At 68.6% G+C, this 56186-nt stretch carries 49 protein-coding genes (1 of these 49 running past the window's edge); 16 read left to right on the top strand and 33 right to left on the bottom strand.

Translation table 11 applies throughout. The annotated features are described in order from the left end of the window. From AC1RVW_RS16475 to AC1RVW_RS16465, 3 genes are all read right to left on the bottom strand, one after another. Nucleotides 1–235 carry the 5' portion of a PTS sugar transporter subunit IIA gene (locus AC1RVW_RS16475; protein WP_081270769.1) on the bottom strand. The gene continues 233 nt to the left of window position 1, outside the view, so the window shows 235 of its 468 coding nt (coding positions 1–235); its start codon is at nucleotides 233–235; the stop codon falls past the left edge of the window. Nucleotides 236–422: 187 nt separating this feature from the next. Then, entirely contained in the window at nucleotides 423–752 is a 330-nt protein-coding gene (gene hpf / locus AC1RVW_RS16470; protein ID WP_081270768.1) for a ribosome hibernation-promoting factor, HPF/YfiA family, read from the bottom strand. A 330-nt stretch (nucleotides 753–1082) separates the two neighbouring features. Then, complete coding sequence (locus tag AC1RVW_RS16465; RefSeq protein ID WP_285411524.1) at nucleotides 1083–3203, bottom strand: ATP-dependent helicase; 2121 nt, start codon at nucleotides 3201–3203, stop codon at nucleotides 1083–1085. Between the two features lie 225 nt (nucleotides 3204–3428). Here AC1RVW_RS16465 and corA point away from each other — a divergent pair, with 225 nt between their 5' ends. Further along, complete coding sequence (corA, locus tag AC1RVW_RS16460; protein ID WP_081270766.1) at nucleotides 3429–4415, top strand: magnesium/cobalt transporter CorA; 987 nt, start codon at nucleotides 3429–3431, stop codon at nucleotides 4413–4415. Here corA and AC1RVW_RS16455 read toward each other — a convergent pair. The 10 genes from AC1RVW_RS16455 to AC1RVW_RS16410 all read right to left on the bottom strand — a co-directional run bounded on the left by AC1RVW_RS16455 (nucleotide 4408) and on the right by AC1RVW_RS16410 (nucleotide 15886). After that, complete coding sequence (locus AC1RVW_RS16455) at nucleotides 4408–5166, bottom strand: 5'-methylthioadenosine/adenosylhomocysteine nucleosidase (RefSeq protein ID WP_409196325.1); 759 nt, start codon at nucleotides 5164–5166, stop codon at nucleotides 4408–4410. The two genes, corA and AC1RVW_RS16455, sit on opposite strands and share 8 nt — an antisense overlap. Before the next feature lie 117 nt (nucleotides 5167–5283). Beyond that, complete coding sequence (locus AC1RVW_RS16450; RefSeq protein ID WP_081270764.1) at nucleotides 5284–6915, bottom strand: ABC transporter substrate-binding protein; 1632 nt, start codon at nucleotides 6913–6915, stop codon at nucleotides 5284–5286. A gap of 36 nt (nucleotides 6916–6951) precedes the next feature. Then, nucleotides 6952–7998 (bottom strand): dipeptide ABC transporter ATP-binding protein, encoded by a 1047-nt coding sequence (locus AC1RVW_RS16445; protein WP_493201144.1) that lies wholly within the window; start codon nucleotides 7996–7998, stop codon nucleotides 6952–6954. Beyond that, nucleotides 7995–9023, bottom strand: coding sequence for an ABC transporter ATP-binding protein (locus AC1RVW_RS16440; protein WP_106935984.1), 1029 nt, complete (start codon nucleotides 9021–9023; stop codon nucleotides 7995–7997). Before AC1RVW_RS16440 ends, AC1RVW_RS16445 begins: the two co-directional genes overlap by 4 nt. A gap of 132 nt (nucleotides 9024–9155) precedes the next feature. After that, entirely contained in the window at nucleotides 9156–10061 is a 906-nt protein-coding gene (locus tag AC1RVW_RS16435) for an ABC transporter permease subunit (RefSeq protein ID WP_285411528.1), read from the bottom strand. 4 nt (nucleotides 10062–10065) lie between these two features. After that, nucleotides 10066–11070 carry an ABC transporter permease subunit gene (locus AC1RVW_RS16430; RefSeq protein WP_081270760.1) on the bottom strand — a complete coding sequence of 335 codons (1005 nt, stop codon included), beginning with the start codon at nucleotides 11068–11070 and terminating at the stop codon, nucleotides 10066–10068. Nucleotides 11071–11121: 51 nt separating this feature from the next. Continuing rightward, a complete protein-coding gene (locus AC1RVW_RS16425) occupies nucleotides 11122–12801 on the bottom strand; it encodes a long-chain-fatty-acid--CoA ligase (protein ID WP_493201141.1) in 1680 nt (559 codons plus the stop codon). A gap of 100 nt (nucleotides 12802–12901) precedes the next feature. Then, nucleotides 12902–14401 (bottom strand): NAD(P)(+) transhydrogenase (Re/Si-specific) subunit beta, encoded by a 1500-nt coding sequence (locus AC1RVW_RS16420; protein ID WP_081270758.1) that lies wholly within the window; start codon nucleotides 14399–14401, stop codon nucleotides 12902–12904. Further along, nucleotides 14398–14727, bottom strand: a complete 330-nt coding sequence (locus AC1RVW_RS16415; protein ID WP_081270757.1) for an NAD(P) transhydrogenase subunit alpha part 2 — start codon at nucleotides 14725–14727, stop codon at nucleotides 14398–14400. Before AC1RVW_RS16415 ends, AC1RVW_RS16420 begins: the two co-directional genes overlap by 4 nt. A 28-nt stretch (nucleotides 14728–14755) precedes the next feature. Next, nucleotides 14756–15886 (bottom strand): Re/Si-specific NAD(P)(+) transhydrogenase subunit alpha, encoded by a 1131-nt coding sequence (locus AC1RVW_RS16410; RefSeq protein ID WP_081270756.1) that lies wholly within the window; start codon nucleotides 15884–15886, stop codon nucleotides 14756–14758. A gap of 438 nt (nucleotides 15887–16324) precedes the next feature. Between AC1RVW_RS16410 and AC1RVW_RS16405 the strand changes: the two genes are divergently transcribed. The 3 genes from AC1RVW_RS16405 to AC1RVW_RS16395 are packed head-to-tail and all read left to right on the top strand — an operon-like array spanning nucleotide 16325 to nucleotide 18058. Then, nucleotides 16325–17071 carry a response regulator transcription factor gene (locus AC1RVW_RS16405; protein ID WP_493201139.1) on the top strand — a complete coding sequence of 249 codons (747 nt, stop codon included), beginning with the start codon at nucleotides 16325–16327 and terminating at the stop codon, nucleotides 17069–17071. A gap of 38 nt (nucleotides 17072–17109) precedes the next feature. Next, nucleotides 17110–17544, top strand: coding sequence for a DUF4019 domain-containing protein (locus AC1RVW_RS16400; protein ID WP_493201137.1), 435 nt, complete (start codon nucleotides 17110–17112; stop codon nucleotides 17542–17544). A gap of 22 nt (nucleotides 17545–17566) precedes the next feature. Further along, nucleotides 17567–18058, top strand: a complete 492-nt coding sequence (locus AC1RVW_RS16395; protein ID WP_106935989.1) for an NUDIX hydrolase — start codon at nucleotides 17567–17569, stop codon at nucleotides 18056–18058. Nucleotide 18059: 1 nt separating this feature from the next. Here AC1RVW_RS16395 and mnmA read toward each other — a convergent pair whose 3' ends face one another. Beyond that, complete coding sequence (mnmA, locus tag AC1RVW_RS16390; RefSeq protein WP_493201135.1) at nucleotides 18060–19169, bottom strand: tRNA 2-thiouridine(34) synthase MnmA; 1110 nt, start codon at nucleotides 19167–19169, stop codon at nucleotides 18060–18062. 146 nt (nucleotides 19170–19315) lie between these two features. Between mnmA and AC1RVW_RS16385 the strand changes: the two genes are divergently transcribed. Continuing rightward, complete coding sequence (locus AC1RVW_RS16385) at nucleotides 19316–21043, top strand: long-chain-fatty-acid--CoA ligase (protein WP_493201133.1); 1728 nt, start codon at nucleotides 19316–19318, stop codon at nucleotides 21041–21043. A gap of 9 nt (nucleotides 21044–21052) precedes the next feature. On the opposite strand, the gene AC1RVW_RS16380 is transcribed toward AC1RVW_RS16385, so the two are convergent. From AC1RVW_RS16380 to AC1RVW_RS16360, 5 genes are read right to left on the bottom strand one after another with little or no spacing between them, the layout of a single operon-like run. After that, the gene (locus AC1RVW_RS16380; RefSeq protein ID WP_081270750.1) at nucleotides 21053–22048 is read right to left on the bottom strand and encodes an LLM class flavin-dependent oxidoreductase; all 996 of its coding nucleotides are present in this window, start codon (nucleotides 22046–22048) and stop codon (nucleotides 21053–21055) included. Nucleotides 22049–22092: 44 nt separating this feature from the next. Continuing rightward, nucleotides 22093–23769 (bottom strand): FxLYD domain-containing protein, encoded by a 1677-nt coding sequence (locus AC1RVW_RS16375; protein ID WP_493201131.1) that lies wholly within the window; start codon nucleotides 23767–23769, stop codon nucleotides 22093–22095. Between the two features lie 48 nt (nucleotides 23770–23817). Further along, nucleotides 23818–24417: a hypothetical protein gene (locus AC1RVW_RS16370; protein WP_106935994.1), complete on the bottom strand. Its 600-nt coding sequence runs from the start codon at nucleotides 24415–24417 to the stop codon at nucleotides 23818–23820. A gap of 16 nt (nucleotides 24418–24433) precedes the next feature. Further along, nucleotides 24434–26236: a VanW family protein gene (locus tag AC1RVW_RS16365; RefSeq protein ID WP_493201130.1), complete on the bottom strand. Its 1803-nt coding sequence runs from the start codon at nucleotides 26234–26236 to the stop codon at nucleotides 24434–24436. Then, complete coding sequence (locus AC1RVW_RS16360) at nucleotides 26233–26838, bottom strand: DUF6891 domain-containing protein (protein ID WP_493201128.1); 606 nt, start codon at nucleotides 26836–26838, stop codon at nucleotides 26233–26235. The genes AC1RVW_RS16365 and AC1RVW_RS16360 overlap by 4 nt, the downstream gene beginning before the upstream one ends. Before the next feature lie 200 nt (nucleotides 26839–27038). Here AC1RVW_RS16360 and AC1RVW_RS16355 point away from each other — a divergent pair, with 200 nt between their 5' ends. Then, nucleotides 27039–27719, top strand: a complete 681-nt coding sequence (locus tag AC1RVW_RS16355; RefSeq protein WP_493201126.1) for a hypothetical protein — start codon at nucleotides 27039–27041, stop codon at nucleotides 27717–27719. A gap of 1 nt (nucleotide 27720) precedes the next feature. On the opposite strand, the gene AC1RVW_RS16350 is transcribed toward AC1RVW_RS16355, so the two are convergent. Both AC1RVW_RS16350 and AC1RVW_RS16345 read right to left on the bottom strand, forming a co-directional pair. Beyond that, on the bottom strand, nucleotides 27721–28326 hold the full coding sequence (locus AC1RVW_RS16350) for an isochorismatase family protein (RefSeq protein WP_493201124.1): 606 nt from the start codon (nucleotides 28324–28326) through the stop codon (nucleotides 27721–27723). 130 nt (nucleotides 28327–28456) lie between these two features. Further along, complete coding sequence (locus AC1RVW_RS16345) at nucleotides 28457–28837, bottom strand: helicase SNF2 (RefSeq protein ID WP_081270745.1); 381 nt, start codon at nucleotides 28835–28837, stop codon at nucleotides 28457–28459. 185 nt (nucleotides 28838–29022) lie between these two features. Between AC1RVW_RS16345 and AC1RVW_RS16340 the strand changes: the two genes are divergently transcribed. Then, nucleotides 29023–29514, top strand: a complete 492-nt coding sequence (locus AC1RVW_RS16340) for a DUF6314 family protein (protein ID WP_285411541.1) — start codon at nucleotides 29023–29025, stop codon at nucleotides 29512–29514. Between the two features lie 9 nt (nucleotides 29515–29523). On the opposite strand, the gene AC1RVW_RS16335 is transcribed toward AC1RVW_RS16340, so the two are convergent. The 7 genes from AC1RVW_RS16335 to AC1RVW_RS16305 form a co-directional block, all read right to left on the bottom strand. Next, the gene (locus AC1RVW_RS16335) at nucleotides 29524–30114 is read right to left on the bottom strand and encodes a biotin transporter BioY (RefSeq protein WP_081270743.1); all 591 of its coding nucleotides are present in this window, start codon (nucleotides 30112–30114) and stop codon (nucleotides 29524–29526) included. Between the two features lie 40 nt (nucleotides 30115–30154). After that, nucleotides 30155–30748 carry an energy-coupling factor transporter transmembrane component T family protein gene (locus AC1RVW_RS16330; protein WP_106937594.1) on the bottom strand — a complete coding sequence of 198 codons (594 nt, stop codon included), beginning with the start codon at nucleotides 30746–30748 and terminating at the stop codon, nucleotides 30155–30157. Next, nucleotides 30741–31460: an energy-coupling factor ABC transporter ATP-binding protein gene (locus tag AC1RVW_RS16325; protein ID WP_493201121.1), complete on the bottom strand. Its 720-nt coding sequence runs from the start codon at nucleotides 31458–31460 to the stop codon at nucleotides 30741–30743. Before AC1RVW_RS16325 ends, AC1RVW_RS16330 begins: the two co-directional genes overlap by 8 nt. Nucleotides 31461–31543: 83 nt before the next feature. Then, nucleotides 31544–32386: an isocitrate lyase/PEP mutase family protein gene (locus AC1RVW_RS16320; protein WP_493201119.1), complete on the bottom strand. Its 843-nt coding sequence runs from the start codon at nucleotides 32384–32386 to the stop codon at nucleotides 31544–31546. Nucleotides 32387–32459: 73 nt separating this feature from the next. Next, nucleotides 32460–33755: an MFS transporter gene (locus AC1RVW_RS16315; RefSeq protein WP_409194699.1), complete on the bottom strand. Its 1296-nt coding sequence runs from the start codon at nucleotides 33753–33755 to the stop codon at nucleotides 32460–32462. Further along, entirely contained in the window at nucleotides 33752–36079 is a 2328-nt protein-coding gene (locus AC1RVW_RS16310; protein WP_493201117.1) for a N,N-dimethylformamidase beta subunit family domain-containing protein, read from the bottom strand. The genes AC1RVW_RS16315 and AC1RVW_RS16310 overlap by 4 nt, the downstream gene beginning before the upstream one ends. Before the next feature lie 11 nt (nucleotides 36080–36090). Further along, complete coding sequence (locus tag AC1RVW_RS16305; protein ID WP_493201115.1) at nucleotides 36091–37503, bottom strand: aminotransferase family protein; 1413 nt, start codon at nucleotides 37501–37503, stop codon at nucleotides 36091–36093. A 101-nt stretch (nucleotides 37504–37604) separates the two neighbouring features. Between AC1RVW_RS16305 and AC1RVW_RS16300 the strand changes: the two genes are divergently transcribed. Then, entirely contained in the window at nucleotides 37605–38522 is a 918-nt protein-coding gene (locus AC1RVW_RS16300) for a LysR family transcriptional regulator (RefSeq protein ID WP_081270737.1), read from the top strand. Here the strand turns inward: AC1RVW_RS16300 and AC1RVW_RS16295 are convergent. Beyond that, complete coding sequence (locus AC1RVW_RS16295; protein WP_493201112.1) at nucleotides 38506–40239, bottom strand: M14 family zinc carboxypeptidase; 1734 nt, start codon at nucleotides 40237–40239, stop codon at nucleotides 38506–38508. The two genes, AC1RVW_RS16300 and AC1RVW_RS16295, sit on opposite strands and share 17 nt — an antisense overlap. 159 nt (nucleotides 40240–40398) lie before the next feature. Between AC1RVW_RS16295 and AC1RVW_RS16290 the strand changes: the two genes are divergently transcribed. Next, nucleotides 40399–41112, top strand: coding sequence for a YebC/PmpR family DNA-binding transcriptional regulator (locus AC1RVW_RS16290; RefSeq protein ID WP_493201110.1), 714 nt, complete (start codon nucleotides 40399–40401; stop codon nucleotides 41110–41112). An 82-nt stretch (nucleotides 41113–41194) separates the two neighbouring features. Here the strand turns inward: AC1RVW_RS16290 and ssb are convergent, their stop codons facing one another. After that, nucleotides 41195–41749 carry a single-stranded DNA-binding protein gene (gene ssb / locus AC1RVW_RS16285; protein ID WP_106936004.1) on the bottom strand — a complete coding sequence of 185 codons (555 nt, stop codon included), beginning with the start codon at nucleotides 41747–41749 and terminating at the stop codon, nucleotides 41195–41197. A gap of 106 nt (nucleotides 41750–41855) precedes the next feature. Between ssb and AC1RVW_RS16280 the strand changes: the two genes are divergently transcribed. Further along, entirely contained in the window at nucleotides 41856–43238 is a 1383-nt protein-coding gene (locus AC1RVW_RS16280) for a chloride channel protein (protein ID WP_493201108.1), read from the top strand. A 49-nt stretch (nucleotides 43239–43287) separates the two neighbouring features. Beyond that, nucleotides 43288–46386, top strand: coding sequence for an excinuclease ABC subunit UvrA (gene uvrA / locus AC1RVW_RS16275; RefSeq protein WP_493201106.1), 3099 nt, complete (start codon nucleotides 43288–43290; stop codon nucleotides 46384–46386). A gap of 24 nt (nucleotides 46387–46410) precedes the next feature. On the opposite strand, the gene AC1RVW_RS16270 is transcribed toward uvrA, so the two are convergent. The 3 genes from AC1RVW_RS16270 to AC1RVW_RS16260 are packed head-to-tail and all read right to left on the bottom strand — an operon-like array spanning nucleotide 46411 to nucleotide 50416. Next, a complete protein-coding gene (locus tag AC1RVW_RS16270) occupies nucleotides 46411–47166 on the bottom strand; it encodes a GntR family transcriptional regulator (protein WP_081270732.1) in 756 nt (251 codons plus the stop codon). Further along, nucleotides 47163–48932, bottom strand: a complete 1770-nt coding sequence (locus tag AC1RVW_RS16265) for a glycerol-3-phosphate dehydrogenase/oxidase (protein ID WP_493201103.1) — start codon at nucleotides 48930–48932, stop codon at nucleotides 47163–47165. The genes AC1RVW_RS16270 and AC1RVW_RS16265 overlap by 4 nt, the downstream gene beginning before the upstream one ends. Next, nucleotides 48929–50416, bottom strand: a complete 1488-nt coding sequence (locus tag AC1RVW_RS16260) for an FGGY family carbohydrate kinase (protein ID WP_106936006.1) — start codon at nucleotides 50414–50416, stop codon at nucleotides 48929–48931. Before AC1RVW_RS16260 ends, AC1RVW_RS16265 begins: the two co-directional genes overlap by 4 nt. A 181-nt stretch (nucleotides 50417–50597) precedes the next feature. On the opposite strand from AC1RVW_RS16260, the gene AC1RVW_RS16255 reads away from it, so the two are divergent. From AC1RVW_RS16255 to AC1RVW_RS16235, 5 genes are read left to right on the top strand one after another with little or no spacing between them, the layout of a single operon-like run. After that, the gene (locus AC1RVW_RS16255; RefSeq protein WP_081270729.1) at nucleotides 50598–51644 is read left to right on the top strand and encodes a substrate-binding domain-containing protein; all 1047 of its coding nucleotides are present in this window, start codon (nucleotides 50598–50600) and stop codon (nucleotides 51642–51644) included. Continuing rightward, the gene (locus AC1RVW_RS16250; RefSeq protein WP_409194691.1) at nucleotides 51641–53164 is read left to right on the top strand and encodes a sugar ABC transporter ATP-binding protein; all 1524 of its coding nucleotides are present in this window, start codon (nucleotides 51641–51643) and stop codon (nucleotides 53162–53164) included. Before AC1RVW_RS16255 ends, AC1RVW_RS16250 begins: the two co-directional genes overlap by 4 nt. Further along, a complete protein-coding gene (locus AC1RVW_RS16245) occupies nucleotides 53161–54189 on the top strand; it encodes an ABC transporter permease (RefSeq protein WP_493201100.1) in 1029 nt (342 codons plus the stop codon). Before AC1RVW_RS16250 ends, AC1RVW_RS16245 begins: the two co-directional genes overlap by 4 nt. An 11-nt stretch (nucleotides 54190–54200) precedes the next feature. Then, nucleotides 54201–55181, top strand: coding sequence for an aldo/keto reductase (locus AC1RVW_RS16240; protein WP_493201159.1), 981 nt, complete (start codon nucleotides 54201–54203; stop codon nucleotides 55179–55181). A gap of 40 nt (nucleotides 55182–55221) precedes the next feature. Further along, nucleotides 55222–56079: a class I fructose-bisphosphate aldolase gene (locus AC1RVW_RS16235; RefSeq protein WP_493201099.1), complete on the top strand. Its 858-nt coding sequence runs from the start codon at nucleotides 55222–55224 to the stop codon at nucleotides 56077–56079. The last annotated feature ends 107 nt before the right edge of the window (nucleotides 56080–56186 follow it).

Here is a 56186-nt window from a genome sequence, read left to right as displayed (position 1 = left end):
CGGCCATCGGCGCCTTGAGGCCCTTGATGCGGCCATGGGGAATGGCGACGCCGTGGCCCAGGCCGGTGGAGCCGAGGCGCTCGCGCGCAAACAGGCTGTCGGTGATCAGGGCGCGTCCCAGGCCGTGAAGGCTTTCGAACAGCAGACCTGCTTCTTCGAAAGCACGTTTCTTGCTAGTAGCGTCAACGCTCACAAGCACTTGAGCGGGCGGCAGGATGGACGCGAGGCGATTCATGGTGGGTGCAGAGCGGGGGCGATTATGCACCCGCTTGGTAAAAACCCCCAGTCCCCCTATTTACTTTCTGTCTACACGTGGTCCGCAGGCCTTGTCCGCCCTCTGAGCGAAGGCAATGCCCCAGCGCAATAGTCGGAAAACAAAAAGCCGCCCGAGGGCGGCCTGTGGGGGAGCCGAGGGCTCCGGTTTACATCAGGCGCTTGGGCGCCGCGTGATGGTGGTCCTGCAGGCGATCCTTGTGGCGGACCACCTGGCGGTCGAGCTTGTCGACCAGTTCATCGACCGCAGCGTAGAGATCAGCGTGGCTCGACTCCGCGAACATGTCATTGCCCTTGACGTGAATGTTGCACTCCGCCCTTTGGCGGCGTTCCTTTTCCTTCTGCTTTTCCACCGTGAGGATCACCTTGACATCGACTACCTGGTCGAAATGTCGCGTGATCCGGTCCAGCTTGCTCGTGACGTAAGTGCGCAAGGCAGGTGTGACGTCGAGGTGATGACCGCTGATCGTCAAATTCATGAATGACCTCCTGGAATTGACGGTTGGGGAAATGACCGCACTCCGGAATGGAGCTTGGCCGGCGAAACAGGTGTGTGGGGAAGCGGGGAGAGAAGAAGAGACTGGGTAAGAAGAAGAAATCTGGGAAGGTCGATTCACTATGCCCAAGCTGTCACGCTATTGCAATACCGGAGTTGCCCAAAGCTGCGCGCGCATCGCGTGCTTCCTGCGGCACGCTAGCGAATCAATAGCAGCATCCGCGCGCGGGACAGGCGCCGCGGCGTTTCGATCAAAAATGTTTCAGCAGGAAAGACCCCGAAACCCTGCCGCCGTGAGGGCCAGCGGACGGGCTCAGCGCCAGGCGGCGCGCATGCGGTTTCGCAGGTCGATCACGGCAGCGGGCGGCGGCACGGCCGGCGGCCGCTCAGGTGGCGGCGGCCAGGTCTGCTGCTCGAAGCCCGCGAGGTCGGCATCGGCGATGAAGCGCGTGCGGTTGGCATACAGATGCCGGTCGCCGCGCGCCGACTGCTGCGTGACGTAGAAGCGCTGCGGCACCAGCAGGTGCAGGTGGTCGCGCGCCCGGGTCATCGCCACGTAGAGCAGGCGGCGTTCTTCTTCGAGCTCTTGCGCGCTCTGCGCCACGTCGGCCGGCAGGCAGCCGTCGACCACGTTGATCACATGCACCGAGTTCCACTCCTGCCCCTTGGCCGAATGGATGGTCGAGAGGATCAGGTAGTCCTCGTCGAGCAGCGGCGGACCCGGGCGGTCGCTGGTGGCCTCGGGCGGATCGAGCGTCAGTTCGGTCAGGAAGCGTTCGCGCGACGCGTAGCCGGCGGCCAGCCGCGCAAGCTGCTCGACGTCGGCGCGCCGCACGCCCGAGGTGTCCTCGTACAGCCGCTCCAGGTGCGGCTGGTACCAGGCCATCGCCACCTCCACGTCGGCTGGCCATGCGAGCGCAGGAGAGCGCAGCGCCTCGTAGGCCTTGGCGAAATCGGCCCATTGCTCGCGCGCCGCGGAGGGCGGCACGAAGTCGCGCACGGCCGCCACCGGGTCGGCGGCCTGGTCCATCGCGTCGAGCAGCCGCGTGCCGGTGACGGGCCCGATGCCCGGGATCAGCTGCGTCACGCGAAAGCCCGCCATGCGGCCGCGCGGGTTCTGCGCGAAACGCAGCACCGCGAGCAGGTCCTTCACATGCGAGGCCTCGAGAAACTTGAGCCCGCCGAACTTCACGAACGGGATGTTGCGCCGCGCCAGCTCGAGCTCGAGCGCCGCGCTGTGCGACGAGGTGCGAAACAGCACCGCCTGCGACTTCAGCGCCAGCCCGCCCTCGCGGTGCGCCAGCACCTTGTCGGCCACCCAGCGCGCCTGCTCCGCCTCGTCGGGCACGAGCACCAGCAGCGGCTTGCCGGCCGATGGCTTGTCGGTCCAGAGCGTCTTGGCGTGCCGCTCGGCCGCCTGCGCGATGACGCGGTTCGAGGCGTCGAGGATCGGCTGCGTCGAGCGGTAGTTGCGCTCCAGCGTGACCACGCGTGCGTCCTGAGTGAACTGCGACGGGAAGTCGAGGATGTTGCGCACCGTGGCGCCCCTGAACGAATAGATCGACTGCGCGTCGTCCCCCACCACCGTCACGCCGCGCCCGTCGGGCTTAAGCGCCAGCAGGATCGAGGCCTGCAGCAGGTTGGTGTCCTGGTACTCGTCGACCAGCACATGGTCGAAGCGCGCGCCGACGTGCGCGGCCAGCGCGGGCTCGGCGACCATGCCGGCCCAGTAGAGCAGCAGGTCGTCGTAGTCGAGCACGTTCTGCTGCTGCTTGGCCTCGACGTAGGCGCCGAACAGCTTCTTCAGCTCGGCCTCCCATTCGCCGCACCACGGGAACGACTCCCGCAGCACCTCGGCCAGCGGCGCGCGCGTGTTCACGCAGCGCGAGTAGATCGACAGGCAGGTGCCCTTGCGCGGAAAGCGGTTGACGGTGGAAGACAGGCCCAGCTCGTGGCGCGCCAGCCCCATCAGGTCTTCGGCGTCGCCGCGGTCGTGGATGGTGAAGTTCTCGTCCAGCCCGATCTGCGCGGCGTACTCGCGCAGCAGCCGCGCGCCGATGCCGTGGAAGGTGCCTGCCCACGGCAGCGAGGGCGGCGCCTCCGACTTCAGGCCCAGCACCTTCGCCAGCACCTGGCCGGCGCGCCGCCCCATTTCCTGCGCGGCGCGGCGCGAGAAGGTCAGCAGCAGCAGGCGCTGCGGATCCACCCCGCCGGCAATCAGGTGCGCGACGCGGTGCGCCAGCGTGCTGGTCTTGCCCGACCCTGCGCCGGCGATGACGAGCAGCGGCCGCTCGTCGCGCTCGGCGATGGCCGCTCCCACCCCGTGCTCGACCGCCGCGCGCTGCGCGTCGTTGAGCGTGGCCAGCGCGGCGGCCAGGCGCTCGGCCTGGGTCTTCGGGGCGGTGGAAAGAACGGGGAGCGCAGCGGTCTGCATGGGCACGACTTTACTGTATGCCCGTCCAGTCCAGCCACCTTGCTGCCATGTGGCCAGTGACATAATCGCGCCTCGCTGCAACCGGAGACTCTCCCCATGGAAACCGCCCCGTCTCGGCAGCTTTCAACTCCCTTTCACTGACGCGTTTTCCTCACGCACGTCGGGCCCGGGAATTGAAAGCGCCCCTCCCTCGCCCATCGTCCAGTCACCCCCGGGAGTGAGCCAATGCTCAACATCTTTACGCTCGCCAACGGCCGCCTCGTCCAGGAAGAGATCGAGGCGCTCGAAGAGCTTTCCAAGTTCCAGCCGATCTGGGTCGACCTCGAATCGCCCACGCTCGAAGAGAAGCGCTGGATCAAGCAGTACTACGGCCTGTCCATCCCCGAAGACGCGATGGACGAGGACATCGAGGAATCCGCCCGCTTCTACGAGGAAGACAACGGCGAGCTGCACATCCGCTCCGACTTCCTGATCGACGACGACGAGAACCCGCGCACCGTGCGCGTCGCTTTCATCCTGAACCAGCACAACACCGACCTGCGCAGCCGCGGCGTGCTGTTCTCGATCCACGACGAGGACGTGCCCGTGTTCCGCCTGCTGCGCATGCGCGCGCGCCGCGCACCGGGGCTGATCGAGGACGCCAAGGAAGTGATGCTCAAGCTGTTCGACGCCGACGCCGAGTATTCGGCCGACACGCTCGAGAACATCTACGACGAGCTCGAAGTGGCCGGCAAGAAGGTGCTCTCGGGCAACGTGAGCGACGAGCTGGCCGGCGAGGTGCTCGGCGCCATCGCGCGGCAGGAAGACTTGAACGGCCGCATCCGCCGCAACGTGATGGACACGCGCCGCGCGGTCAGCTTCATGATGCGCAGCAAGATGCTCAACGCCGAGCAGTTCGAAGAGGCGCGCCAGATCCTGCGCGACATCGAGTCGCTGGACAACCACACGGCCTTCCTGTTCGACAAGATCAACTTCCTGATGGATGCGACCGTCGGTTTCATCAACATCAACCAGAACAAGACCATCAAGATCTTCTCGGTGGCCAGCGTGGCGCTGCTGCCGCCCACGCTGATCGCCAGCATCTACGGCATGAACTTCAAGTTCATGCCGGAGCTCGACTGGGCCATGGGCTATCCGTATGCCATCGTGCTGATGGCGGCCAGCGCGCTGGTGCCGATGTGGTACTTCCGCCGGCGCGGCTGGCTCAAGTAGCCGCGCCACTACCCGCGTCTTGCGCGGGCAGCGTGGCCAGCCACGCGCCCACCAGCGCGAGGCTGTAGCGGCTCGCCACCTCCACCACGAAGCGCGCGAAGTCGCCATGCGCGGCATCGTCGGCGCGGTCCGAAATCGTGCGCATCGCGGCAAACGGCACGCCGTAGTCGTGACACACCTGCGCCATCGCAGCGCCTTCCATCTCGACCGCGAGCGCATCGGGCAGCTCGCGCTGCAAGGCCTCGCTCTCCGCGGTGGTGGAGACGAAGCGGTCGCCGCTCACCAGCAGGCCGCGATGCACCCCGGGCTGCCGGAGGCTGAATTCATCCACGGCCTGCTGGCCGACCAAGGCCCCGGGGTCGCGCAGCACGTCGGCCGCCACGGCCGCCAGCGCGTTGCCGATGGCAGCATCGGCCGCGAAGCGCGCCATGCCCATCAGCGGCACCTCGTGCTTCGGGAAAAGCGGCGAGGCGTCCATGTCGTGCTGCAGCAGTTCGGTGGCCACGACCACGTCGCCCACCTTCACGCCCGGCGCCAATCCACCCGCCACGCCGGTGAACACGATGGCCCGCACGCCGAAGCGCTCCAGCAGCACCGTGGCCGTCACCGCCGCCGCGACCTTGCCGATGCGCGACAGCACCGCGACCACCGGCTGGCCCTGCAGATGGCCCACCCAGAAGTCGCGCCCCGCCACGCGCACACGCTGCTCGTCGGGCATCTGCGCAAGCAGGGCACTCAGTTCCTCGTGCATGGCAGCGACGATGGCGATGGGCGCGCGCGGCAAAAAACTCAAGACATTTCTCTTTCCAGAAACACCGCGGAACCGGCTATGCCGGGCCGCAGGTGTTGCCCCCAGCAGCCTGGGGGGTTACTTGATATCCACACCATAGAAAGTGTGGCGCCCGAAGGGGCTCAGCTTGAAGTCGACCACTTCCTTGCGCACCGGCTTCAACTGCACCGCATGCGCGATGGTGAACCACGGCGCCTGCTCCTTGAAGATGACCTGAGCCTTCTTGTAGAGCGCATCGCGGTCGGCCTGCTTGGTCGCGCTCTTGGCCTTCACCACGAGGTCTTCGTAAGGCTGATAGCAGAACTTCGAGATGTTGCTGCCGCTGGCCGACTTGGCCGATGCGCAGCCCAGCAGCGTGTAGAGGAAGTTGTCCGGGTCGCCGTTGTCGCCGGTCCAGCCCAGCATGCCCATCTGGTGCTCGCCGGCCTGCAGACGCTTGCGGTACTCGCCCCACTCGAAGCTCTTGATCTCTGCCTTGACGTTGATCTTGGCCAGGTCGGCCTGCATCAGTTCGGCGATGCGCTTGGCGTTCGGGTTGTACGGGCGCTGCACCGGCATGGCCCACAGGTCGGTCGAGAAGCCGTCGGGGTAGCCGGCCTGCGCCAGCAGCTTCTTCGCGGCTTCGGGGTCGTACGGGTCATCCTTCACCGCGTCGTTGTAGGACCACATGGTCGGCGGAATCGGGTTCTTCGCAGCCACGCCGGTCGTGAGGTACACACCGTCGATGATGGCCTTCTTGTTGATCGCCATGTTGATGGCCTTGCGCACACGCACGTCGTCGAAGGGCTTCTTCGTCGTGTTGTACGAGAGGTAGCCCACATTCAGGCCGGGCTGCTCCAGCACCTGCACGTTGGGGTCCTTGCGGATCGCGTCGAGGTCGGCAGGGTTCGGGTACGGCATGACGTGGCACTCGCCCTTCTGCAGCTTGGCCCAGCGCACCGAGGCATCGGGCGTGATGGCAAACACGAGGTCGTCGATCTTGGCCTTGCCGCCCCAGTACTGCGGGAAGGCCTTGAAGCGGATGATCGCGTCCTTCTGGTACTGCACCAGGTAGAACGGACCGGTGCCGATCGGGTCCTGGTCGACCTTCTCGGGCGTGCCGGCCTTCAGCATGGCAATGGCGTATTCCTTCGACTGGATGCCCGCGTACTGCATCGCCAGGTTCGCGAGGAAAGGCGCCTCGGGCTGGTTGAGCACGATCTTCACCGTGTAGTCGTCGATGCGGTCCACCGTCTTCAGCAGCTTGGGCATGCCCATGTCGTTGAAGTACGAGTGGTTCTGGCTCGTGACCTTGAAGAAGGGATCGCTCTCCTTCCACTGGCGCTCGAGCATGAAGATGAAGTCGTCGGCGTTGAAGTCGCGCGTGGGCTTGAAGCTCTTGCTCGTGTTGTGCCACTTCACGCCCTTGCGCAGGTGGAAGGTGTAGACCGTGCCGTCGGCGGAGATGTCCCACTTCTCGGCCAGGCCCGGCACGACCTTGGTGCCGCCGCGCTCGAACTCGACGATGGTGTTGTAGACCTGCGTGGTCACGTCGAACGAGGTGCCGGTGGTGTTCATGCCCGGATAGAAATTCTCCGGGCTGCCTTCCGAGCAATACACCAGCGTCTTGGCTGACACCGCGCCGCAGGCCAGGGTAAGGGCCGCAATCGCTGTCGGTGCCAGGAGCGCCAGGCTTCGTGAGCGGCGCGAAACGGTGGGCTGGGTCTTCATTTGGACTCCTTGGGACACGGTTGAAAAAGCAGGTTGCTAGGGATTCGTCGCCATCGCGATGGCGGCCGGCGGAACATCGGCGCGCACGAGCGGCGCGCCTTCGAGAAACTTCTCCGAGAAATGGCACGCCACCAGCCGATCGTCGAGCAGGCGGGGCAGCGGGCGTTCTTCGCGGCAGCGCGGCGCCACGTGCGGGCAGCGCGTGCTGAACACGCAACCGGCAGGCGGGTTCAGCGGCGAAGGCAGTTCGCCCTTGAGCACGATGCGCTGGCTGCTGAGCCCCGGCGTCGAAGCCAGCAGCGCCTGCGTGTACGGATGCAGCGGCCGCGCGAAGATGCGCGACTTCGGCCCCTGCTCCACCGCATGGCCGAGGTACATCACGAGCACGTCGTGCGCGATGTGCCGCACCACGCCGAGGTCGTGCGAGATGAAGAGATACGCCAGCCCCAGCTCGGCCTGCAGGTCGGCCAGCAGGTTCAGCACCTGGGCCTGGATCGACACGTCGAGCGCCGACACCGGCTCGTCGGCCACCAGCAGGCGCGGGTTCAGCATCAGCGCACGCGCAATGGCGATGCGCTGGCGCTGGCCGCCGGAGAACATGTGCGGATAGCGGTTGGCGTACTCGGGCCGCAGGCCCACGCGCGCCAGCATCTCGCGCGCCTTGGCTGCGCGCTCGGGCTTGCCCATGGTGGTGTTGATGGCCAGCGGGTCCTCGAGCACCGCCGAGATCTTCTTGCGCGGATTGAGCGAGCCGTACGGGTTCTGGAACACCAGCTGCACGGCCTGTCGCAGCTCGCGCTTGCGCTCGGGCGGAGGGTTCACCGCGTCGGCGCCCACCAGCGTGAGCTGGCCCGCCGTCGGCTTCTCGATCAGCGCGACCATGCGCGCGAGCGTCGACTTGCCGCAGCCCGACTCGCCGACCACCGCCAGCGTGCGCCCGCGCTCGATGCGGAACGAGATGTCGCCCACCGCGCGCAGGTGCGACGGCGCGCGGAACATGCCGCGGCGGATGTCGTAGGTGCGCTGCAGATGGGTCGCCTCGACGACCACTTCGTTCGAGGTACCGGCCGATGCTTCGCTCATGGCAGCACCTCGTCGGCCGTTCGCCGCTTCGGCGGATCGCTTTCGATGGCCGCCTTGCGCCCCGGTTCGCCGAGCGGAAAGTGGCATCGCACTTCCGCGCCCTGCCATTCGCGCAGCGCCGGCCGCACATGGCAGGCGCGCTCGGTGACGTAGCCGCAGCGCGGCGCGAACAGGCAGCCCGCCGGCCGGTCGTGCACGCCCGGCACCATGCCGCTGATGGTGGCGAGCCGGCCCTCGGGCGCGACGCGTTCGGGCAAAGCCGCGAGCAGGGCCTCGGTGTAGGGGTGCTGCGGCGATGCGAAGAGCCGGTCGACGCGCTGGTGCTCCATCACCTGGCCCGCATACATCACCGCGATGCGCTGCGCCATCTCGCTCACCACGCCCATGTTGTGCGTGATGAGCACCAGCGCCATGCCGCGCTCCCTCTGCAGGTCGCGCAGCAGGTCGAGGATCTGCGCCTGGATGGTCACGTCGAGCGCGGTGGTCGGCTCGTCGGCGATCAGCAGGCGCGGGTTGCAGGCAATGGCCATCGCGATCATCACGCGCTGGTTCATGCCGCCGGAGAGCTGGTGCGGATAGCTGCCCAGGCGCGACGACGCGGCGGGAATGCCGACCTGTTCGAGCAGCTCCGTCGCGCGGCGCTTCGCATCGCGCTTGTCGAGCTTCAGGTGCAGCCGCAATGTCTCCATCAGCTGGAAGCCGATGGTGAAGCAGGGGTTGAGGCTGGTGGTCGGCTCCTGGAAGATCATGGCCACTTCCTTGCCGACCAGCGAGCGCCGCGCCTTGTCGGAAATGCCCAGCAGTTCCTTGCCGGCAAAGCGCATGTGCTCCGCGCGCACGCGGCCCGGAAAGCCGACCAGGCCCATCAGCGCCATCATCGTGACGCTCTTGCCCGAGCCCGATTCGCCGACGATGCCGAGCACCTCGCCCTCCTCGAGCGTGAGGCTCACGCCATCGACCGCGTGCAGCACGCCGCCTTGCGTGGGGAACTCGACGTGCAGGTCCTTGATGTCAAGCAAAGGCATATCAGTGGCTCCGTCCCGAAAGGCCTGTTCCAGAAACACCGCGGAACCGGCTTTGCCGGGCCGCTGGTGTTGCCCCCTGCAAGGGGGTAGGAGGCCACACGAAGTGGGCAAGCCTGGGGGGTGTGCTTCATGCTAGCGCTTGAGCTTGGGGTCGAGCGCGTCTCGCAAGCCGTCGCCCAGCAGGTTGAAAGCCAGCACGGCCATCAGGATCGCCAGGCCCGGGAAGGTGACGACCCACCAGGCGCGCAGCACGAACTCGCGCGCGTCGGCCAGCATGGTTCCCCACTCGGGCGACGGTGGCTGCGCGCCGAGCCCCAGGAAGCCGAGCGCCGCCGCGTCGAGGATGGCCGTGGAGATGCCGAGCGAGGCCTGCACGATCAGCGGCGCGGCGCAGTTGGGCAGCACCTCGCGGAACATCAGGCGCAGCGTGCCCGCGCCGCTCACGCGTGCGGCGGTCACGTAGTCGCGCGAGACCTCGGCGATGACCGCCGCGCGCGTGATGCGCACATAGTGCGGCAGCACCACGATGGCCACCGCAAGCATCGCGTTGACCAGCCCCGGCCCGAGGATGGCGACGATCACGATGGCCAGCAGCAGGCTCGGCAGCGTGAGCACGATGTCCATGAGCCGCATGATCGCGATCTCGAGCACGCCACGGAAGAAGCCCGCGATGAGCCCGAGCACCACGCCCGCGACCACCGATATCGCCACCACCGCCACGCCGATCGACAGCGAAAGCCGCGCGCCGTGCATGAGCCGCGAAAGAATGTCGCGCCCGATGGCGTCGGTGCCCAGCAGGTAGCTCATGGAGCCGCCCTGCTGCCATGCCGGCGGCAGCAGGAAGACGGCGCTGTTGGTTTCGTTGGGCGCATGCGGCGCGATCCACGGCGCGAACAGCGCGACCAGCAGCAGGAAGACGATGGTGGCCAGCCCGATGACCGCGCCGCGGTTGGCCGAGAAGGCCGTCCAGAACTCGCGCCAGGGCCCGGGAGGGGCGGTGCTTTTCGCACCGTTGGAAATGGTTTGTGTCGAGGCCATGAGCTCAGCGCCGGATGCGCGGGTTGATGACGCCATAGGCCACGTCGACGAGCAGGTTCACCAGCATCACGATGCCGCCGAGCAGCAGCATGCCGCCCTGCAGCACCGGGTAGTCGCGCCGGCCGATGGCCTCGATGAGCCACTTGCCGACGCCCGGCCACGAGAAGATGGTCTCGGTGAGGATGGCGCCGGTGAACAGCACGCCCACCTGCAGGCCGATCACGGTCACCACCGGAATGAGCGCATTGCGCAGCGCGTGCAGCCCGACCACGCGAAAGCGCGACAGGCCCTTGGCGCGCGCGGTGCGGATGTAGTCCTCGCCCAGCACCTCGAGCATGGCCGAGCGCGTCATGCGCGCGATCACCGCGAGCGGCACGGTGCCGAGCACGACCGCCGGCAATATCAGGTGATGCAGGGCCGACCAGAACGCGCCGGTGTCGCCGGCGCGCAGCGAGTCGATCAGCAGGAACCCGGTCTCGGGCTCGATGTAGTACTGCACCGCGATGCGCCCCGACACCGGCGTCCATCCGAGCTGCACCGAGAAGAACAGGATCAGCAGCAGCCCCCACCAGAAGATCGGCATCGAGTAGCCGGTGAGCGACGTGGCCATCACGCCGTGGTCGAAGATGGAGTTGCGCCGCACCGCCGCCAGGATGCCGGCCGGCAGGCCCAGCAGCAGCGCGAAGAGAATCGCGCAGACCGCGAGCTCGACGGTGGCCGGGAAGAGCGCGAGGAACTCGCTCATCACCGTGTCCTGCGTGATGAGCGACTTGCCCAGGTCGCCGTGCAGCACGCGGGCGATGTAGATGCCGTACTGCACGATCACCGGCTTGTCGAAGCCGTAGGCGGTGCGCAGCTCGGCGTGGCGCGCGGGGTCGATGCCGCGCTCGCCGGCCATCGTCTCGATGGGGTCGCCGGGTACGAGCCGGATGAGAAAGAAGGCGAGCAGCGTCATGCCGATGAAGGTCGGCACCAGCAAGCTCACGCGGGTCAGGATGAATCGAAACATCGACCCGCGAATATGCAAGATCGATGCCGTGGCCCTACCCGGGCCGAACCCTTACTTTCTGGCGTCGCGCAACTCGCGGCGCAGGATCTTGCCGACCGGCGTCTTCGGCATGTCGGTACGAAACTCTACGATTCGCGGCTGCTTGTAACCCGTAAGGTTTGCCCGGCAGTATTCGCGCACCTGCGCCTCGGTGAGCGACGGGTCTTTCTTCACGATCACGAGCTTCACGGCCTCGCCGGTCTTCTCGTCGGGCACGCCGACCGCCGCGCATTCGAGCACGCCCGGAATCAGTGCCACCACGTCTTCCACCTCGTTCGGGTACACGTTGAAGCCCGACACCAGGATCATGTCCTTCTTGCGGTCGACCACCTTGAAGTAGCCGCGCTCGTCGACCACGCCGATGTCGCCGCTCTTGAAGTAGCCGTCGGGCGTCATGACCTTGGCGGTCTCGTCGGGACGCTGCCAGTAGCCGGCCATCACCTGCGGGCCCTTGATCGCGATTTCGCCGCGCTCGCCCATGGGCACTTCGTTGCCTTCGTCGTCGAGCAGCTTGAGCCATGTGCTCGGCAGCGGCAGGCCGATGGTGCCGGTGTAGGCGGTGCTGTTGGTCGGGTTGCAGGTGGTCGACGGCGAGGTCTCCGAGAGGCCGTAGCCCTCGCAGATGGGGCAGCCGGTCTTCTCGAGCCAGAGCTTGGCCACCGCGGCCTGCACGGCCATGCCGCCGCCCACCGAGATCTTCAGGTTCTTCCAATTGACGGTGTTGAAGTCGGGGTGGTTCGCCAGGCCGTTGAACAGCGTGTTGACGGCCGGGAAGCTGTGGATCGTGTGCTTCGACAGTTCCTTCAGCACGGCGGGGATGTCGCGCGGATTCGGGATCAGGATCAGCTTGCCGCCCGTGCGCATGCTCAGCATCATGCCGACCGTGAACGCGAAGATGTGATACAGCGGCAGCGCGCACACGCCCGTGGGCTGCTCGTTGGCCGGCACCTTGGCCATGGCCGGCTCGTTCCAGGCTTCGGACTGCAGCACGTTGGCGATCACGTTGCGATGCAGCAGCACCGCGCCCTTCGACACGCCGGTGGTGCCGCCGGTGTACTGCAGCACGGCCACGTCGTCGGGGCCGATGGCCGCCGGCTTGAGCGAGCCGCTCGCGCCCTTGTCGAGCGCGTCGTTGAAGCGCACCGCGCCGGGCAGGCTGAAGTGGGGCACCAGCTTCTTGACGTTGCGCACCACGTAGTTGACCAGCGCGCCCTTCAGGAAGCCGAGGCGGTCGCCCATGGAGGCCAGCACGATGTGCTTGATCGGCGTGGACGCGATGCACTGCTGCAGCGTGGTGCCGAAGTTCTCCATGATGACGATGGCCTTCGCGCCCGAGTCCTTGAGCTGGTGCTCGAGTTCGCGCGGCGTGTAGAGCGGGTTCACGTTGACCAGGATCAGGCCGGCGCGCAGGATGGCCGCGACCGCGATCGGGTACTGCGGGCAGTTGGGCATCATCGCGGCGACGCGGTCGCCCTTCACCAGGCCCAGTCCCTGCAGGTAGGCCGCGAAGGCCTTGCTCTGCCTGTCGGTCTCGCCGTAGCTGATGTCCTTGCCCATGAAGCTGTAGGCCGTGCGGTCGGCGTACTTGGAAAAGCTCTCTTCCATGAGCGCAACCAGCGAGGGGTAGTGCGATGCATCGATATCTGCGGGCACACCCTGCGGGTAGCTGCTGAGCCAGGGACGATCGGTCATTGGATTTGTCTCCTCCGGGGGTCGGACTGTTGAAAACGAAAACGGCGCACGAAGCGGCGCCGAGAGGAAGCGCGCCGCTCGGCGCGGCACGGACCCGGGCCTATTCGATGGCCTTGCCCATATCTTCCACTACTTTCTTGGCATCCCCAAAGACCATCATGGTCTTGTCCATGTAGAACAGTTCGTTGTCCAGGCCCGCATAGCCGGCGGCCATGGAGCGCTTGTTCACGATGACGGTCTTGGCCTTGTAGGCCTCCAGGATGGGCATGCCGTAGATCGGGCTGCCCTTGGTGTGCGCGGCGGGGTTCACCACGTCGTTGGCGCCCAGGATGATCGCCACGTCGGCCTGGCCGAATTCGCCGTTGATGTCCTCCATCTCGAACACCTGGTCGTAGGGCACCTCGGCCTCGGCCAGCAGCACGTTCATGTGGCCGGGCATGCGGCCGGCCACCGGGTGGATGGCGTACTTCACGGTGATGCCCTTGTCGGTGAGCTTCTGCGCGAGCTCCTTCACCGCATGCTGCGCGCGCGCCACCGCCAGGCCGTAGCCCGGCACGATCACCACCGTCTCGGCGTTGCCCAGCACGAAGGCCGCGTCGTCGGCGCTGCCGGTCTTCACCGGGCGCTGCTCCTTGGCCGCGCCGCCGGTGGTGGCCGCCTCGCCGCCGAAGCCGCCCAGGATCACGTTGAAGAACGAGCGGTTCATGGCCTTGCACATGATGTAGCTCAGGATGGCGCCCGAGGAGCCCACCAGCGAGCCCGCCACGATCAGCATCGCGTTGTTCAGGCTGAAGCCGATGCCCGCGGCCGCCCAGCCCGAGTAGCTGTTGAGCATCGACACCACCACAGGCATGTCGGCCCCGCCGATCGGGATGATGATGAGCACGCCCATCACGAAGGCCAGCGCCAGCATCGCGAAGAACGCGCCCCAGCTCTCGGTGGCCACGAACAGCAGGCCCAGTGCGATGGTCAACAGGCCCAGCACCAGGTTGAGCATGTGCTGGCCCTTGAACTGCACCGGCGCGCCCTGGAACAGGCGGAACTTGTACTTGCCCGACAGCTTGCCGAAGGCGATGACCGAGCCGCTGAAGGTGATGGCGCCGATGGCCGCGCCCAGGAACAGTTCGAGCCGGTTGCCGTACGGAATGGCGTAGCGCACGAAGCCGTCCAGCACCACGGCGCCGTCGGGCGTCTGCGCGCCGATGAGCGCGGCCACGGGCGCGGCCGTGATGCCGAAGGCCCAGGGCTCGGCCACCGCGGCCACGCCGATGAACACCGCCGCCAGGCCGATCATGCTGTGCATGAAGGCGACCAGCTCGGGCATCTTGGTCATCTCGACCTTGTTGGCCATGAAGGCGCCCAGCCCGCCGCCGACGACCACGGCCGCCAGCACCCAGCCGATGCCGGTGGCGAAGTTCACGCCGAGCGAGCGCGTCAGCCCGTGGATCAGCGCGATGGTCGTCAGCACGGCGATCGCCATGCCGGTCATGCCGAAGATGTTGCCGCGGATCGAGGTGGTGGGATGGGACAGCCCCTTCAGGGCCTGGATGAAGCAGACGCTGGCCACCAGGTACAGCAGCGTGACGAGGTTCATGCTCACTTGGCGGCTCCCTCTTCGGCCTTGGGGGCGCTCTTCTTTTCTTTCTTCTTGAACATCTCCAGCATGCGCCGCGTGACCAGGAAGCCGCCGAAGACGTTCACCGCGGCCAGCGCCACGGCCAGCACGCCCATGGTCTTGCCCAGCGGCGTGGTGGTGAGCGCGGCCGCCAGCATGGCGCCCACGATGACGATGGCCGAGATCGCGTTGGTCACGGCCATCAGCGGCGTGTGCAGCGCGGGCGTGACGGTCCACACCACGTGGTAGCCCACGTAGATGGCCAGCACGAAGATGATCAGGTTGATGACGGTATGGGATACGGGATCCATTTGCTCTTCTCCTCGCGTGTTCGCTGGCTTACTTGCGGGTGACCTGGCCGTCCTGCGTCATGCGGCAGGCGGCGACGATGTCGTCCTCGAGGTCGATCTTCAGCGCGCCCTCCTTGGTGACGATGAGCTTGAGGAAGTCGAGCACGTTGCGCGCATAGAGCGCCGATGCGTCGGCCGCCACGAGCGCCGCGAGGTTGGTCTCGCCCACGATGGTCACGCCGTGCTTGACCACCGTCTTGTCGGCTTCCGACAGCGGGCAGTTGCCGCCCACGCCATCGGCGCCCTTGCCTGCGGCGATGTCCACGATCACCGAACCCGGCTTCATGGCCTTGACCATGTCCTCGGTGATGAGCGTGGGCGCGGCGCGACCGGGGATGAGCGCGGTGCTGATGACGATGTCGGCCAGCGCCACGCGCTTGGCCACCTCGACCTGCTGGCGCGCCAGCCAGCTCGCGGGCATGGGCTTGGCGTAGCCGCCGACGCCGACGGCGGCTTCCTTTTCTTCATCGGTGTCGTAGGAGACTTCGATGAACTTGCCGCCCAGCGATTCGATCTGCTCTTTCACGCTCGGGCGCACGTCGGAGGCCTCGATGACGGCGCCCAGGCGCTTGGCCGTGGCAATGGCCTGCAGGCCCGCGACGCCGACGCCCAGGATGACGACGCGCGCGGCCTTCACGGTGCCGGCCGCCGTCATGAGCATGGGGAAGAAGCGCTGGTATTTGTCGGCCGCGATCATCACGGCCTTGTAGCCGGCGATGTTGGCCTGAGAAGAGAGCACGTCCATGCTCTGGGCGCGCGTGGTGCGCGGCGCGGCTTCCAGCGCGAAGGCGGTGACGCCGGCCGCGGCCAGGCGCTGCAGGCCGGCCGCATCGAATGGATTGAGCATGCCGATGACGACGGCGCCGGACTTGAGCAGCGCGGTCTCGTCGTCGGTGGGTGTGCGCACCTTGAGCACCATGTCGGCGCCGAAGGCGCCGGCCCGGTCGGTGATCTCCGCGCCCGCGGCCTGGTACGCCGCATCGGTCACGCTGGCTGCAACGCCGGCCCCGGACTGCACGCGCACCGTGTGCCCCGAGGCCGAAAGTTTCTTCACCGTCTCGGGTGTCACGGCCACTCGGGTTTCGCCAGCCAGTGTCTCGGCAGGCACGCCTATCAGCATAGAGTTCTCCTCAGAGCAAAGGGGGCACACGGAATGCGGGCAGAGCTTACAGCAAGATTACAGCCCGCCGTTGTCGCGCAGATTCCCTTCCCGCTTCTTTTGGAAGGCCTGTGTTTGCTGGCCTAGCAGCTATTCAATTGATAGCAAATTCGGGTATTCGATAGCCTGCATATGGCACTCGGATCGACCTGGACACCACGGCAAGCCTGCGGCAACACCTTGAATTAACAAGTTCGCTAACAAGTCAATAGAACCGATTATTTAAAACCCGATATCTGCATTTAAAAGTAGCTAATTGTTATTAGATCGATTTATAAAAATCAGAATAGCGTGCATTAGTTGCATCCCTATTTTTCTCGCGCCAGTGCCCGGTGGATAGACTGCGCCTCCTATCGCCAGCTCATGGAGGCTGGCGAAGGGAGGAAAAAGAGGGATGGAATGCGTATTGCTGTACTCGACGATGGCCCCGACCAACGCAGGCTGATCAACCAAACCATGGTGGCGCTCGGCCATGAGTGCCATACGTTCACTGCAGGAAAGGTGCTGCTGCAGTCGCTGCGCCGGCAAACCTTCGACCTGCTCATACTAGACTGGAACCTGCCCGACATGGCGGGCCCCGAAGTGGTGAAGAGCATCCGGGTCGATCTCAAGAGCCGGCTGCCCATCCTGTTCGTGACCGACCGTCGCGACGAGGACGACATGATCGAGGGGCTCAACGCCGGCGCGGACGACTTCATGGCCAGGCCCATCAGGGCGGGCGAGCTCGAAGCCCGCGTCAATGCGCTGTTTCGCCGCTCCTACCCCGCCCGCCACGAGCCCGAACTGGTGTTCGGTCCCTATCACTTCTATCCGCCTTCACGGGTACTGAAAGTGCATGGCAAGGAGGTCGAACTGAAGAACCGCGAGTACGAACTGGCGCTGTTCCTGTTCCAGAACATCGGGCGGCTGCTGTCGCGCGAGCACCTGCACGAAGCCGTGTGGGGGCTGGGCATCGAGGCGCTGTCGCGCTCGCTCGACACGCATGTCTCGCGCCTGCGCACCAAGCTCGACCTGCGCCCTTCCAATGGCTTCCTGCTGCTGGCCATATACGGGTTGGGATACCGCCTCGAGACGATCGACGCGGACAGCGTGCTCAAGATCGGAAGCGCACGCTCACAGGCCTGCGGGGAATCTATGCCCCGCTGAAGTCTCCAAAGGTCTTTGGTCATATCGAAGCGAGACGAATGAAACCCATGATCAGGCTGCTGCTCGCCGCCATGCTGTCCTGGAGCTGGATCGGTCCGGCCGCCGCCCAGGAGGTGGAGGCCGGCGACATGGTGCGAGGCGGCATGCAGGCGATCCAGATGATCGACCAGGCCAAGACCGGCGAACTCTGGGACGGCGCCACGGCCGCCACCCGCAAGCGCGTGACGCGCGCCGAATTCATCGACCAGGTCGCCAGCAGCCGTGCGCCACTCGGCGCGCCGCGCATGCGAACATGGGTCGCGGTCAACCGCCAGGTCGTGGCCGACCCCGACCACGACACCGACGGCCAATATGTCAGCATCGAATACGAAACCCGCTTCGCCAACCGCCCCGACAGCACGCTGCGCGAACTCGTGAGCTTTCACCTCGACCGCGACCGCATGTGGCGCTTCAGCGGCTACGTGCTGCGCTAGAACACAACAAGGACAAGAAAAGATGGCTGCCGCCACGCGCTGGAAACCCAATGTCACCGTGGCTGCGGTGATCGAACGCGACGGGCGCTTCCTGCTCGTCGAAGAACAGGCCGGCGACGGCCTGAGGCTCAACACGCCCGCCGGCCACCTCGACCCCGGCGAATCGCCGGCCGAGGGCTGCGTGCGCGAAACGCTCGAGGAAACCGCTCACCACTTCACGCCCACGGCGCTGGTCGGCATCTACATGGCGCGCTCCCGTCCGCTGGCCGAGCGCGGCGAAGACGTGACCTACATGCGCTTCTGCTTCACCGGCACGCTGGGCGCCTTCGAGGCGGGCCGCGCGTTGGACGACGGCATCGTGCGCACGCTCTGGATGACGCCGGACGAAATCCGCGCCAGCGTGGCGCGGCATCGCACCCCGCTGCTGCTGCAGTGCGTGGAAGACTACCTCGCCGGCAAGCGCTACCCGCTCGAACTCGTGCAGGTCGACGAATCGGTGCGCTCGGCTCCCTGAATCAGACGATGACGCCGCCGCCCAGGCAGCGTTCGCCGTCGTACAGCACGGCCGACTGGCCCGGCGTCACGGCCCATTGCGCCTCGCCGAAGCGCAGGCTGAACGCCGCCGCATTGCCGCCGTCGCCCGCCCCCATCTCGCAGGCCGCGTCGGCCTGGCGGTAGCGCGCCTTCGAGCCGTAGCTCCCGGCGACGGGCGCCTCGCCCGACACCCAGCTCGCATCGTCCGCCTTCAGTTCCGACGACAGCAGCCACGGATGGTCATGCCCCTGCACCACCCACAGCGTGTTTTTCTCGACGTCCTTGCGCGCCACGAACCAGGGCGAATGGTCGCCCGAGCCCCTCTGAGCGCCCTTCTCCTTCACGCCGCCGATGCCCAGCCCCTGCCGCTGCCCCAGCGTGTAGAAGCTCAGCCCCTGGTGCTCGCCCAGCTTGCGGCCGCGGTCGTCCTTGATCGGGCCCGGCTCCTTGGAGATGTAGCGGTTGAGGAAATCGCGGAAAGGCCGCTCGCCGATGAAGCAGATGCCGGTCGAGTCTTTTTTCTTCGCATTGGGCAGGCCGATTTCCTCGGCGATGCGGCGCACCTCGGTCTTGTGCAGTTCGCCCACCGGGAACAGCGTCTTCGACAGCTGGGCCTGGTTCAGGCGGTGCAGGAAGTAGCTCTGGTCCTTCGACGGGTCGAGCCCCTTCAGCAGCTCGTGCTTGCCGGTGGCCTCGTTCAGGCGAACACGCGCGTAATGCCCGGTGGCGATCTTCTCGGCGCCCAGCCGCATGGCATGGTCGAGAAACGCCTTGAACTTGATCTCGGCATTGCAAAGCACGTCGGGGTTGGGCGTGCGGCCCGCCTTGTATTCGCGCAGGAACTCGGCGAACACGCGGTCCTTGTAGTCGGCTGCGAAGTTGACGTGCTCGATCTCGATGCCCAGCACGTCTGCCACGCTGGCCGCATCCACGAAGTCGATGTTCGACGAGCAGTATTCGCTGTCGTCGTCGTCTTCCCAGTTCTTCATGAAGATGCCGACCACCTCGTGCCCCTGCTGCTTGAGCAGGTGCGCCGTCACCGCGGAGTCCACCCCGCCGCTCAGTCCCACCACGATCCGTTGCTTTGCCATAAGCCCGCCATTGTCCCAGCCTCGCGTTAGGGGCTCCCGGTGTGTGGGAAATCGGGAAAACCCGTGTCGCCGGCTTGTCAGCTGCCGCTGCGCGATGCGAAAGGCCGGCGCTAAAGTGCCGCAAAAGCACAGCGGAGACAAGACGCATGGCCACCCCCTTCCCCGCCGCCCGGTCCGGCAACGACACCCCCTGGACGCGCAACTACCCGCCCGGCATGCGCTGGGACGCCGAGCTGCCCGTCAAGCCGGTGCAGCAGATGCTCGACGAAGCCGTCGCGCGCTGGCCCGACCATTCGGCCGTGGAGTTCATGGGCCAGGCCATCACCTACCGCCAGCTCGGCGCGGCCGTCGAGCGTGCCGCCAAGGGCCTGCAGGACCTGGGCGTGAAGCCCGGCGTGCATGTGGGGCTGTACCTGCCGAACACGCCCCACTACCCGATCGCCTTCTTCGCCGTGCTGAAAGCCGGCGGCACGGTGGTGAACTACTCGCCGCTCGACGCCGAGCGCGTGCTGGCCCACAAGATCGAGGACAGCCGCACCGACATCCTCATCACGCTCGACCTCGTCAACCTGTATCCGCAGATGGCGCGCCTGCTCGACAGCTCGCGCCTGCGCAAGCTGGTGGTCGGCAGCCTCGGCGACTACGGCGCCGCGGGCGACAAGGTGCAGGCCCAATTGCAGGGCGCCGGCCAGATCGCGCCCGTGCCCACCGACGACCGCCATCTTCGCTTCACCGACCTGCTCAAGAGCGAAGGCACGCACCAGACGCACCCGCTCGGTGACCTGGCCGAGGAAATCGTCGTGCTGCAGTACACCGGCGGCACCACCGGCCTGCCCAAGGGCGCGATGCTCACGCACGCCAACCTCACGTCGGCCTCGGCGCAGTACTACGAGTCGACCAGGGGCGATCCGCCGATCCTCGACGAGGGCAGCGAGCGCTTCCTGGTCGTGCTGCCGCTCTTCCACATCTTCGCGCTCAGCGCCGCCATGCTGCTCGGCGTTCGCCTGGGCGCCGCGCTGGTGCTGCACACGCGCTTCGACGTGGATGCGGTGATGAACGAGCTGGCCGCCAGCAGGATCAGCGTGTTTCCCGGCGTGCCGACGATGTACACCGCCATCCTCTCGCACCCCAAGGCGAAGGAGATGGACCTGCGCTCGCTCAAGTTCTGCGGCTCCGGCGGCGCGCCGCTGCCGGTGGAGGTGGAGCAGCGCTTCTTCGAACTCACCGGCTGCCACCTCAACGAAGGCTGGGGCATGACCGAGACCTCGCCCGTGGGCACCTTCACGCCCGCGCGCGGCGTTCGCAAGGCAGGCTCGTGCGGCATGCCGCTGCCGCAGGTGCGCATCAAGCTGGTGAGCCTGGACGATCCGTCGAAGGACGTCACCGCGTTCGGCGAAGCGGGCGAGCTCTGCATCAAGGGTCCGAACGTGATGAAGGGCTACTGGAACAACCCCAAGGCCACCGCCGAGTCGATGACGCCCGACGGCTACTTCCGCAGCGGCGACGTCGCGAAGATGGACGCCGACGGCTATTTCTACATCGTCGACCGCACCAAGGACATGCTGCTGTGCGGCGGCTACAACGTCTATCCGCGCGTGCTGGAAGAAGCGGTGTACGAGCACCCCGCCGTGGCAGAGGTCTGCGTGATCGGCATTCCCGACGAATACCGCGGCCAGTCGCCCAAGGCCTTCGTGAAGCTGAAGGAAGGCGCGGGCGAGCTGACGCTCGATGCGCTCAAGGCCTTCCTGAAAGACCGCCTCGGCAAGCACGAGATGATCGGCGCGCTGGAGATTCGCGCGGAACTGCCCAAGACCGCCGTGGGCAAGCTCTCGAAGAAGGACCTCGTGGACGAGGAAGCCCGCAAGCGGGTCTGAGCCCCGGGGCTACTGCTTCGCCGTCTGGCCGAAGGCCGCGGCGAGCAGCTCGTAGGAGCGCAGCCGGGCAGCGTGGTCGAACACCTGCGAAGTGATCATGAGTTCGTCGGCGCCTGTGCGCGCGACGAACGCTTCCACGCCCTTCTTCACCGTCTCGACCGAGCCGACCGCGGAGCACGACAGCACCGAGTCGAGCAATGCGTTTTCCGCGGGGCCGACCTTCTGGCGGTAGTTCTCGACCGGCGGCGGCAGGCGGCCGGGCCGCCCGCTGCGCAGGTTCACGAAGGCCTGCTGCCACGAGGTGGCGCGGAACTCGGCCTCCTCGTCGGTGTCGGCCGCGAACACGTTGAAGCCCAGCATCACGTACGGCTTGCTCAGCTGCGCCGACGGCTTGAAGGTCTCGCGGTAGATCTGGATGGCCTGCATGATCTGCTGCGGCGCGAAGTGCGAGGCAAAGGCATACGGCAGCCCCAGGTGCGCCGCCAGCTGCGCGCCGAAGGTGCTGGAGCCGAGGATCCACACCGGCACCTCAAGCCCCGCGCCGGGCACCGCGCGCACCGCCTGCTGCGGGTTCTTCGACATGAAGTCCATCAGCTCGATCACGTCCTGCGGGAACTGGTCGGAATCCGATTCGAGGTTGCGGCGCAGCGCCCGCGCGGTGCGCTGGTCGGAGCCGGGCGCGCGGCCCAGGCCCAGGTCGACGCGCCCCGGGTACAGCGACTCGAGGGTGCCGAACTGCTCGGCGATCACCAGCGGCGAGTGGTTCGGCAGCATCACGCCGCCGGCGCCGATGCGGATGGTGGACGTGCCCGCGCCCACGTACGACAGCAACACCGCCGTGGCCGCGCTCGCGATGCCCGGCATGCCGTGGTGCTCGGCCAGCCAGTAGCGCGTGTAGCCGAGCTTCTCGCCATGCTGCGCCAGCGAGAGCGAGTTGCGGAACGACTGCGCGGCGTCGCTGCCCTCGGTGATCGGGGAGAGGTCGAGGATCGATAACGGAATCATGGCTCGATCATGGCGCGAACCGCCCAACGCCGTCGCGGGAGGGGCTATTCGGTTTGGTATAGCGTGGTCACGCTTGCGAAGTCCCGGCCGTTCTGCTCCACGTTCACCTGGAACGGCACGCTCTCGCCCGGCGCGATGGCCGGCAGGTTTTCCACCAGCTTGAAGCCCGTGAGCTGCCCGCCGCGGTCGCGCAGGCTCACCCACAGCCGCACCTTGCCGACGATGCCGTTGCCCGGGTTCTTCACGCTGCCCGTCACTTCCACGCTCTTGTAGGTGAAGCGCTGGGTGAAGTTCAGCAGCACGCTGCCGGTCTGGGCCTTGGTGCCCGTCACGCGCACTTCCAGCGGCTTGCGCGGGCCCGGCATGGCGGCGCGGCGCATCGGCTTCCACTCGATGCGGGTCTCGGTCAGCTTCTCCATGTCTTCCGGTTCGAGGAAGATGGGAAAGCGCTCGCCGGGATACAGGTAGGCCAGCCCCGAGATGTTGGTCGTGCCGCGCGCCTTGCTGCCGCTGAAGCGCGAGATCACGCCGCCCGGCGCCAGCACGATCGCGTCGGCGCTGCGGTTCACCAGCTCGGTCAGGAACAGCCGCTGCTGGATGTTGTTGCGCCCGTCGATCAGCGGCAGCAGCTCCAGCTGCCTGGCGTCGAAGCGCTCGCTGTCGCTGGCCAGCAGGTCGTCGGTGCCCAGCCGCAGTTCGGGGTTGAAGTTCTCCGGTCCGCCGGTGGCGCGGATCACGCGGTCGGCGCTCAGCACCGGCGTGCGCGCGCCTGAAGCCCCGACGACGCTGTAGCCGATGCGGTAGTCCCAAGCCGCGACCGCAGCCGCACGGCCGAAGCGGGCGATGCTGACGTCCACCGAGGTCTGCGCGCCCGGCTGGATCTCGTTGGCCTGCCCGTAGCCGTGGCCGATGCCGATCACCTGGCCGGCGTCGTCGTACAGCGTGGCCAGCACCTCGATGCCGCCGATCTCCACGCCGTCGGTGCGCGCATTGGCGACGCGGCCCACAAGCCGCACGCGCTCGCCCTGCTGCACCAGCCGCACGCGCGAGAAGGTCATGCGCGGCCCCTCGGTGGCGCTGTAGGGCTCGGCCAGTTTCTGCACGCGCAGCTCCTGCCGCGTGATGTTCTTGCCGCTGGGCATGTCGATGAGCGCAGGCGCGCTTTCGCCGGGCTGCAGCACCGACACCGGCAGCATCTCGCTGCGCTCGTCGAGCCGCGAGTCGCCGTCGTAGTAGATGGCGCGCACGCCGGCACGCGAAAGCGGCTTGCCGGTCTCGTTGCGCGCCACCACCAGCAGCTTGGGCAGGGCCGAGCTGCCGGTGCCCACCAGCACCTGGCGCGGCTCGCCGAGCTTCAGCCCGTCGGGCGGAATGGTGCGGTCGATCGCGGCCACCGCAGCGGGCCGCGCATCGGGCGACGGCTTGCCGGAGCCGATCAACAGCCCCACGATGCGCCCCACCAGCACCACGCCGAGCACCGCGATCACGCCGATGCCGATCTTGCGCAGCATCAGTTTCTGCTTGAGCGCCTCCTCGGCCGCGAGCCGCCGGCCGGCCTCGTTCTTCACCTGGTCGAGCACGCGCTCCAGCCGGTCGGACACGTTGTCCTCGACCAGCGTGACCGAGCCGCAGTGCTCGCAGGTGTATTCGTTGAGGCCCGTGCGCTTGAGCACGCTGCTGCCGCATTCGCCGCACCTGAGCGTCTGGAGGTCGATGGTCATGAATTGCTCCCGGGTTCTTTTTCTTGATTGCCTGCCTGCGCGGCGCCGCTACCAGTCGAACGCGGCCGCCAGCCCTTCCGCCGCCGCGGCACCGCCGAGCAGCGGTGCCAGCCGTTCGACCAGCCGCGCGCGGTACAGCGGATTGACGGAATCGTCGTCCAGGAAGATGTCGTCGCCGGCTTCCTCCCAGACCTGGCCCATGGTGCCGAGGCACGCGGCCATCTCGAGGATGTCGGCAAAGATCGGTTCGTCGTCCTGCCACGCGCCCGCGCCGTGGAAGGCGAACTGTATCGCGCCGGTGCGCAGGTCGAAGATGAACGGGTCCGCGCCCTGGTCGGCCACCACCAGCCAATGGTCGGGCCAGCCGGACAGTCGCTCGCCGGTGATGCCGTGCCAGCGGTAGCCGGCCTGCAGCTGCCACAGGCGCGCGAGCGGCGGGATACTGAAATCGTTGCCGGCGGTCGGGATCGAGAGGCCCGCGTGGCCCACGCGCTCGTTGATCCAGTCGCCCAGCGGGCCGACCTGCGCATAGAAAGCCTCGATGGCGGGCGGCAGCGCGATGTCGCCGCGCCAGTGCTCGGCCGCGGACTGCGGCGCCAGCGCGCCGTGGGGAGCCAGGGCCGCTCGGGCCTGTTCGATCGATGCCACGTGTGTTGTTCTCCGTTCAGTTACTGCAGGCGGCGCGCAAGGCGGCGCGCAGCGATTCCACGTCGCCCGGCGCGACCTCGCGCACGCCAGGCAGGGCCGAGAGGCCGCAGGCGGTCGAGGCCACCACCGGCACGCCGGCCGCCACCGCGCGCAAGACCGCGCGCGGCGCATGCTCGATGTGCGCCGGCAGCACGACCACGCTGGCGCCCGCCAGCGCGTCGCCCCGCCAGTTCATGTGCTCGACCTGCGCAATGCCTTGCCAGAGCCGCGCGTCGCTCGACGGCGCGCCCAGCACGCGCAGGCGGCACGGCCAGCCTTGCAGCGCGGCGGCGAGTTCGCGCGCGCCCTTGCGGGCCAGTGCGCTTGCCGCGAACACGACGAGGGGCGGGGCGGCGCGCCCACCGGCAATGGCCTTGGCCTGGGGCAGCACCCAGTCGAGCCGCACCACCTCGGCCCGTGGCGCAAGCCGCTCGATCCGTGCCGCGGCCTGCGCATGCGGCGTGACCACGGCCACCGCGCGTGCAAGGGCCTGCGCCTCGGCCCGCGCCAGCGCGGGGTCGGCGCGGAAGTCGCGCAGCGTTTCATCGCCGGGCCAGCGGTGCGCGGCGGCATCGAGCCGGCGTTCGATCTCGGCCATCGGCAATGCGCCGGCCAGCACGGTGACGCGGCGTCCGTCAAGCGCGCCAATGCGCTGCAGATGCGGCAGCAGCGATTGTTCGACCACCAGTTGCGTGTGCGCCGGCTTCAGCCGCGCGGCGAATGCCAGCGCGAGCCAGCGCTGCCCGTCGATCAGGCTCGCCTGCCGCCGCCCCGCGTGCCGCGCCCAGAGCCGCTGCCACAGCGCCCGCCGCAGGCTCACGGCCCACAGCGCTTGCGTGGCCTGCGTGCCTTGCGCGACGGCTTCGCGCTGCCAGCCGGTCGCGGGCCGACGCCAGAACGCGAGCCGCAGCGGCACGGGCTGCATGCGCTCAGCCTGCGGATGCGCGGCGTGCAGGTAGCGCGCGAACTCCGGCGTCCAGCCGTCCACCAGCACGGCGGTGCGCCCCTGCGGTTCAATGTCGACGCGGGGGCGGTGGCGAAAGCACGCGGCCTGGTCGCAGCTCAGGCAGCCGCGAGCCAGAGGCAATGCGGCTGGCACATCCACTGCGTTCGCACGCCGCAGCACGAGCGGCGCAGCAGCCGCCGTGAGCGGGGAACGCGCGCGGATGCGCAACACCAGTTCGCTGTCGGTCAGCTCCACTTCGAGCCGCCATGCGTGCCTGGCGCGCAGCTTGAGATCGACGTAGTTCCAGAACACGGTCGCATCGATCGCATCGCCATCGGCGTCGCCGGCCTGCTCGATGCGCGCCGTATGCCCGTGGCGCTCGACCAGCTCGAAACCCGCGCGCGCGGCGACCGTCGCCAGCGCATTCGACAACTGGCAGAGGCCGCCGGCCAGCGTCGGCACCACGCAGCCGCCGCGCAATTCGCGCCCGACCACGAAGCCGCGCCAGGCAGCGGGCCGCCCGAGCTGCCGCCAGAAGCTCAGCAGCTCGCCCGCCGGCACCTCGACCGCGTCGAAGGCGCGCCGCGCCACGCGCAGGTTCTGCACCTTGCCGGCCACCAGCGGAAATTCATCGGCGCGGCCGTCGGACCAGAGGGGCGTGCGGTGTTGCGCAATGACGGGCGCATCGGACAGCGCGTGACTGCCGCGCTGCCAGCGCCGGGCCGAAGGCCGCAGCGCCTCGCGCACTGCATGGGCCGTGGCCAGCAGCCGCGAGCGCAGCCAGAAATCGATGGCGTCGATGCGGCGCGGCGGCTGCCAGGCCTGCACGCTCACGCGGAGGGGCCTCGCTTGCGCCATTGGCCGAGGTCGGCTTCGATGCGCTCGTTGATGTCGCCGCTCCAATTCGCGCCGAAGCCCACGGCGCGCAGCAGCTCGACGATGCGGCGGCCGACGACGACGGTGTTGGCTTCGCGCTGGTCGATCTCGGGGATCATGCCGCCGCTGAACGCCAGGTGCAGCCGGCCGGTACGCACCGCCGTGTCGAGGTCCTGCGAGTGATAGAAGCAGCAGCCGCGGATGCCCGACGACAGGCGCCCCGCGGCGCGCCATTGCTCGCGCACGTCGTCATGCCCGTCGGCCAGCGTGTTGCCGGCGCGGTGCAGCGCGATGATCTTCTCGGCGCGCAACTGCGCGAACACGGCTTCGAGCCGGTCGTACTCGGTCTGCGCGGGCCAGCCCGCCTCGGCGGCGCGCTTGGCGGCGCATGCGCGCGCGGCCTCGGCCTTGATCCATGCACGGTCTTCGCCCGTGAGCTCGTCGGGGTCCAGATACTCGTCGGTGATCATCCATTCGACGTCGGCATCGGGATAGAAGCCGCACCACACGAGATCGTGGATGCGTCCGCGCGTGTCTTCGGGGTCGAGAGTAAGGGCCATGCGTGAGGGGTTGCCACCTTGGCGGCGAAGGATCGTGCTTTCGTTTTTCCTGGCAGGAGCGCTTGGCATTTTCGCCCGAGTGCACCACCATGGCGCATTAATGCGAAAGCATGACGTCTCGCGGCCCGCCCTTCCGCACCACACCATCATGCGGGATGCCCAGCGGCAAGGCAATGCGCCTTTTGGCGGAGGCGGCAGCTATGCTCCGCGCCTTCATGCAAGAGCACCAGCCCGCCATCGACCTGCCGCCCATCGACGAACTGCTCCCGGACCAATGGACTTCGGGCGCACCGCAGGCCACCGAGCGCGCACCGAAGTCGCCCGCCGATCGGCTCGGCTGGCTGATCGCGCTCACGGTGCTGGCCTTCTTCGCGGTCTTCGGCTTCCAGGCCATGACCTGGGCGCTCGCCGGCGGCTGGCAATGGCTCTGGATGCTGGTCGGCCTGCCGGTGTTCGCAATGTTCTCAGTGCTGACCGTGGTGTTCGTCTGCACCTCGCTGCGCGAGCGGTGCCGCGTGCGCGTGGCGCTGGCGGACATCCGGCTGGAGCGCGGCGAGGGCCTGCGCATCGGCGAGCCGCTCGAACTGCGGCTGCGCGCGACGGTGCCCGCTGCCCGCCAGGGCGAACGCACGAGGGCGCCGGAGCGGCTCACGCTGCGCCTGATGAAGCGCGTCGACGCCTCGCTGCCCGACACCTGCTGCGACGAGACCGCCGTGCATTGCGAGGACGCGCAAGCGGCGCGGCTGCTTTACACGGGCACGCTGTGCGCGCGGCCGGGGGATGGCGCGGCCGCGCGGTGGTTCGTCACGGTCCACGAGACGGGCGCAGTTGACGCCGCGCCCTTCCTCGTCGCCCCGCTGCGGCTGCTGTCTGCCCGCTGAATCAGCGCTGCTGCTGCCCGGCAGCCGTGGCGATGGCCTTCAGCACCACCTCGGTCGACCGCACGCGGCCCATGCGCGGGAACACCTGCTGGTTCGCGAAGTCGTGCGGCTCGGCCGCGAGCGAGGTCATCGCGTCTTCCACGAACACCAGTTCGTAGCCACGGTCGAAGGCCGCACGCGCTGTCGACTCGACGCCGAAGTTGGTCGCGATGCCGCTCATCAGCAGCGTCCTGATGCCGCGGCGGCGCAATTGCTGGTCGAGGTCGGTGCCGTAGAAAGCGCCCCACTGTCGCTTGGTGATCCGCACGTCGGCGGCCTGCACTCCGAGCTCGGGCACCAGTTCGGAGAACTCGGGCGGCGGCACGGGCGATCCGGCCGGCCGGCTGATGGAGGCATCCGCCGGCAGGCTCAACAGCGCGTTGACGTCCACCCTTACCCAGACCACGGTGCCGCCCGCCTCGCGCAGGCTGTCGGCAATGCGCTTGCCGCGCTGCACCACGTCGGCGGCGGCATGCGGCGCAAGCTGCCGGGCGACGTTGCTGTTCTGCAGATCGATGGAGATGAGTGCAGTTTGGCCGGGGTTGATGTCTAGATGTTGGATTTGCATGCAGGCCATGATACGGACGCCGTATGAGCCCGCCATGAGCGTCGCCATATGCAAAAAAGCCGGCCCATGCATCTGCATGGTCCGGCTTTTTATCGAAAGATGCCCACCGAAGCGGGCATGCTGCCGAAGATTACAGCGGCAGGGCGTCGCCGTGCGCAGCGGCACGGGCTGCTGCGCGCACCGCGGCGCGGTCCACGGTGCTGGCGACCACGGGGGCCACGCCCGAAGAAGCGCCTTCGGCGTAGGGGTCGGCGCTGTGCGCGGCGGCAACGGCGTCGGCACGGACGGCAGCGCGGCTGGTGTTCGACACGAACACCTGGGCCGGGCCGGCGTTGGCACCGGTGGCGTAGGGGTTGGCGCTGTGTGCGGCCACGACGGCCTGGCTGGCGACGTCGGCGCGGCTGGCGGCCGAAGTCAGCTGATGCACGCCTTCATAGGTTTCGGCGTGGGCGGCACCGGCGGCGGCCAGCAGGGCGATGGAGATGGCGGAGAGGAGCTTCGAGGCGGTCATTTGGATGTCCTTCAATTGGTTCGGTTCTTGTTTCTTGGTCTGGATCAGCTGAAGGGCTGGTCCATGGGAAGAATTGTGCGCCGATATCTAAGTAAAAACCCTTAGCAAACGGAACCGCGGTGTTCACACGGTGGAAACAATCACCGCTCCGAAAAGGAGAAAACGGCTTGTCGTAGAGTGCCGGGATGAGCGCGCAGCCCCCCTCCTCCATCCTTCCGCCCCAAGCTCCCTGGGACGGTCCGGACACCGTGTTCGACGCGCTGGCGGGCGCCTGGGCCCTGGCGCGAACCATCGAGGGCCAGGCCACCATGACCGGCAGCGCGGTGTTCACGGAAATCGCCCAGGACATGCTCAAGTACCGCGAGGAAGGCCGCATACGGCTGGCCGACGGCAAGGAATTCGACGGGCATCGCGAATACCTCTTCGAGCGCGCGCCGGGCGGCTTCGTGGTGCACTTCGCCGAAACCCCGCCGCGCCTGTTCCACGCCATCGGCATCGCGCGCGACGGCACGGCGCTCGCCGGCTCGGCCATGCACCTGTGCACGCCAGACACCTACGACAGCAGCTACCGCTTCCTGCCGGACGGCTCGTTCGAGATCCGGCACACGGTGCGCGGCCCCCGCAAGGACTACCTGTCGGCCACGGTCTTCACCCGTCAGGGCGCGCGGCCCGGCTGAAGAAGACGATCAGTCGCGGTCGAGCCGCCAGCCCGGCATGCCGCGCATCACCGTCTGCACGAGCATCGCGCAGATGCCGCACTTGATGAGGTCGCCGGGAATGAAGACCAGCATCGCCAGCGCGGCCTGCGACAGCGACATGTGGGCGATCAGCGAAAGCCCGACGATGCCGAAGGCGTAGACCACGCCGATGCCGCCGACCACCGACGCCAGGAAGGCCGCCGCCAGCAGCCCCATGCCGGTGGCGCCGGCCATGCGCCGCATCGCCAGGCGCATCAGCAGGCCGCAGGCGAAGGCACCGAACATCCAGCCGAAGAGAAAGCCGCCGGCCGGCGCCACGAACACGCTCAGCCCGCCACGGCCGCCCGGCAGCAGCGGCAGCCCGAGCGCCACGGCCAGCAGGAACAGCGCGATGGCCAGGAAGCCTCGGCGCGGGCCCAGCAGGCAGCCCGCGAGCATCACGCCCAGCGACTGCAGTGTGATCGGCACGCCGAAAGGCAGGTCGATCTTCGGGATCAGGCCGAACACCGCCATCAGCGCCGCGAACAGCGCGATGTAAGACAGTGAGCGGGACGAACTGAGGGAGCCGGTGGTGGTCATGGCGGTCGGTCGCAATCGAAGAAAAAAAGAAGGGGCTCGGTCAGCGGCCGAGCCGTGCGGCCAGCGCGTCGGCCACGCGCTCGGCGGTCTGCAGGGTGCGGATGGTCAGCGGCGCCAGCAGCCGCAGGCCGCCGCCGTGGCCCGCGCGGGCGCGGTAGGCGTCGTCCAGGCGCTGCCATTGCACATAGAAATTTTCGGCGAAGCGCAGCATCAGGCCAAGGCCGAGCGCGATCCGCTCGGTCGGCACACCCACGCGCTGCAGCGGATGCAGCACCGCTTCGAGCACCGCCAGCAGGTCTTCGAAGCGCGTGGTCAGCGTCAGCATCAGCGCCAGCGTGGCCGCGCTCGCGAGCCGCAGCGCGCTGGCCACGCCCAGCGGGGTCGTCCCCATGGCCCAGTGGAAGCCGATGATCAGCGCCCCCGCGATCGCCACGCCGAGCAGCATGCGCACGCGGCGCCACGCAGGCGGCCCGAGCGACGCGAAGATGCCCAGCACCACCACGCAGGCCACGGCCAGCGTCAAAGGCCGCTCGACCAGCACCAGCAGCGTGCCGCACACCGACAGCACCGCGAGCTTGGCCCACGCCGCGATCGCGTGCATCCACGTCGGCTGTTCCGAATAAAGGCTACGCACGGCGCCCCCGCTCCAGCGCGGCGCGCTCGCGAACGTTCTCTGCATAGGCTTCGCACACCTCGCGGCCCGGCCCGTCGGCACGCACCTTGCCCTGGTCGAGCCACAGCACGCGCTCGAAGTCGTGGACTTGTTCGAGCAGGTGCGTGGAAACGACGATCTGGTGGCCGCCGTCTTCGAGCTGCGCGGCCAGCCGCGCCTGGCTCAGCAGGTCGAGGCTGGCGAAGGGCTCGTCCAGAAGCAGCGTGGCGGGCTCGCTGATCTGCAAGGCCAGCAGGCACACCTGCTGGCGCTGCCCCTGGCTCAGTTCGCCGACCGCGCGCGCGGCCCAGGCCTCGAGCCCGCGCCGGGCGAGGAACTCGCGCGCCTGCTGCCGCGCCGCCTGGCGCGTCTCGCCGCGTGCCGTGAGGCTGAAGGCCAGTTCCTCGGCCACGGTGGGAAAGATGATCTGGTCGTCGGGGTTCTGGAACATCAGCCCGACGTGTTTCGACAGTTGCTTGCGGTCGGCCTGCGTATCGAGGCCGTGCACGGTCACGCGCCCCTGCTGCGGCTGGTCGAGCCCGCTGATCAGCCGGAACAGGCTGCTCTTGCCGGCCCCGTTGTCGCCGATCAGCCCGATGCGCGCTTCCTGCAGGCTCAGCGTGAGCCCTTCGAAGACATGCTGGTTGCCGCGCACCAGCGTCACCGCGTCGAGGCGGATGCTGTGCGTGGACATGGGTTCTGGCGGGGTCGGCTGCGGCAAGGGGCGCCCACTGTACTCGAACCTACCCGAACCCGCCCTGGCGGCAGGCAGGCGGCTCAGGGCGTGGCGGGGAAGAGCCCGTTGATCTCGCCCACCGACAGCATGCCCTCGCCCATCGCGTCGAACCGGCCCTGCGCGAAGGCTTCGCCGGCGATGCGCCCCACGAGCCCCAGCGCCGATTGCAGCGGGCCGCAGCCCAGGCTGATGCGCCTCGCGCCGGCACGCGCAAGTTCGCCGGCCGGCGCGGCGCCTGCATGGCCGGCATACACGTTCAAGGGCAGTCGCACGGCATCGGCCAGTTCAGCGATCTCCTCGGGGCTGGACATGCCGGGCACGAAGATGCCGTCCGCGCCCGCCGCCGCGTAGAGCCGCGCGCGGCGCAGCGCCTCGCCGAAGCGCGCCGCCGGGTCGTCCCAGGGCACGAAGTAGGCGTCGGTGCGCGCGTTGATGAAGAAGCGCGCGTCGAGCTTGCGGATGGCGGCGATGCGCTCGCACAGCACCTCCGGCGGCGCCAGCTCGCGCGTGCCCGGCTGCGTGCCGTCCTCGATGTTGATGCCGGCCGCACCCATGTCGACCAGCGCGCCGGCCACGTCGCGCACCGCTTGCGTGCTGTCGCCGAAGCCGCGTTCGATGTCCACGCTGACCGGCACGCCGGCCACGCGGCAGATGCGCGCGCAGGCCGCGACGAGCTCGCCGGCGGGCATGCGCTCGCCGTCCGCATACCCAAGCGACCAGGCCATGCCGGCGCTGGTGGTGCCGATGGCTGCCGCGCCCGCGCGCTCGACGATGCGGGCGCTGACGGCATCCCAGGCGTTGACGAGAACCAGCGGGGCGGGGCCCTCGTGCAGGCGATGAAAGGCATCCGTCTTGTGTTGTCGTTGCGCGTCGCTGGCTCGCATGGTCATTCGTCCGGGAAGTCGTGGAATGACCCGAGCGTAGGCAAGGCGCGCCGCCGCGGCTTGGAGAAAACTGCTATTTCACGCCGTACCGGCGGGCGGCCCGCAGCGCCGCCAGGCTCACCAGCACGCCGAAGCCCACGTAGAACGCCGGCGCGATCTTGCTGCCCGTGGCCGTGATGAGCCAGGCGCTGATGAAGGGCGCAAAGCCGCCGAAGATCGCCACGCCGAAGCTGTAGCTGACCGACAGGCCGGTGCCGCGCGTGGCCGCCGGGAACAGCTCGGACATGGCCGCGGAGATGGGGCCCCAGTAGGCGGAGGCCACCACGCCCATGGCGGTTAGCGCCACCATCAGCGCCGGCACCGACGGATGGTTCACCAGCAGGTAGAACAGCGGCACGATCATCACGAGCATGACCAGCGCCGCGCCGCGCATGATGGCCAGGCGCCCCACCCGGTCCGACAGGCTGCCGAACACCGGCACCAGCGCGAACTGCAGCACGCCGAACCAGAAGGTGCCGGCGAAGGCCATCGACGGCGGCAGGCCCAGCTGGCGCACCGCGAAGGTCGGCATGAACAGGCCCGTGTAGGCCACGATGGTCGCGAGGATGATGAGCCCCATGGCCGCCAGCGTGCGCCCGCGCTGGTCCACCAGCGTGGTGCGTACCGGCGTGGCTTCCTGGGCCGCGCGCTTGAACTCCAGGCCTTCGTCCAGGTGGCGGCGGATGTACAGGCCGGCCGGCCCGATCAGCAGGCCGAAGAAGAACGGAATGCGCCAGCCCCAGGACAGCAACTGCTCGGGCGTGAGCAGCGTGTTGAGCCCCATGCCGAAGCCCGCCGCCAGGAAGGTGGTGATGCCCTGGCTCGCGAACTGCCAGCTCGAGAAGAAGCCGCGCCGCCGCGGATCCTGCTCGGCCAGCAGCGCGGTGGCGCTGCCGAACTCGCCGCCGGCAGCAAAGCCCTGCAGCAGCCGCGCGAGGATCACGAGCCCCGGCGCCCACAGCCCGATCTGCGCAAAGGTCGGCGAAACCGCGATCAGCAGCGTGCCGAGCAGCATGAGCGCCATCGACAGCGTCAGCGCGTTCTTGCGCCCCCTGGCGTCGGCATAGGCGCCGAGCACCAGCGAGCCGACCGGGCGCATCACGAAGGTCACGCCGAAGGTGCCCAGCGTGATGAGCAGCGACACGGTGTCGTTCTCCGCGGGGAAGAACAGCTTGGAGATGGTCACGGCGAGGAAGCCGTAGATCACGATCTCGAACCACTCCAGCGCATTGCCGATGGAAATGGCGGTGATGACCCGCAGCGTGCTCTGCCGGGAAGCAGGCTCGGCGGGTTCGGATAGCTCGGCGGCGCGTGGGGCGAGTGTGCTCATGGTGCTTCGTGCTCCAGGGATGGTTGAACTGCAAGGTCCGCGCCCGTCTCGGGCCGGACGCCGAAGTGATGCAGCACGTTGCGCAGCACCCCTTCGAAACAGGGATCGACGCCGAGCACCCAGCTCGCGCCCACGGCGCCGGCGTTGAACACGCGGCCGCCCCGGGGGCGTTCCCAATAGATCATCTCGGCCGAGAGTCCGTCGAGCGACTCGGTCACGTTCGAGAAGTAGTCGAGGTAGGCGTCGAGCCGGCCCGGCCGGTGGCGGCGCCCCTGCGCGATGACCTCGATGCCGCGCTGCGGCTCGGGCAACTGCTGGCCGGCCGGCAGCGCGTGCGTCATGCGGCACAGCGTCGCCACGCTCAGGTCCCACTCGTGGCCGATGGCGCGCGGCAGGCCGCCGCCCGGCGCATGGCCGAAGGTCGCGCCGTCGGTCAGGCCCAGCGCATTCGGCTGCGTGAACAGGAAGTGCCGCGGCTGCGTGGCGTGGTACACGCCGAAATCGCCGCCGTCGGCAAAGGCCCAGCCCGCCGACTCGAGCCCGATGATCTCGGCGCACGAGCGCCCGGCCTGCCTGAAATGGCCGCCGCGCGCCCAGTCCTGCGAGTGGTACTGCTCGCCGTAGGGGCCGGCGGGCGGGCGCACCTTGGCGGCCTCCTCGCTGTCCAGGTCGTTCGCGCCGAGCACCTTGCGCTGCTCCATCACCGTGCCCTCTTCGTTGTAGCTCACGCGCAGGTACATGGTGTTGCCCGACAGAACGATGGCCGTGCCGCCGCCGCACAGGTAGTCGTCGAGCCCGTCGCAGGCCGGCAGCGACCAGTACTCGCTGTGGCCGTTGACGATCACGGTCTTGTAGGCCGTCAGCAGGCCCGGGTCGCGGTGCAGGTCGAGGTCGCTCACCACGTCGTAGTCGTAGCCGGCCTGGTCCAGCCACACATGCAGCCGGCGCTCCAGCCGGGTCCACTGGCTGAAGCCCGCGTCGGCGGGGTCGTACAGCGCGTTGGGGCTGGCGTTGGGCCAGGGCATGCGCAGGCCCACCTGGTAGGTCGGCTGGCCGCCGCGGTGGTAGGTGTAGCTGCAGTAGGCCGGGGCCTCGGGATGGCTGTTCTCCAGGCCCGCCGAACGCCGCGGCCACACGGGATCGCCGGCCGTGTTCTTCGCGAAGGGCGTGCTGGCATAGGCCAGCCAGCTGTTGGTGGCGCAAAGCACCAGCACCGGCGCGGGAGCCCGGTGCGCGGCGCGGCGCACGATGAAGGCGATGTCGTATTCGGCGGGCTCGCCGTCCAGCAGGTAGCGCACGCGGCCCACGTACACGCCGGACTTCGCATCCGGCGGAATGCGCAAGGCATGGCTCTCGGGCCAGCGGCAGTCGTACAGGTCGTCGCTCGCCAGCCGCAGGCCGTGGCCGCGCGTGGGGTCGGCCAGCGGGTCGTAGCTGTCGTCGGAGAATTCGTTCACCCGCTGTGGCTCGAAGGCCGGGCCGACGATCATCCAGGTGCCGTGGTTGACGATGCGTCCGGTGCGCTGGTGGCCGCTGGCGTCGGCCACGGTGTCTCCGCGCTCCTCGCGCAGCGGCCAGCAGGCCAGCACCGTGCGACCGCGCGGCGTGTGCAGGCCGCGGTCGGCGAAACGCGCGCGCACTTCGGCCGGCTGCAGCGCATGCGAATAGATCGCGGGCATGACGATGTCGCCCTCCAGGAACGCATCCGCCAGGCCGTCGATGCCGCTGCCGCCCAGGCGCAGCGGCGCACGGCCCGGCTGCATCGGGCCGGTCCACCGGCCCCGCGCGACCGCTTCGCCGTCGATCCACAGCACCGTCTGCTCGCCGTCCCATGTGGCGACGAGGTGGTGCCAGCGCTTGGCCCGCAGCGCGCCGCCCGCGAGCTGGCCCTGCGCACGGAACGCGCCGCCGTCGCCCAGGTAGAACACTGCGCGCCCGGCCTCGTCGATGAAAAGGCCGTAGCCGCAGGCGCCCGGCAGGTCGTATTGCCCGACGACGCTCTGGCGCGTGCCGATGCTCCACGGCTGCACCCAGCACTCCAGCGTGAGCGCGCGCAGCGGCTGGTCGAGCCCGCGCGCCACCTGCACGTAGGAGCCGGGGTGGATCGGATGCACGCGCGCGGCGGAAGGCGCGAAGGCATGCAGCACGGTGTCGGCCGTGCGGCCTTCGACATCGGGGCCGAGCCGGCACACCGAAAGCGCGTAGGGCACGTCGCTGCTCAGGTGAAAGCGAACCACCTCGCCGGCGGCCACGCTCTTGCGGTCGGTGTAGCCATGCACGCCGGGCACTTGCAGCGCGCGGTGCGGCGGAATGGGTTGCGGCATCGCGGCTGCCTTCATTGCACCGAAGTGGCCAGGCCCTTGGCCGCGATCTCGTCGGCCAGGCCGCGCAGCGAAAGCGCCAGCAGGTCGGCCAGTTCGTCGATCTCGGCGGGCGTGATGGTCAGCGGCGGCGTGATCATCTGGAAGTCGCCGAAGGCCCCCAGGTTCGCGCGCCGGTTGTACAGCGCGATGCCGTGCTTCAGCCCGTGCTCGGTGAGGCGCGCCGGTGCATTGAAGCTGGCCGGCAGCTGCCGCTTGGTCGCCTTGTCGGCCACGATCTCGATGGCGGTGAAGAGCCCCTTGCCGCGCACGTCGCCCACGATGGGGGAGCGCTCGGCCACTTCGCGCAACCGGGCCATCAGCAGCTCGCCCATGTCGCGCGCGCGGCCGACCAGGTCTTGCCGCATCACCTCGCCGACCACCGCGTTGGCCACGGCGCACGACAGCGGATTGGTGAAGTAGGTGTGGCCATGCACGAAGCCGCCGCTGCCCGCGACCGCATCGACGATGCGGTCGGGCGCCAGCAGCGCGCCCAGCGGCGTGTAGCCCGCGGCCAGCCCCTTGGCCAGCGTGACCAGGTCGGGCCGTGCGCCGGCCCAGTGGTGCGCGGCCAGGAAGGCGCCGGTGCGGCCCGCGCCGCTCATGATCTCGTCGTAGATCAGCAGCACGCCGTGGCGGTCGCAGATCTGCCGCACGCGCTCGAAGTACGCCGCCGGCGACACCACCGCGCCGGTCGACAGGCCGCCGATGGGCTCCAGGATGAAGGCCAGCACGGTGTCGGGTCCTTCGCGCACGATGGTGGCCTCCAGTTCGTCGGCGCAGGCCATCGCATGGCTCTCGGCCGTGTGGCCGTCGGGCACGCGGTACGACAGCGGCGCGGGCACCTTCGGCATCTCGCGCACCATCGGCCCGTAGATCGACTGCGTGTGCGCGTCGCCCGTCACCGCCAGCGCGCCGAGCGTGGAGCCGTGGTAGCTCGGGTTGCGCGAAATCACCTTGGCGCGGCGCGGCTGGCCGCAGACCACGGCGTACTGCCGCGCCAGCTTGATGGCCGACTCGTTGGCCTCGGAGCCCCCGGAAACGAAGAAGGCCCTGTCGAAGCCCTCGCCCGCCAGCGCGCACACGCGGTCCGCCAGCTCGATGCTGTGCTCGCTCTCGAAGAAGCGCGGGTAGGCAAAGGTGACCTGCGCCGCCTGCGCCTGCATGGCCGCCAGCACGCGCGGGTTGCCGTGGCCGATGTTGGCGACCACCGCGCCGGCGGTGGCGTCGAGGAAGCGGCGGCCGCCGGCATCCCACAGGTAGATGCCTTCGCCGCGCGCGATGCGCGGTGGCCGGGGCGAGCCCTTTGCGGCATAGAAGCCGAGCACGGAGCCGCCCTTGGGCGTGTCGCCCACGGTGCGGGCGGTGTCTTCGATCGTGGCGCTCATCGGGAAATATCCATTCGAATGTCTTGAACGGGCCCGACGATAGGCAGAGCCGGGCGACATGGGTAGACGTATGGGACGATGAAGTGATATACGTCTGGCGCATGAAGAACGCGCATGACCGGCTCGACCTGCTGGACACATTCATCAAGATCGGCGAGAGCGGATCGCTCAGCAAGGCGGCACGGCTGCTCGGCACCACGCAGCCCACGGTGAGCCGCCGCCTGCTGGAACTGGAGCGCCTGCTGGGCTGCAAGCTGGCCATTCGCAACACCGCCAACTTCTCGCTCACCGACGAGGGCCGCTCGCTGCTGGCGGAGGCGCACGACCTCACCGACCGCTGGTCGGGCCTGTCACAGCGGCTGCTGGGCGGGCAGAGCCGGCCCGAGGGCACGCTGCGCGTCATCGGCCCCTCGGGCTACGGCACCGGCTTCCTGACCGATGCGGTGACGGACCTGCGCGCGGCGCATCCGCAGTTGCGCGTCGAGCTCACGCTGACCGACCGGGTGGTCGACCTCGCGGCCTCGGGTGCCGAATGCTGGGTGTGCGTGGGCGAGGTGCGCGACCCCGGGCTGGTGTGCCGCCCGCTCGGACGCATGGACCGCGTGCTGATCGCCACGCCCGAGCTGCTGAAGCGCATCGGCCCGGTCACGCTGGCCCGGCTGCCGCAGCTGCCGTGCGTGGGACTGATGCCTTACGTGACGGGCAACGTGCGCCTGATCGACCGCAGCGGGCGTTCGCGCATCGTGGCGCTGGACACGCCCATCCGCACCGACAGCCTGCTCGCAAGCTACCGCGCGGTGCTCAACGGCGCGGGCATCGGCGCGGCGGCGCCATGGATGTGCCACGAAGACGTGCAGGCCGGCCGCCTGAAGCGCGTGCTGCCGAACTGGTGGCTGGAACCGGTGGGCGTGCATGTCGCACTGCCGCCGGGGCTGTACCGGCCGGCGCGCGTCACCGCATTCGTGGAAGCGCTGCGCGCGCGCATGCACGCGCTGCCGGGGTTCAGGCCCGCGCAGTGACGAGCGGCACGGCCTGCATCAATGCCGCCACCGGATACCGCCGCCACTCCGGCTCCGCATGGCGCTTGCCGTGCGCAAAAAGAAAACCCAGCACCGCGCCCTGGTCGGACAGCTTCGCGGGGTTCGCGGTCTTCCACTCCTCGAAACGGCGCCTGAGGTCCGGCTCGTCTTCCAGCATCTGCAGCGCGGTGTCTTCGAACACATAGGCGGAGAAGGCCTCCTTCTTCTCCAGCACGCTGTTGAAGAAGCCCCAGCGAAAGAAGCTGTCGTGCGCCTCGGGCTCCAGCGTCTCGACGGCATAGCGGGCGTTGGGCTGGTCCAGCGGCACCCACATGTCGCCCGCGCGCGCCTGGAAGGGCTCGGTGTCCGAGGCGAGCGTCACCTGGTCATGGAACATGTGGCCTTCGTAAGCGTTCGGGCGCGAGGCCACCTGCTGCACGCGGTACACGCGGGCCGAGTCGAACAACTGGTCGGCCTCCAGGCGCCGCATCTCGACGCCGTTCCATTGCAGGCGCTCGATCACTTCGCGCCAGGCCTGGGGCACCAGGTAGGCCTTGGGCGCCGCGACCGCGATGTCTTCCACGCAGCGGTCGAAGTGGACGATGTCTTTTTCCCGCGGCTGGCTGCGGTCGTAGGCCAGCCTTTCGTAGCTGCCGAGCCTGCTGGGCGTGCGCACGGCCTGGTAGCCCCTGAAGCGCAGGCTGGCCGGGCGGTCGTGGTCGTTGCGCCATGTCAGCGGCCAGCGTGCCTGTCGCGCGGCGGCGGCCCGGGCTTCCTTGCGCAGCGCCTGGATGCGCGCCGCGTTGGCCAAGGTGAACGCCAGCACCACTTCCACCAGCGTGCGCATCGACGCCACGCGGTCGGCGAAGGGCTTGAGCATGTGGGTCTCGGGCATGAAGCCGATGGTGTGGTGCAGCGCGGCGTAGCCGGTGGAAAAGCGCGGCAGGTCGAGGAAGTCTTCGATGCCGTCGTCCGGCGTCTCGGCCAGCAGGTTCACGTAGGGGCAGGTGGGCCAGCCGCGCCGGTCCATGTCGCCGTAGATCGCGGGCAGCATGCGCTCGCGCAGGAAGTCGCCCAGCCCGCCGCCCAGCTTGTCGGGCTGGGTCGGGATCAACGTCATGGTGCAGGCGTAGTCCGCGCCGTTGGACGTGTGGGTGTCGACCATCACGTCAGGGTCCCACGCGGTGAAGAACCGGTTGAACACCTGCGCGGCGAGGCTGTCGCACTTGATGAAGTCGCGGTTCAGGTCCAGGTGCCGGCCGTTGCCGCGGAAGCCGAAGGACTCCGGCCCGAGCTGGTTCACGCGCGAGGTGGCCTGGCGGTTGATGCAGCCGTCCACGTTGTAGACGGGAATGAACAGGAACACCGTGTCGCCCAGCGCCGCCAGCCGATCGGGCTGCAGGCAGAAGTCGCGCACCAGCGCCATGCAGGCGTCGATGCCCTCGGGCTCGCCGGGGTGGATGCCGTTGTTGTTGAAGAACACCGGGCGGCGCTGCCGCTGCAGCGTCTCGCGGTCGAACACGCCGTCTGCCGTGACCACGCCGGCATGCATCGGCGCGCCGGTGTCCGACAGGCCGATCTGCCGCCAATGCAGCACGCCGGGGAACCGCGCGGCCAGCCGCTCGTAGAAGGCGATGCATTCGGCCCAGGTGGCGGTCCGGTTGCCGTTGCCGGATTCGAAGGGCGTGGGATACGGATCGTCTTGTGCAGCGGTCATGGAAAAAAAGCTCCGTTCATGCGGCAACGGCGCGGCGCTGCTGCTGTTTACGGGCTTTTAGCACGGCCTCCGGCTACAGTAACGGCCCCAACCGGTCATCCAGCCCTTCTGCGGAGAGCCAGACACGGCCGCAAACACACACTCGAGAAGGAATCAGCCATGGGCGCCCAATGGAAAGCGAAACACAAGGACCTGGCAGCCAATGCCAAGGGCCGGTTGTTCGGCAAACTCGCCAAGGAAATCATGATGGCCGCGCGCAACGGCGCCGATCCGGCCGGCAACTCGCGTCTTCGCCTCGTGGTGGAACAGGCCCGCAAGGTCTCGATGCCCAAGGACACGCTCGATCGCGCCATCAAGAAAGGCGCCGGCCTCACGGGCGAGGCGGTGCATTTCGAGCACGTGATCTACGAAGGCTTCGCGCCGCACCGCGTGCCGGTGATGGTCGAATGCCTGACCGACAACGTGAACCGCACCGCGCCTGAAATGCGCGTGCTGTTCCGCAAGGGCCAGCTGGGCACCTCGGGCTCGGTGTCATGGGACTTCGACCACGTCGGCATGATCGAAGCCGAACCCGCCAAGCCGGACGCCGATGCCGAAGTGGCCGCCATCGAGGCCGGCGCGCAAGACTTCGAGCCGGCCGGGGAAGGCAACTCCGTCGTCTTCCTGACCGACCCGACCGACCTCGACCTGGTGAGCCGCGCGCTGCCGGCCCAGGGCTTCACCGTGCTGTCGGCCAAGCTGGGCTACAAGCCCAAGAACCCGGTCGACCCGGCGAGCCTGAGCGCGGAAGACCTGGAAGAGGTCGAGACCTTCCTGGCGGCCATCGACGCGAACGACGACGTGCAGAACGTGTTCGTCGGGCTGGCGGGCTGAGGCGTCCGCCAAAAGACAAAAGGGCTGGCTCCCGCGGGAGCCAGCCCTTTTTGCCGACGGAACTCGACGGGCCGTTTTCTGTTTAGAACGGAATATCGTCATCCATGTCGTCGAAGCCCGACGACGACTTGGCCGGTGCCTGGCGCGGAGCTGGTGCCGGAGCACGCGGAGCCGCCGCGGGTGCGCGGGGTGCGTATCCGCCGCCGCCGCCACCGCCGTTGCCGCCCTGCGAGTAGCCACCGCCGCCACCTTGCGAGTAGCCGCCGTCGTCCTCGGGACCGCCCGAGGGGCCGCCCTGGCCCTGGCGGCTGCCGAGCATCTGCATCTGGTCGGCGCGGATTTCGGTGGTGTACTTTTCGATGCCGTCCTTGTCGGTCCACTTGCGCGTGCGCAGGCTGCCTTCGACATAGACCTGCGAGCCCTTGCGCAGGTACTGGCCGGCGATTTCGGCCAGGCGGCCGTTGAAGACGATGCGGTGCCATTCGGTGGCTTCGCGCATTTCGCCGCTTTGCTTGTCTTTCCAGCGATCGGTGGTGGCCACTGTGACGTTCGCGACCTGATCGCCGCTCGGGAAGGTCCGCATTTCGGGGTCGCGCCCCAGGTTGCCGACGACGATGACTTTATTGACCGATGCCATATGCACTGCCCCTGATAAGTGGATAAAGGAGAAGGTTGAGAGGAACCCTCCATTGTGCCCGAAGGCCGACACGGCCAATACCCTACCGGTGCCAGAATGCCCTCTCATGAACCGCGAACCCGATTTCCTCGAGCACCTGCGCGCCGAGCTGTCCAGCGGCCGCGTCTGGCTCGACCGGGCCATCGTGCTGGGCTACGCCATCGCGGCCGGGCTCTTCGTGGTGGGCTTCACGCTCGCCAGCGACTGGGTCTTCGGCCAGTTCCACCGCTTCTACCGCGCCTGGCCCTGGGCCGTGCTGCTGACGACCCCGCTGATCACGGCGGGCATCGTGTGGTTCACGCTGCGCTTCTTTCCCGGCGCGGCCGGCTCCGGCATTCCGCAGATCAAGGCGGCGCTGCACCCCGCCCTGCCGGAAGAGCGCCGCTTCTTCTTCGCGTCGCTGCGGCTCACGGTCGCCAAGATCGGGCTGGGCGCGGCGGGTTTCGCGGCCGGGCTGTCGATCGGGCGCGAGGGGCCTTCCGTGCAGGTCGCGGCCGGGGTGATGCAGCACGCGCGGCGCTGGCTCTCGCCCAACACCACCATCGACAGCCGCGCGCTGCTGGTGGCCGGCGGTGCCGCGGGCATCGCGGCGGCCTTCAATGCGCCGCTGGCGGGCGTGGTGTTCGCCATCGAGGAGCTCTCGGGCCGGCTCGAGGCGCGCTCCAGCGGGCTGATCATCACGGCCATCGTGCTGGCGGGCCTGGTGGCCGTCTCGGCTTTCGGCAACACCAGCTACTTCGGCGTGATCCGCGTGCCCCGGCTGGGCTGGGACGCGCTCGGGCCCGGCCTGCTGGTCACGCTGCTCAGCGGCGCGGCCGGCGGGCTGTTCGCCCGGCTGCTGACAGCCTCGCTCACCGGCGCGCCGGGGCGCTTCAACCGCTGGCGGGCGCGTTTTCCGGTGCGCTTCGCGGCCGCGGGCGGGCTGGCGGTGGCCGTCATCGGGCTGGCCACGGGCGGCGTCACCTTCGGCGCGGGCTCCGAGGCGGTCAAGCAGATGCTGCAGGGCCATGACGAGCTGACCCCGCTCTACACGCTGCTCAAGTTCGTCGCCACCTGGCTCACGGCGTGGTGCGGCGTGCCGGGCGGCATCTTCGCGCCGGCGCTGTCCATCGGCGCGGGCATCGGCGACGCGGTGTCGCAGCTGGGCAGCAGCGAACTCGGCCCGGCGCTCATCGCGCTGGGCATGGCCGCCTTCCTGGCGGCGGTGACGCAGGCGCCGCTCACCGCCTTCATCATCGTGATGGAAATGGTCGACGGCCATTCGATGGTGCTGAGCCTGATGGCCGCGGCCATGCTGGCCAGCCTGGTCTCCCGCATGATCAGCCGCCCGCTGTACGACACGCTGGCCGAATACATGGTCGGGCGGGCCATCAGCGCCGCCGGGCCGGTGCATCCGGCGCCGCCCGAAGCCCCCGCGCCCGGAGCGCCGGAACCCGCCCGCTCGCCATGAATTCTCCGGCGGTCTATCATGTCCGGTTGCCCTCGGACGATCGCCTCCTTTGAATTCCAAAGCCACTGAACCAGCCGCGGCAGAAGCCGCCGAAGCTGCAGAACGCGCCCGCGATGCGGAACGCGAACGCGACACCTACCTCGGCGCGGTGCTGGCGCAGCAGCGCATCAGCATCCGCGGCGCGCGCACCCACAACCTGAAGAACGTCGACCTCGACATTCCGCGCAACAAGCTGGTGGTCATCACCGGCCTGTCGGGCTCGGGCAAGTCGAGCCTGGCCTTCGACACGCTGTATGCCGAAGGGCAGCGGCGCTATGTGGAGAGCCTGTCGGCCTATGCGCGGCAGTTCCTGCAGCTCATGGACAAGCCCGACGTCGACGTGATCGAGGGCCTGTCGCCCGCCATCAGCATCGAGCAGAAGGCCACCAGCCACAACCCGCGCTCCACCGTGGGCACGGTGACCGAGATCCACGACTACCTGCGCCTGCTGTACGCGCGCGCCGGCACGCCCTACTGCCCCGACCACCACCTGCCGCTGCAGGCGCAGACCGTCTCGCAGATGGTCGATGCCACGCTCGCCCTGCCCGGCGAGCCGCGGCTGATGATCCTGGCGCCGGTGGCACGCGAGAAGAAAGGCGAGTTCCTCGAACTCTTCGCCGAGATGCAGGCGGCCGGCTACATCCGCTTCCGCGTCGACGGGCAAACATACGAATACAACGACCTGCCCAAGCTCAAGAAGACCGAGAAGCACGACATCGACGTCGTCATCGACCGCCTGCGCGCTCGCCCCGACATGCAGCAGCGGCTGGCCGAGAGCTTCGAGGCCGCGCTGCGCCTGGCCGAGGGCCGCGCCATCGCGCTGGAACTGGGCGCAGAGGGCGCGGCCGACAAGGAGCACCTGTTCAACGCCAAGTTCGCCTGCCCGATCTGCCACTACTCGCTGTCGGAGCTGGAGCCGCGCCTGTTCTCGTTCAACTCGCCGGTGGGCGCCTGCCCGAGCTGCGACGGCCTGGGCCACCGGGAAGTGTTCGACCCGGCGCGCGTGGTGGCCTTTCCCTCGCTGTCGCTGGCCAGCGGCGCCATCAAGGGCTGGGACCGCCGCAACGGCTACTACTTCAGCATGATCGAGAGCGTCGCCAAGCACTACAAGTTCGACGTCGACGCGCCCTTCGAGTCATTGCCGGCCTCGGTGCAGCAGGTGCTGCTGCACGGCTCGGCCGCCGAGGAGATCAAGTTCAACTACACCATGGAGTCGGGCAACTTCGCGGGCAAGAAGCTCACGAAGAAGCACCCCTTCGAGGGGATCATCCCGAACATGGCGCGGCGCTACCGCGAGACCGATTCGGTGATGGTGCGCGAAGACCTCGCGCGCTTTCGCAACCTGCAGCCCTGCCCCGACTGCGGCGGCTCGCGGCTGCGGCGCGAGGCGCGCAACGTGTTCCTGGTCGATGAATCGGCGCGCCCGGCCGACGGCGGCGAGCCGCCGCGCATGGCGATCTTCGAGCTCAGCCACCTCACCCTGCGCGATTCGCTGGCCTGGTTCCAGAAGCTCAAGCTGCGCGGCGCCAAGGCCGACATCGCCGACAAGGTGGTGCGCGAGATCGGCCTGCGCCTGAAATTCCTGAACGACGTCGGCCTGAACTACCTGAGCCTGGACCGCAGCGCCGAGACGCTCTCCGGCGGCGAGGCGCAGCGCATCCGCCTGGCGTCTCAGATCGGCTCGGGCCTCACCGGCGTGATGTACGTGCTCGACGAGCCCAGCATCGGCCTGCACCAGCGCGACAACGACCGCCTCATCGGCACGCTGAAGCACCTGCGCGACATCGGCAACAGCGTGATCGTGGTCGAGCACGACGAGGACATGATCCACGCCGCCGACCACGTGATCGACATGGGCCCCGGCGCCGGCGTGCACGGCGGCCGCGTGATGGCGCAGGGCACCTATGCCGAGGTGTCGGCCAACCCCGATTCGCTCACCGGCCAGTACCTATCGGGCACGCGCAAGATCGAAGTGCCCAGGCGCCGCACCGCATGGCTGCCGGTGGTGAGCAAGCCCGCGTTCAACGAAGGCAGGAAGCCCTCGCGCTTTCCGCAGAGCCCGGCCGCCGAGCGCCGCGCGGCGCGCGAGGCCGCCCACCTGGCCACGCAGACCGACCTGCAGGAGATCCGCGTGGTCGGCGCCACCGGCAACAACCTGAAGAACGTGAGCGTCGCATTTCCGGTCGGCCTGCTGACCTGCGTGACGGGCGTCTCGGGCTCGGGCAAGTCGACGCTGGTGAACGACACGCTCTACACCGCCGTGGCGCGCACGCTGTACCGCGCGCACGAGGAACCGGCCGAACACGAATCGGTCGAGGGCATCGAGTATTTCGACAAGGTCATCAACGTCGACCAGAGCCCCATCGGCCGCACGCCGCGCAGCAACCCGGCCACCTACACCGGCCTGTTCACGCCCATCCGCGAGCTGATGGCCGAGACCAACACCGCGCGCGAGCGCGGCTACGGCCCGGGCCGCTTCAGCTTCAACGTGGCCGGCGGGCGCTGCGAGGCCTGCCAGGGCGACGGCGTGGTGAAGGTGGAGATGCACTTCCTGCCCGACGTGTACGTGCCCTGCGAGGTCTGCCACGGCCAGCGCTACAACCGCGAGACGCTCGAGGTGCTCTACAAGGGCAAGAACATCGCGCAGATCCTCGAGATGACGGTCGAGACCGCGCACGAGTTCTTGAAGGCCGTGCCGACCATCGAGCGCAAGCTGCGCACCCTGCTGGACGTGGGCCTGAGCTACATCAAGCTCGGCCAGTCGGCCACCACGCTGTCGGGCGGCGAGGCGCAGCGCGTGAAGCTCGCGCTGGAACTCAGCAAGCGCGACACCGGCCGCACGCTCTACATCCTCGACGAGCCGACCACCGGCCTGCACTTCGCCGACATCGAGCTGCTGCTGAAGGTGCTGCACCAGCTGCGCGACGCGGGCAACACCATCGTCGTGATCGAGCACAACCTCGACGTCATCAAGACGGCCGACTGGCTGATCGACATGGGGCCGGAAGGCGGCGCCGGCGGCGGCACGGTGGTGGGCGAAGGCACGCCGGAAGACATCGCGGCGAACGAGGCGAGCCACACGGGGCGGTATCTGAAGCGGCTGCTGTAGCCGCTCCCGGCCTGGGCAAGACGCTCAGGTCGTCGTCTGCACGTGCAGCCGGCTGGTCTTGCAGCGGTGCAGCGCGCGGTAGTGCTCCAGCGGCCTGCCGTTGGCGCCGTAGGCGATGGACTCGATGCGCAGCAGCGGCTCCGGCGTGGGCAGGTTCAGCAGCTCGCAGGTGTCGGCGTCGGGCAGCACCGCGTCGATCCAGCGTTCGGCGCGCACCAGGCGCAGGCCGTACTGGCGGCGCAGCACGTCGTACAGAGAGCGGTCGTCCAGGCGCGTGCGGTGCAGGCCCGGCGCCAGGTCGGCAGGCACCACGGTTTCCACCAGAAGGCGCAGTTCGCCGTCCACGCTGCGCAGGCGCTTGAGCGCCACCACCTGCGTGTCGTCGGTGAGGCCGAGGGAGGCCGCTTCCTGTTCGGTGGGCGCGCGCAGTTCCTGCGTGAGGATCTGCGTGCGCACCGAGCGGCCCTTGCGCTCCATCTCGTCGGAGAAGCCGAGCACGGTGGAGACGAAATCTTCGTCGCGCTCGCGTGCCGACACGAAGGCGCCGCGGCCCTTGATCTTGTAGATGAGGTTGTTGCGCACCAGGTCGGCCAGCGCCTCGCGCACCACGATGCGCGAGATGCCGAACTGCTCGCCCAGCTCGGCTTCGGACGGCAGCTTGGCGCCGATGGGCAGCACGCCCTGCAGGATCTGCAGGCGCAGCGCGTCGCGGAACTGCGCCCACAAAGGCGATTCGGAGCCACGGTCGAGCACGGTCGATATTTCGGTCGGAGAGTTCACGTCGAGGGTTGGCCCAGGGCCTGAGGAGTCGTCAATGATGCATCGAAAGATGCGGGCGCATCGGCGGCCACCGGCGAAAGCCGCACGCCGTGGCGCTCGCGCAGGGCGGCGGAGCAGGCCAGCAGTTCGCGCCGCGCCAGGGCCGCGTCCCACCCCAGTGCCTCGGCCGCGATGCCCGCCATTTCCGCCAGCGCAGCGCCGGTGACGAGGCCGCGGATCGCGAGCAAGGTCCGGCGGATCACGAGATCGTCGAGATGGATCACGCCCGTCTCGAGGCACAGGTAGGACAGCTCGGCGACCGAGTAGTCGGGCGCGTGCTGCAACGGCACGTCGCCCGAGGCTCCGAGCCGCTGCGCCAGCGGCAGCGCCTTCGAGCCGTAGCGGCGCAGCAGCACCTGCGCGCGCGCACGGCCCAGGCCGGAGGCCGTGACCATGCGGTCGAGAAAGCGTTCCGTGGCCTGCGCGTCGGCAGGCAGCTCCGCGCCACCGCCGATGGGCAGCAGCTCGGTCGATGCGGTGCGCGGGCGGCCCAGTTTCTGCAGCACTTCGTTCGTCGCCTCTTCGGCCAGCGCGCGGAAGGTCGTCCACTTGCCGCCGACCAGGCCGACGATGGGAATGTCGCGCGTGGCGTTGGGCAGGTCGACCACCACCGAATGGTCGCGCGAGATCTGCCCCGGCTTGTCGGCGTCGGAACGCGCGAGCGGGCGCACGCCCACGTAGGTGTAGACCACGTCGCCGCGGCCGAACGCGAGGTTCGGGAACACCTCGGCCAGCACCTCGAGCAGGTAGTCGACCTCGGCCGGCTCGGTGGCGATCTGGTCGGGGTCTTCCACCGGGATGTCGGTGGAGCCCACCAGCACGCGGTCGAGGAAGGGATAGACGATGCACACGCGCCCGTCCACCGCCTCGAAGTAGGCCATGCGCCCCTGCAGCGCATCGCGCAGCGCGGGATGGTCGAGCACCAGGTGCGATCCCTTGGTGCCCATCACGCGCGAGCCCGCGCCGCCCAGCACCGCCGTGCTGCGGTCCAGCCACGCGCCGCTGGCATTCACCACGGTGTCGGCCGTCACGCGCACCAGCGCGCCGGTGATCTCGTCGCGCAGGGTGAGGATGTTGCCCGCGCAGCCCATCACGCGGCAGTAGTTGGCGGCGGCCGAGCGCGGCTGGTCGCGGCAGGCGTCGCCGATGAGTTCCAGTACCAGCCATTCGGGGTGGCTGATCCACGCGTCGAAGAATGTCGCGGTCCAGCGCACTGCCGCGCGGAACAGGCTGCGGTCGGCGGCGGGCACGCGGCTGATGCGGTGGTTGGGCATCACGCGCTGGCGGCGGCCCAGCAGGTCGTACAGGCGCAGGCCCGCCGCCACCGCCAGCAGGCCGCGCGTGCGCTGCGGCGGCGTGCGGCCGAAGAACTTGAGCGCGCTGCTCATGAGGCCGCCGAAGAAGCTCGACAGCGGCACCACCGTCTTCAGCGGCTGCACCAAGTGCGGCGCGTTGCGCAGCAGCAGGTTGCGCTCGCGCGTGGCCTCGGCCACCAGCGAGAAGCTGCCGTTCTCCAGGTAGCGCAGGCCGCCGTGGATCATGCGCGAAGGCGCGCTGCTGGCGCCCGCGCTGAAGTCGCCCTTGTCGACGATGAGGCAGTCGACGCGCTGCAGGCACAGGTCGCGGAACACGCCCACGCCGTTGATGCCGGCACCGACGATCACCGTCGAAAAGTGGCGATCCGCCAGGGAAGCCGGACGCACGAAAGGCAGTTGCCAGGCGCTCATTGCTTGCCCCCGGCCAGATGTGAAAACACAGGAGACATGGTGTCGATCAGTTCGTTGAAGCCGGCCATGAAGCCGGCATGGGCGCGCGCCTGCGCGGCGTCGGGTTCGACGGTGTCGCAGGGCGCGAGCAAGGCGCTGTCCTGCCCGGCGTGGTCGATGCCCTGCGACATGGCGGCGTAGATGGCCGCGCCGCGCGCGCCGGTTTCGTCGTCGGCGCAGCGCTCGACCGGATGCGCCAGAAAGCCGGCCAGCAGGCGCACGAGGCGGGTGTCGCTCGCACCGCCGCCGAGCACGGTCGAGGCCGACACCGGCAGGCCGCAGGCCGCGAGCCGCGCCGTGTGGCGCGCATGCAGCGCGGCCACCGCATCGACCACGGCGCGTGCCATGTCGCCGCGCGTGTGATGGCTCTTGAGGCCGACGAAGCCCGCCGTCACGCCGCCGCCGCCGTTCACGAACGGCAGGAAGCGCAGGCCGCCCGCGCCCAGCGGCACCGACATCGCCAGGTCGACCACGGCGCGCGAATCCGGCAGGCCCAGCACGCCGGCCAACCATGCGATGTTGGCCATCGACGAGGGGCTGTTCTCCATGTAGAGCCGCCTGTCCGCGCGACCGAAGTTCACGACCGCCGCCACGTCGGGCTTGGGCTCGATCACCGGTCCGATGACCGCGTTCACGCACCAGGTGCCGAAGACCGACACCGCCCGCTCGCGGCCTTCGGCGCAGATCGCGGTCATCGATGCGAGCAGGTCGATGGCGCCCATCGCCACGGGAATGCCGGCGGGCAGGCCGCACAGCGCGGCTTCGGCAGGCCGCAGCTTGCCGACGACCTCGCCGCCGGGCACCAGCGGACCGAAGGCACGCGGCCCGAGGTCGGCGATGCCCGAGGCGTCGAAGGCCGCCTGCGACCACGTGCCGGTGGCGATCGACACCAGCCCGGCGGTGCTCGCATCGCTCGCGTCGGTCGCGATCTCGCCGGTCAGCAGGAAGCCGAGGTAGTCCTTCGCGAACAGCAGCCGGCGCACCTCGCCGCGCTGCACGGCGTCGGTGCCCAGCAGCTCGGCCGCGATCACGGTGGGCTGGCCCGGCCAGGGCCTGCAGCCGACATCGGCGAACAGCGCATCCCCGTGGCTCAGCGACAGCGAACGCGCACGCGCATCGGCCCGCTGGTCGGTCGAGGCAACGGCCCGGCCGCCCACGAGTTCGTTGCGCGCGTCCAGCGCATAGAGCCCGGCGCCGTGGCCGGTGCAGCCGATGGCGCGGACCTCGGCCACGCGGTTGCCGAGCTGGTGGGCGACGTCGCGCAGCACGTGGGTCAGGGCGGAGCGGATGGCGGCCGCCCCCACTTCGCATCCCCCTGCGGGCAGCCGGTCGTGCGGCAGTGGCATGCGGGACAGGGCGACGGCCCGGCCGCTCCCGGCTTCGAGGGCCAGGGCTTTCAGGCTGCTCGACCCCATGTCGATGCCGATCAGTATTTTTGTCTTCATGTCATAACAGCTTCGGCGGAATAAAAGCGCATCGCCAGTAGCGTTTCCCCTAGTTATCCCGTCAAACGGCCAGCGCGTACATTCTATCCTGTCATAACAACTGTCGTGACAACGAGGATCGAAAGGCTGCCCTCAAAGGCAGCATCAGCAAGCTGTGCCACACAACGTGAGGAGACAAAAAATGAGGCGTAATTTCCTGAAGTCCGCGGCGGCCGCCGGTATCGGCCTGGCCGGTGCGAGCGCGCTTGCGCAGCAGCAAGCGGCAGCCCCCGCCGCGGGCGCCGGCCTGCGCGGCAATGCCAGCGACGTCTACGTGATGAACGTGATGGTGTCGGGCGTGGAGTACTGGTTTCCGGTCTACGAAATGATGAAGCAGCTCGGCCGCACGCTGGGCGTGAAGACGCGCTACACCGGCACGCCCGAGTACGACGTGAACAAGCAGCTCGCGTCCTTCGAGCAGGAACTGGCGCGCAAGCCGGCCGGCATCCTGCTGCATCCGATGAACCCCGACCCGTTCATCGAGCCGATCAACCGCGCGGCGGCGATGGGCATCCCCGTCGTCACCTTCGCGGCCGACTCGCCCAACTCCAAGCGCACCTCGTTCATCACGTCCGACAACGACCGCGAAGGCACGCAGGCGGCGGACGCCATCGCGGCATCGATGGGCGGCAAGGGCGAATACGCCGTGCTGGAGAACCCCGGCCAGGACAACCACGACCGCCGCATCGCCGCCTTCATCAACCGCATGAAGACCAAGCACCCGGGCATGAAGCTGGTCGGCCGCGCCGCCAGCAACCAGGACCCGAACAAGGCCTACCAGGCCGTGCTGAGCCTGGCGCAGGCCAACCCGAACCTGGGCGCCCTGTTCATGCCCGAGGCCAACTCGGCGCTGGGCGCGGCGCAGGCCAAGGTCGAGACCAAGAAGAACATCAAGGTGATGTGCTGCGACGTGAACGCCAAGATCCTGGACATGATCAAGTCGGGCGACGTGTTCGGCTCCATCAACCCGAACCAGGGCATGCAGGGCTACATGGGCATGATGATGCTGTTCCTGGCCAAGAACCCGACGCTCATCGACCCGATGAACGACGCGAAGCGCAACGGCACCAACCCGATGTCCGTGCCCTTCCTGGACAACGGCCTGGCCGTGGTCAGCAAGGCCAACGCGGACGATTTCTACTGGGACAAGTACCTCGCCCGCCGCGGCACCAAGGGAATCGGCGAGTGAACGCAGTGAGCGCATTGCTCGAACTGAAGGCGATCAGCAAGCGCTTCGGCGCTTCGCGCGCGCTCACGGGCGTGGACTTCTCGCTGCACGCCGGCGAGATCCACGCCCTGTGCGGCGAGAACGGCGCGGGCAAGTCCACGCTGATGAACATCATCGACGGCATCCACCAGCCGGACGAGGGCGAGATCTCGCTCGACGGCCGCAAGGTGGTCATCGACGGCCCGGCGCACGCCATGCGCCTGGGCATCGGCCTGGTGCACCAGGAGATCGCCCTGTGCGGCGACGCCACCGTGGCCGAGAACATCTTCATGCCGGAAATCAACGCCGGCAAGCATGCGTGGATGGACTACGCCAGCCTCAACGCGCGCGCCGCCCGCGTGCTGCAGCGGCTGGGGCAGGACGTGGACCCGTCGGCGCTGGTGAAGGACCTGAGCATTTCGACGCAGCAGCTCATCGAGATCGCCAAGGCGCTCACGCTCGACTGCAAGGTGCTGATCCTCGACGAGCCCACCGCCGCGCTGACCGACAACGAATCGGCCGCGCTCTTCAAGGTGCTGCACGACCTGAAGGCGCAGGGCATCGGCATCATCTACATCAGCCACCGCATGGCCGAGATCTTTGCGCACTGCTCGCGCGTGACGGTGCTGCGCGACGGGCGCAACGTGCACTGCGGCCCGCTGGCCGAGCTGGACGCCGACGCGCTGGTGCGCCGCATGGTCGGGCGCGACCTGGGCAACTACTACCCGCCGAAGCATGGCGACGCGGCGCACGGCGAGCCGGTGCTCGAAGTGAGCGACATCGCCGACGGCGAGCGCGTGCACGGCATCTCCTTCACGCTCAGGCGCGGCGAGATCCTTGGCATCGCGGGCCTCATGGGCGCCGGGCGCAGCGAACTCGCCGAGACCGTCTGCGGCCTGCGCCCCGCCACGCGCGGCAAGGTGCGCCTGCACGGCAGGACGCTGGCGATCCGCAAGTACAGCGACGCGCTGCGCGAAGGCATCGCCTATCTCAGCGAGGACCGCAAGGCGGCGGGCGTGTACCTCGACCTGCCCATCGCGCAGAACATCGCGTCGATGGCGCTGAAGCGCGTGAGCTCGCGCTTCGGCCTGCTGCAGCGCGCGGCCGAGCACAAGCTGGCGGTGGACCTGGGCGCCAAGCTGAAGCTCAAGTCCGACGGCGTGGCCATCGACGTGGCGAGCCTGTCGGGCGGCAACCAGCAGAAGGTGGCCATCGCCAAGCTGCTGGCCACCAACCCGTCGGTGCTGCTGATGGACGAACCCACGCGCGGCGTGGACGTGGGCGCCAAGTCGGAGATCCACCACATCCTGCGCGAGCTGGCGAGCCAAGGCGTGGGCGTGGTGGTGATCTCGTCGGAACTGCCCGAGATCATCGGGCTGTGCGACCGCGCGCTGGTGATACGCGACGGCCGGCTGGCCGGTGAAGTGCAAGACAACGAAATGACGGAAGAGGCGCTGCTGCGGCTGGCCTCGGGACTTTGCGAAGAGGAAGCGACAGCATGAACTACCCGGCACAACTCGACGCGGGGGCCGCACCGGGCCTCCAGCCACACCAGTCGGCGGGCGGCCCCGCCAAGCCCGCCAGCAAGCTCGGCAGCATGCGCGAGATGGGCCTGCTGCTCATCATTGCCGCGCTGTGCGTGGGCATGAGCTTCGCGTCGCCCTATTTCCTCACGTGGGACAACGTGCGCGCGATGCTGCTGTCGTTCTCCATCGAAGGCATCGTGGTGGTGGGCATGACGATCCTGCTGATCGTCGGCGGCATCGACCTGTCGGTGGGCTCGGTGGTGTGCTTCGCGATGGTGGTCACGGGCAAGCTGTTCCTGATGGGCTTCGACCCGTGGACGGCGGGGCTGGTGGCCATCGGCGCGAGCGCGCTCATCGGCGCCATGATCGGCGGCTGCGTCACGCGCATCGGGCTGAACCATTTCATCGCCTCGCTGGCCTTCATGGTGATCGTGCGCGGCCTGTGCCTGGCGCTCACGCAGGGCACGCCGCAGTCGCTGTTCTCGCTGCCGGCGGAGTTCAAGTTCATCGGCCAGGGCACGCTGTTCGGCATTCCGGCCGTCATCCTGATCTTCCTGCTGATCGTGGTGGTGAGCGACTTCGTGCTGCGCCGCTCCACCCTGCTGCGCCGCGTGTTCTACACCGGCAGCAACGAGAAGGCCGCGCTGTACTCCGGCATTCGCGTGGGCCACGTGAAGTTCTGGGTCACGGTGCTGTGCTCCGCTTCGGCGGGCCTGGCCGGCGTGATCTACACCGCGCGCTTCGGCGCGGCCACGCCCACCTTCGGCATGGGCATGGAGCTGAACGTGATCGCCGCCGCGGTGATCGGCGGCGCAAGCCTCAAGGGCGGCTCGGGCACGGTGCTGGGTGCGGTGCTCGGCCTGGCGCTGCTGTCGGTGGTGACCAGCTCGCTGATCCTGCTGGACGTGTCGCCCTACTGGCAGGACGTGATCAAGGGCCTGATCCTGCTCGCGGCCGTGACCATCGACCACATCATGAACACCAGAAAGACCAAGCGATGAACAACGCATCGATGAAGAAGACAACGCTCGGCCCGTCGGGCATCGAGTGCTCGGCCATCGGCCTGGGCACCTGGGCCATGGGCGGCTGGATGTGGGGCGGCGGTGACAACGCCGCCGCCGTGCTGGCCATCCAGGCCTCGCTGGACGCGGGCGTGAACCTGATCGACACCGCGCCGGCCTACGGCCTCGGCCGCTCGGAGAGCATCGTCGGCACCGCGCTGAAAGGCCGCCGCCACGAAGCCGTGATCGCCACCAAGTGCGGGCTGGTGTGGCACACGCAGAAGGGAACGCACTTCTTCGAAGAAGACGGCCACCCGGTGTACCGCTACCTCGGGCGCGAATCGATCATTCACGAATGCGAAGAGAGCCTGAAGCGCCTGCAGACCGACTACATCGACCTCTACATCACGCACTGGCAGGACGCCACCACGCCCGTGGCCGAGACCATGGACGCGCTGCTCGCGCTGAAGAAGCAGGGAAAGATCCGCGCCATCGGCGTGAGCAACGTGAGCCCCGAGACGCTGGCCGAGTACCTGCAACACGGCCCGGTGGATGCGGCACAGGAGCGCTACAGCCTGATCGACCGCGAGATCGAGCAGACGCTGGTGCCGCTGTGCACCGAGCACGACGTGGCTGTGCTGGGCTATTCGTCGCTCGCGCTCGGCCTGCTGGCCGGCCCCATCGACCCCGCGCGCCAGTTCACGGGCGACGACCAGCGCGCGAGCAACCCGCGCTTCAGCGCCGGGAACCGCGCGAAGCTCAAGGCCTTCTTCGAAGAGCTGGAGCCGCTGCGCAAGCAGCTCGAATGCTCGTTCGGCCAACTCATGATCGCGTGGACGCTGGCGCGCGGCAGCGTCTCGGTGGCGCTGTGCGGCGCCCGCGTGAGCAAGCAGGCCGTCGAGAACGCGGCCGCCGGCTCGGTGCGCCTGCAGGGCGACGCGCTGGCGCTCATCGACGCCGCCGCGGCCCGGCATCTGGCCGCGCTGGGCTGAGGCCCCTTCCATCCCATCTCAACACAAGGATTTCTTCCGTATGTCGAAGGACAAGACCGCACGCCTGAACCGGCTGCTGAACAACGGGCGCTGCCTGGACATCGCGCTGGACCACGGCGTGTGCAACGAGCCCTCGTTCCTCAACGGGCTCGAGGACATGCCGGCGGTGATCGACAAGCTCGTGGCCGCCGGCCCCGACGCGATCCAGCTCAACTACGGCCAGGCCGACCTGCTGCAGGACCGCCCGGGCCGTGACAAACCGGCGCTGGTCCAGCGCATCGACATGGGCAACCCCTACAACGCCACCGCGCACCGCGTGATGTGGGCGGTGCTGCAGAACGAGCACGACCCGGTGCTGCCGGCCGTGCAGCGCGACGCGGCCTGCGTGGTGGTCAACCTGTTCATGCTGCCGAACGAGCCCGACCTGTTCCGCCAGTGCGTGCAGAACATCGCGCGGGTGCGCGCCGACTGCGACCGCTATGGCATGCCGCTGATGATCGAGCCGCTGGTGATGCGCCCGCACAGCGAGCAAGGCGGCTACATGGTCGACGGCGACGCCGAGAAGATCGTCACGCTCGTGCGGCTGGCGCGCGAGATGGGCGCGGACATCGTCAAGGCCGACCCCACCACCGACCCCGCCGACTTCCACCGCGTGGTGCAGGCCGCGCGCTGCCCCGTGCTCGTGCGCGGCGGCGGACGCGAAGACCTGCAGCAGGTGTTCGCCCGCTCGCGCGTGCTGATGGACCAGGGCGCGGTCGGCATGGTGTACGGGCGCAACGTGTACCAGCACGCCAACCCGTCGGCGGTGGTGGATGCGCTGATGGCCATGATCCACCGCGGCGCGAGCGCCAAGGAGGCATGGGACATCTACGAATCGGGCGGCGCTAAGAAGAGCTGAGCCGGGCCGATCCGGCGGGAGCTGAGCGACGGCGCAACGCCGTCCAGAAAAACGAGGAGGGGAGAGGCTGTACGGCCGGCGACGCATGTCGCCGGCCGGGGTGCGGC

Source organism: Variovorax sp. MPBD4-3 (assembly GCF_058809745.1).
The sequence above is the reverse complement of the archived record's forward strand: the minus strand, read 5'-3'. Positions and strand labels throughout refer to the sequence as shown.

Excerpts from the sequence above, each read along its gene's own strand:
- hpf (WP_081270768.1), bottom strand. The coding sequence starts at position 752 with ATGAATTTGACGATCAGCGGTCATCACCTCGACGTCACACCTGCCTTG.
- AC1RVW_RS16465 (WP_285411524.1), bottom strand. The coding sequence starts at position 3,203 with ATGCAGACCGCTGCGCTCCCCGTTCTTTCCACCGCCCCGAAGACCCAG.
- corA (WP_081270766.1), top strand. The coding sequence starts at position 3,429 with ATGCTCAACATCTTTACGCTCGCCAACGGCCGCCTCGTCCAGGAAGAG.
- AC1RVW_RS16455 (WP_409196325.1), bottom strand. The coding sequence starts at position 5,166 with ATGCACGAGGAACTGAGTGCCCTGCTTGCGCAGATGCCCGACGAGCAG.
- AC1RVW_RS16450 (WP_081270764.1), bottom strand. The coding sequence starts at position 6,915 with ATGAAGACCCAGCCCACCGTTTCGCGCCGCTCACGAAGCCTGGCGCTC.
- AC1RVW_RS16445 (WP_493201144.1), bottom strand. The coding sequence starts at position 7,998 with ATGAGCGAAGCATCGGCCGGTACCTCGAACGAAGTGGTCGTCGAGGCG.
- AC1RVW_RS16440 (WP_106935984.1), bottom strand. The coding sequence starts at position 9,023 with ATGCCTTTGCTTGACATCAAGGACCTGCACGTCGAGTTCCCCACGCAA.
- AC1RVW_RS16435 (WP_285411528.1), bottom strand. The coding sequence starts at position 10,061 with ATGGCCTCGACACAAACCATTTCCAACGGTGCGAAAAGCACCGCCCCT.
- AC1RVW_RS16430 (WP_081270760.1), bottom strand. The coding sequence starts at position 11,070 with ATGTTTCGATTCATCCTGACCCGCGTGAGCTTGCTGGTGCCGACCTTC.
- AC1RVW_RS16425 (WP_493201141.1), bottom strand. The coding sequence starts at position 12,801 with ATGACCGATCGTCCCTGGCTCAGCAGCTACCCGCAGGGTGTGCCCGCA.
- AC1RVW_RS16415 (WP_081270757.1), bottom strand. The coding sequence starts at position 14,727 with ATGGATCCCGTATCCCATACCGTCATCAACCTGATCATCTTCGTGCTG.
- AC1RVW_RS16410 (WP_081270756.1), bottom strand. The coding sequence starts at position 15,886 with ATGCTGATAGGCGTGCCTGCCGAGACACTGGCTGGCGAAACCCGAGTG.
- AC1RVW_RS16405 (WP_493201139.1), top strand. The coding sequence starts at position 16,325 with ATGCGTATTGCTGTACTCGACGATGGCCCCGACCAACGCAGGCTGATC.
- AC1RVW_RS16400 (WP_493201137.1), top strand. The coding sequence starts at position 17,110 with ATGAAACCCATGATCAGGCTGCTGCTCGCCGCCATGCTGTCCTGGAGC.
- AC1RVW_RS16395 (WP_106935989.1), top strand. The coding sequence starts at position 17,567 with ATGGCTGCCGCCACGCGCTGGAAACCCAATGTCACCGTGGCTGCGGTG.
- mnmA (WP_493201135.1), bottom strand. The coding sequence starts at position 19,169 with ATGGCAAAGCAACGGATCGTGGTGGGACTGAGCGGCGGGGTGGACTCC.
- AC1RVW_RS16385 (WP_493201133.1), top strand. The coding sequence starts at position 19,316 with ATGGCCACCCCCTTCCCCGCCGCCCGGTCCGGCAACGACACCCCCTGG.
- AC1RVW_RS16380 (WP_081270750.1), bottom strand. The coding sequence starts at position 22,048 with ATGATTCCGTTATCGATCCTCGACCTCTCCCCGATCACCGAGGGCAGC.
- AC1RVW_RS16375 (WP_493201131.1), bottom strand. The coding sequence starts at position 23,769 with ATGACCATCGACCTCCAGACGCTCAGGTGCGGCGAATGCGGCAGCAGC.
- AC1RVW_RS16360 (WP_493201128.1), bottom strand. The coding sequence starts at position 26,838 with ATGGCCCTTACTCTCGACCCCGAAGACACGCGCGGACGCATCCACGAT.
- AC1RVW_RS16355 (WP_493201126.1), top strand. The coding sequence starts at position 27,039 with ATGCTCCGCGCCTTCATGCAAGAGCACCAGCCCGCCATCGACCTGCCG.
- AC1RVW_RS16350 (WP_493201124.1), bottom strand. The coding sequence starts at position 28,326 with ATGCAAATCCAACATCTAGACATCAACCCCGGCCAAACTGCACTCATC.
- AC1RVW_RS16345 (WP_081270745.1), bottom strand. The coding sequence starts at position 28,837 with ATGACCGCCTCGAAGCTCCTCTCCGCCATCTCCATCGCCCTGCTGGCC.
- AC1RVW_RS16340 (WP_285411541.1), top strand. The coding sequence starts at position 29,023 with ATGAGCGCGCAGCCCCCCTCCTCCATCCTTCCGCCCCAAGCTCCCTGG.
- AC1RVW_RS16335 (WP_081270743.1), bottom strand. The coding sequence starts at position 30,114 with ATGACCACCACCGGCTCCCTCAGTTCGTCCCGCTCACTGTCTTACATC.
- AC1RVW_RS16325 (WP_493201121.1), bottom strand. The coding sequence starts at position 31,460 with ATGTCCACGCACAGCATCCGCCTCGACGCGGTGACGCTGGTGCGCGGC.
- AC1RVW_RS16320 (WP_493201119.1), bottom strand. The coding sequence starts at position 32,386 with ATGCGAGCCAGCGACGCGCAACGACAACACAAGACGGATGCCTTTCAT.
- AC1RVW_RS16315 (WP_409194699.1), bottom strand. The coding sequence starts at position 33,755 with ATGAGCACACTCGCCCCACGCGCCGCCGAGCTATCCGAACCCGCCGAG.
- AC1RVW_RS16310 (WP_493201117.1), bottom strand. The coding sequence starts at position 36,079 with ATGCCGCAACCCATTCCGCCGCACCGCGCGCTGCAAGTGCCCGGCGTG.
- AC1RVW_RS16305 (WP_493201115.1), bottom strand. The coding sequence starts at position 37,503 with ATGAGCGCCACGATCGAAGACACCGCCCGCACCGTGGGCGACACGCCC.
- AC1RVW_RS16300 (WP_081270737.1), top strand. The coding sequence starts at position 37,605 with ATGAAGAACGCGCATGACCGGCTCGACCTGCTGGACACATTCATCAAG.
- AC1RVW_RS16295 (WP_493201112.1), bottom strand. The coding sequence starts at position 40,239 with ATGACCGCTGCACAAGACGATCCGTATCCCACGCCCTTCGAATCCGGC.
- AC1RVW_RS16290 (WP_493201110.1), top strand. The coding sequence starts at position 40,399 with ATGGGCGCCCAATGGAAAGCGAAACACAAGGACCTGGCAGCCAATGCC.
- ssb (WP_106936004.1), bottom strand. The coding sequence starts at position 41,749 with ATGGCATCGGTCAATAAAGTCATCGTCGTCGGCAACCTGGGGCGCGAC.
- AC1RVW_RS16280 (WP_493201108.1), top strand. The coding sequence starts at position 41,856 with ATGAACCGCGAACCCGATTTCCTCGAGCACCTGCGCGCCGAGCTGTCC.
- AC1RVW_RS16265 (WP_493201103.1), bottom strand. The coding sequence starts at position 48,932 with ATGAGCGCCTGGCAACTGCCTTTCGTGCGTCCGGCTTCCCTGGCGGAT.
- AC1RVW_RS16260 (WP_106936006.1), bottom strand. The coding sequence starts at position 50,416 with ATGAAGACAAAAATACTGATCGGCATCGACATGGGGTCGAGCAGCCTG.
- AC1RVW_RS16255 (WP_081270729.1), top strand. The coding sequence starts at position 50,598 with ATGAGGCGTAATTTCCTGAAGTCCGCGGCGGCCGCCGGTATCGGCCTG.
- AC1RVW_RS16245 (WP_493201100.1), top strand. The coding sequence starts at position 53,161 with ATGAACTACCCGGCACAACTCGACGCGGGGGCCGCACCGGGCCTCCAG.
- AC1RVW_RS16240 (WP_493201159.1), top strand. The coding sequence starts at position 54,201 with ATGAAGAAGACAACGCTCGGCCCGTCGGGCATCGAGTGCTCGGCCATC.
- AC1RVW_RS16235 (WP_493201099.1), top strand. The coding sequence starts at position 55,222 with ATGTCGAAGGACAAGACCGCACGCCTGAACCGGCTGCTGAACAACGGG.